Below are 57,671 nucleotides of genomic sequence, written 5' to 3'. Positions count from 1 at the left end.
ACGCTAGTCTACACCTTGCTCAGTTTGATGCCGACGGCTTACCAACGCGATAGTCTGCAAGCGTTATTGGGACTGTTTCTGGAAGCCGAGGGACATCCCTTCCCCGAGTTCAGCTCTCGTTAAATCTGCTAGTGCCTTGAGTCGTTTTCTCAATGACTGCTTCATGCTTTATGGTGGTCACAATTAAAAGCCTTTTGACGTCAGTTCTCGCCTACCACTACCAAGATGGTTGATACACTAATTGCTACTGCACTCGATGAGCGTGAATATTAAGCACTTAAAAAACTGGTTTGCAAGCTGCTGCTACTGTGCTTCATAAACCTGGAATTCACTGTATTTCTTGCCCTTACCTTACCAAAAAATTTGACGCTTTTGGTAATAATCAGCTTGCATTCGGCGCAAATTTTGATAAATCTGTGAGCGCTCGCTCACAGATTTATTATTTGCTGCCAATTCATCTTCTCTGAGCTTCTGTTCATGTCTCTTCTGGTTTTTTAATTGAGCTTCGCGCTGTTTGTAAAAGTAAGTTTGAAGTGACATCAAATACATGACATTGACCGATTCCTTGGGTTGATACTCTTAATTTAAGATTTAACTCAAAGAATCTACATCCTACGGTTAGCTCACCTAGCTGGATGATTTTGTTAGGGATAGAGGATTAACCCTTTCACCCAATCGTACTAATAATACTTAGGCTTAAACTAATCCAGACCGCAATGCGACAACAGCCGCTTGAACTCGGTCATCTACGGCTAGTTTATTCATAATCCCTCGCACATAAGTTTTAATCGTGTTGGGACTCAAATATAATTCTTCAGCAATTTCGTTATTACTCTTTCCCTGAACAATTCGCTTTAAAACATCTATTTCTCGTGTAGAGAGATTACCAATGGCTGTACTCGGTGTAAAAGGTTTTAGATTAGTCAAAACCAGTTGAGCAATTTGGGGATCGAGGTAAGTTGCACCCTCAGAAGCCGCCGTGATCGCTATTAGCAATCTATCAATACTCGCGCCCTTAACACAATAAGCATCTGCACCCGCAGACAAAGAAGCTATGATTTCTGTTTCTAGCGTATGAGACGTTAAAATCACTACCCGTACCTCTGGAAGCGCATCTTTGATCTGTTGCGTGGCTGCAATACCATCTAGGCGAGGTAAACCGATGTCCATGACAACGAGATCGGGTTTCAGGCGTTTAGCCGCTTCTACACCCAAGTAGCCGTCTTCTGCTTGCTCGACTAACTCATACTGAGGATAATTTGCTAAAGCTTGCTCCAAGCCAAGCTGCATAAGAGGATCGTCTTCTACGATAATCATTCGTAGGGTAGAGAGAGGCGAGGCGCTTTCTGAAGCCATTGCAAAGATTTACGATGAGGACAATTTTAGACTACCATCCCAAAGGCAGAGTTGAATTCACCCACTTAGGGGAAGATTCATAGGTTTAATTGCAGCATTGTAAGGGTATAAGAGCATAAGCCATTATAAGCAAGCGGAGGCTATACACTCACCCGGTCTCTTCAGAGACTTTGGCAAACTTTTTTTTGATTAGCTAGATTTTAGCCGCCACGATTCCCCTCGCGGATATGAATATAAACAGCATTTTCTTGATTTCGACAATTCCCGATGTTGGACGTTATCCTTGCTTAGTTCTAGGTGGGTTTTTGTTCGCAGCAATTACTTTTTTAATTTTAGAACGGCGACAGACTGAACGACGAATAAAACAGTTTTGGGAACAAGAAACGAATTCTCAATTAGAAGATAAGATGAGTGAGCCAGGGAAATCATCGAATATTAAACTGGTTTGTTTGCAAGCTGTGACTCACGATCTGCGAACGTCAACGATGGGAATGTTAATGATTTTGAGGACATTACAACAGAGTTCCGGAGAAAAGATATCTCTTTCCAGGACAACACTAGAACGCATGATTGAAAGTAACGATCGCACTTTGACTTTAATTAATTCTGTTTCAGAAAAGTTAGATAGCGAACCTCGGCAAATTCCTCTCCAATGCCAACCTTTACTTTTACAACAAATATTAGAATCAATATTCATTAAGTACCAAGACAAATTGATGAGAAATAAAGTTAACTTAAATAATTTAATTATTAATAGACCTCTAGAAATAAATGCTGACCCGTCCCAAGTACAAAAAGTGGTAGAACAGCTATTATTAAATGCAATTAAACATAATCCTCCTGGAGTCAAAATCGATCTAAATGCCACTGTAGAGCAAGGAATGCTTCGATTTTCTATAACGGATAATGGCATTGGTATGGATCAAAAGCAACTCTTATCCCTATTTCATCTATATGCCCGTAACTTACATAACCCTCACTTAACGGGTATTGGTTTAGGCTCTTACCTCTGTCGTCAAATTATACAAGCACATGGAGGAGAAATTGGTGTAAGTAGTCAACCGAAAGCAGGAACAACAGTTTGGTTTACACTTCCTTTAGCCGCTTCAGATGTTTGTCATAAATAATTTAACATAAATTCAATATTTTCCATATTTTAAAGATTCCCCATTTAGGTGAACGAACTGGAGGAATCCTACCTTACTTAGAAAAGAGTAAGTTTAATTTATCTCCTAAATAAGTAATTTTTATGAATACTCTTCGACATTAGTGCCACGATTATAGGCTAAAAAGGGAAATGTCATTAGGCTTAAAACTGTGAGAAATTTTAAACCAAGTAAGTAGAATACTATTAGATTGGTTGAGTAACCCTTTAGAACCACGTGTCTTGCAAACTCAAGATAGAATTGGCAATATTAGCTGGCATATTTACGATCCTGTCACGGCGAGGTCTCGTCATTTAAATTTTGAGGAAGAAGTGCGGATGTGGCTTGATGAACAATACTATCGTCACTAATTGATAAATTGAGAAGATTAAGTCAAATGAATACTGATTTTGAATATGGAAACGTTAATAATCCATATGAAGTCGAACGTTTAGGATAGCTTCTAGGTCAAGGCTTTTATACAGGTTTATTTACGCCTCAACAACTACAAAATTCTGGTCAACTAGAGGTAACGGAAAAAGCTTTACAACTGGCAACACAATTTTTTTCCTTACCTACTCCAGTTTTATCAGATTTCTTTTAATTAGGTCATGCAACCAACAGTGTAAACCAGAAAGTTGTTCCCTCCCCCGGTAAACTATTGATCCCAATATCGCCCCCATGTGACTTAATAATTTGTCTGCACAAATACAACCCTAACCCTATTCCTGTAGAAGCACGGCTTTGACTTCCCCGATAATAGAGGTCAAACAAATGTTCTTGTTGTTCAAGATTGATACCTATTCCATCATCCGCTACGGTACAGCGAATGCGATTTGCTTCAGAAGTAGCATTCACTGTCACCGTCACCCCGGGTGGATTATACTTAAACGCATTCGTAATCAAATTCTCAAATACTCGTCTTAATTGCACTACATCGGCATTCACCAAGGGGAAGTCAATATTAACTAAATTAATTAATGTTGCTTTATATTTATTGGCTAAAGGCTCTAAATCAGCGATCACCTCTTGGATAAATTCACAAAGCGCTAACGGCTGACAATATAAAACGATTCCCGAAACTTCACTAGAATGAGCTTCTAGGAGGGCATTAATTAAATTGAGTTGTTTTTCACTTCCCTCCTGTAAGCGTTTTAAAATGGAACGAGATACAATCAAAGTTTCACCATCTTGATTTAAAAAGTTATTTAAGACTAAAGATGTTCCCATAATCGGCGTTCGTAAATCATGGGAAAAAGCGTGTAAAAACACATCCTTAATTCGATAAAGTTCTTGCAATTCCTGCACTTTATGATACAATTCTTCCGTGCGCTTTTGAACCAAGCCTTCTAAATCTGTATTCAGGGATTGAACTTGTTGATAAAGCTGTGCCTGTTGAATAGCGATCGCTAGTTGATTTGCAAGTTTCTTAACGAAATCAATTTCATTATCTTCCCAGAGCCGAACGCGATTGCATTGGTTCGCTACTAAATGACCAAAAATTTGTTCTCCCACTACAATCGGAACAGCCAAGAACGAGCGCACTTGATAGTCTAGGAAATCTTGTCTAATCTCCGGGGGGAGTTCTAGCTGAGTGACATCACCAAAAGCATAAGCTCTCTCAATAATAAAATATTCTAAAATTTCCTTAATATGAGCTTCATTGCGAGGTTTCCAAGCTAACAGAGAACTACAATCATCCGTTACAGATTCAGCAACAATTTGTCCTTGGACTTGGCGATCGAACTGCACAATATAGACGCGATTAACTTGTAAAAACTGACGAACTTCTTTAACAGTCGTTTCAAGAATTTCTTGCAAATTCAAAGACTGACGAATTCTTGCCGCCATTTCTCCAAGTAGTTTTTCTCGTTGTGCAGCTCGTAATACCTCTAGTTCAGTACGTTTGCGTTCCGTAATATCAGTCGTGACAGAAAGAACACAAGGCTCACCATTGATGATAACAACTTCTGCCGAAAATAAACCAACAACGATTGTGCCGGATTTATGGCGAAATTGGTACTCATAACCGTTAACTGAACCTTGTCTTTGTAAAATTTGATAAACTTTAGCACGCTCTGCTGGATTCACCCAAGGATTAAACTTAGCTTGTTCAATAACTTCTTCTTGGGTGTAACCTGTAGCATCCAAAAAACTTTTATTAATATCAATAAAACAACCATCCTTGAGCCTAGTAATGGTCATGGCATCGGGACTGCATCGAAACGCTTTAGCAAATTTCTCTTCTGACTCTTTTAGGGCTGACTCTCCCTGTTTGCGTTCCGTAATATCTAGAACATATCCTTCATAATGAGTCACAACTCCTGACGAATTTCGCACCACAACACTATAGTCATGCACCCAGCGAACTTCGCCATTTGCACAAACAATGCGATAGTCCTGTCGATAAGTATTAATTCTTGCTGACTCATAGGCTTCAATCTCAGCTACAATGCTAGCAACGTCATCAGGATGAAGAACCTGGCTATAATTAATCCTGCCACTTAAAAAATCTTCTGCTTCATATCCCCATTGCCTGACATTAGGAGAAACATATTCCACAGACCAAGGTTCTTGTGCAACCCAACGAAAAATGGTGACAGGACCGTTTGTAAATAATCTTTCCTGTAGTTGTGCCAGAATTCGACTTTGGGGGTGATTCGCACCATTGAGTTCAATTTCTAACATAAATTCAAAATCGGTGCTGAAAATGATAATCTTTTCACCCCTTGGGGTGAACGAGGAGGATGAAGCCAGAGACAGTTTTCCAGCTTATTTTGTTTGTATCACCTTTTGAGCTAATTAGTGGTTAGGGGGATTACAAATATGTATCTTTATAATCGTTTTACTCTCCCACGCTTACTGGATAAAACAATGTTTCGTCCAGTTTTGGCAGAACAACGTCATTCTCTCCTTGAGGCGGCGGGGGGTAAAGTGCTTGAAATTGGGTTCGGAACGGGGAAAATCTTCCCCATTATAATCGCGCTCACGTCACCAATTTATCTATTTTCAACAAAAGACCTCATTTATGTACTCATACATGGGGATGAATATTGTCTTAAGCATCTGGTAAAAACCTAGGTGGCAATACCATCTCAACAAGGTAAATTGTGTTTGCGGGGCCGGGTGTCATATTAATCGATCGTCCCATGCGAGCACTCATGTAATCGGCTCAGCTTGGTCAAGGTGCAGTTGAGGGATTTTATCTGGCTCAAATTTCTCGTTTCGGTGGCTATATGACTCGCGCTATCTTAACTTCCCAAAAAACAACCCCCTAATGATTCGTCCTTATCATCAGCAAGATTTAGAAGCAATTTTAGAGATTTGGGAAGAATCTTCTAAAATTGCTCACTCTTTTCTCGATGAAGCCTTCTTCATCCAGGAACGTCAAGCTATTAGAGAGCAATATTTACCGATTGCTCAGACTTTTATTTTTGAGCAAAAAGGCGAAGTTTTGGGCTTTATCAGTTTAATCAATAATCTAATTGGTGGATTTTTTGTCAAGCCTTCAATGCAAGGTCAGGGAATTGGGCAAGCTCTGATGAATTATGCCGTTAAATTGCAGGGCAAGCTTGAAGTTGATGTGTTTGAGCTTAACCAAATTGGACGAAAGTTTTATCAGCAGTATGGTTTTATTCCTGTTGAAGAATCTCTTCATCCAGAATCGGGATTTATCTTAATACGAATGTCCCTCAAGTAAGCTACCGTTTGAGAACGGTAAAATTTTAAAATCATCGAAAGTAACGCTGAAGCCATCTCCTTGAGGTGCAGCACACATCAACCCAACGAAAACGGTTTCAGCGTCGGTGAGATAAGCCAATCGCAACAGGGTATAGGACTCACCATTAAGAGAATACTCCACCTCAACAGTTTCCGCCTGACGTTTTTAGCGTAACCAGACTGAGGTAGGATTATCCTGTAGAGGCACAACTGACCAATCAGAATAATCCCGCGTCACGACAACACTTGCCTGTTGTAAGCCGTTGATAAACTCTATCCTACACTTCAGCCAATTTCTTTCAGCCTCGCGTAGCATTAATCCAGCTTGGTCGTAAAGGGCAGAATACTTTTCGCTAATCTTTACTTGAACCTGACAGTTTCCTGAAATTTATCGGTAATAAAAGTGACCGTTATCACGAATAAACTTGTAGTGAGTTTGACGCCAAAAATCGGTTTTAGCTCCTGTTGTTATTTTGATGAAATTATTATTAGGAGTCCAAGCAGAAGGTTTATTGTACCATTGCATCCCTTCAAGCGATTCCATATTATTAAAATACTCCCCAAATAATGTGCCAAACAACATCCGTCCAAAAATGAAGGCTAACGGCAGCTAAAAAACCAAAGCTTTTGAAATAGTAAGCTGCTAAAAATGAGACAATCCCGTTTAACAATATAATTTCTATCATCAGAGCAATCGGAATTTCATGAATTGCCTGTAAATTAAACATTAGCATAACGGCAGGAAGGTGGGCTAGGGCAAAAGTGACAGCCGAAATAGTGCTGACAAACCAGAAAATGTTAGTTTTTGCTACTCCTTTTAACAAAATTTTGCTAATTAACCATGCTCCAAAGGGAATGAGAAACAGACGAAAAATAATTTCTTCGCCGATAGCAGCATTAATTGATACAACAACTGAGGTAGGGAAAGAAGGATGGCTGAATGCACCTAAATCGTGGAACTGTTGGAACATTAAATCAGCAACAATAAAAAATGCTCCTAGAATAATGCCAGCCAACGCCGGAATAACAAATCGTTGCCGATGAGAAACTCTACTATCCCACAGAGTCGGAATGGCTAACAAAAATGATAGCTTTAAACCAATAAATCCTAAGCCTCCATAAATAATCAGTGTGGCGATACCATTGGCTAATGCAATAACAAGTTTTGGGGGAGTACCTTGTGGCACTGCTGGAAGGAAACTCACTTGAGGAAGGAAAACGTTTACACCCGTTAGGACGGAAAGAAGGACAACTAAAGCCCAATAAATCTGAGTTGAGCGAGAGATTTTTGTAACCATTGCTTTGTTTTAGTTTTTAGAGCTAAAGAAATTATCTTGAAGGCTGACTAAACCATCACTATAAACAACTTGAATTTGATGCTTATTCCCATTATTTCCAGATAGGTCGTAAATCAAGTGCTGTCGTTCTGGGTTAAACCCGGTGAAGTGATAGTTGAGGGTGTCTCAGGAAAACAATTGTTTATACTGTGCTAGAAGTTTTTTGAGTTCTGCATGACTATATAATTTTTTTCAAAACTCAAAAAATGATTGAGTCGTTCAACTTTTGGGCTTTGAAGAACACTTATATATCCTTCGACTAAACGATTGGCATAAAATGAATAAGATAAGAAAGGATCGTTTAAGCGAATGCGGTTCTCTTGATAAACGGCTATGGGTTTGCTAATACCACTATTGTTGTAGATGCGGTAATTAAAGGATCGCACGGGGTAGCATTTCCGATTTTACCCAAATTTTCAATATTCAGACGTTCAAAACGAGTAATCTTTTTTCCTTAAAAGTAAGTTTCATAATGACTGAGAGCGGCTTGCACATTTTCTATGTTTCGATCTCGCTCTAGTAAGTAGGGGATAAAAAAAGTAGCATTTTTCTGCTTAATTGCGTTAATTGTTGAGCTAATTAACGCATCAGCTTCTTTAGGAGTGAGAGGTTCTGTGCTTTGAGCTTCTAGAAGTTTTGCTGCGGTTGGTTGCGGTAAGGTTTCCCTTGGGTTCGTGCATCCTAATAGTAAAACCCTGAAGAGAGTAGTAAAAAAGATTGTAGGTTTATTCATAATCAATTTTTCTAAGTTTTTTTGCTAAGTCACATCAACTTGTGTTACTAATCAATTTGACGCTTGCCAAATCTTGGTTTGAGGAGCAACGGCGACTAATAACTGTCCATCAAGACTAAATTGAACTCCAGGTAAACTAAAAGTTTCAGGAGCTTCAAAAACAATTTTTTGTTGTTGTATATCCCAGAGTTTAATTCCCATGAGGGGGACGGGATTTGAGGTGGGCATTAAGGCTTCTATTGCTAAGGTTTGCCCGTTGGGACTAAAGACAATTCGATTTATTGAAGGTTGGCTAAAATGAGGATTAGTAACGCCAATATTGGTTAAGATGTGTTCGAGTTTATTGGTTGGTAAGTTCCAGAATTTGATCGTGTTATCATTACTACTGCTGACCAGGCTCTTGCCATTGGGACTGAAAGCAAGAGACTGCACTTTATCTGTATGTCCTTTTAGAGTTAAAAACCGGGAGCCGGTGCGAAGATTCCAGAGTTTAATGCTATTATCTTTATCGCTAGTCGCTAAGAGTTGTCCGTTGGGGCTTAAGGCGATAGGGTGATATGACCCAGGAGAGCGATCACTATTAAATAGCGTCTTTTTTAGTTGCCCTGTCTGACTATTCCACAACTGTATTTTATTAGTGGTTGTTGCACTGACAAGGGTTTGTCCATCGGAACTCATGATTAAACGGTCAATAATACCGTTAGAAGGGTTGAGATTGAAAGTATGTAAGGGTTTCCCTGTTTGAAGATCCCACAGCTTAACGGTTTGGTCTGAACTACCGCTAGCAAGGAGTTGTCCATTTGGACTCAGTGCGATCGCATGAACAGCATAACGATGTCCCTGTAATGTCTGCGCGATTTGTCCAGTTTTGACATCCCAAACCTTAACCGTACCATTGGAAAGTCCGGCAATAATCTGGTTGTTATTCGGAGTAAATGCTACAGCATGAGCAATATCTCCAGCAATGTAAGTATTTCCTTCAACAGGTTCTTGTGCAAGATTTCTCTCTAACCAAAAGGCTTCTGTTGCTTTTCCTTGTATTAAAGTTGCAACTTTTTTTCCGGTTGGCAAATCCCACAAGGTGAGGGTACTGGTTCCACTTCCACAGGAACGCTCATAGTCATGGCTACTAATTGCCAAAAAGCGGCTATTGGGGCTAATTGCTTGGCTGACAGGGGAGAGTTTACAATTTCGACTATCAGAGGGATAAAGGCTGTATAAGTCGAGTTGATGTAATAGTTGTGCTTTGTTCCAAGTCTTTTGACGAGTATTTAATTGGCTAGACTGAGCCGAAACAGCTTGGATCAAGGGGATGCTTGCAATCGCTACAGTTATTAGAAGGGAAAAACCCGTCTTGGTGATAAATTTCATTATTTCTACGGGCAATTCGGATGTGGTACAAGCATATCTGCCCTTAAAGTACTCTAACTTCCCCCACCTCGCTCATCCTATTGGGTGAATCAATCTGTTAACTCAATTGGGTGAAGTTAACACAAATATTATTGCCTTACGATGTAGCCAGTTTATATCGCTGAAATATCGATTAACACTCTTAAGGACTATAAACATATTTTTTAAAAAGGAGAAAAACTTTTCATGAACCCTAAATATTTCGTTCTTTGTTTATCTCTGCTCGTTTCCCTACCCATATGGGTACCCTTGAAACTCCCCGCTCAAAAAGTTGCTTCATCTGTAACCGTAAATGGGAAATTTACGCCCTTGTTAAAAACCATCAAAACACAAATGGCAGAACAGTCCGTTCCAGGACTCGCCATTGCTATTGTTCAAAATGGAGAAATAATTTTTCAGGAAGGTTTTGGTTATCGCAATATTGAAAGCAAAGATCCCGTTACTCCGGCAACACTGTTCCGCATTGGTTCAACAACTAAACCCCTAACCGTAATTGGGCTAATGCAGTTAGTAGAAGCGGGCAAACTTAATTTAGACGCTCCTGTAGTCCAATATTTACCAGAGTTTAAAGTCAATCCCAAAATCACTGTTCGGCAAATTATTTCTCATAGTTCTGGGATGGCAGATATGGCGAATCCCTATGGACGAACAGATGCAGCAGCACTCAAAGACTACGTTAGCAGTTTTAGTCCCCAGAGTGCTTTTGCACCTCCTGGAGTTGTCCTTAGTTACTCCAATCCTGCTTTTAACGCAGCTGGATTAGTGATTGAAAAAGTTAGCGGTATGCCTTACACAGATTATATGGACAAGTTTGTATTTCCCGCGCTGAAAATGTTTCATAGTACCATAAATTCAGATATGGCTATGACTTATCCCCTGGCTGTAGGCTACGAAACAAAGCAAACTGGACTAGAAACGGTGCGCCCTAACCCCAATAATGCAGCCGAATATCCGGCAGGGTTTGTTTTTTCAAATGTGCAAGAATTAGCCAATCTCGCTTTGTTTATTCTCCAGGATGGTCAACTTAATGGCAAATCAGTATTAAGTTCCAGTTCTGTCCAATTAATGAAAACTCCTGTTGTTGAGGTCGAACCGATTAAAGTTAGTTACGGTTTGGGTTTGATTATTGCTGAAGAAAGAGGAGCATCGGTAATTGGACACGATGGTGGTATCAATGGATATACTTCCTATTTAAAAACTATTCCATCTGCTAATTTAGGTATAGTAGTGCTGGCAAATCGCTCTGGGTTTAATGCCGAGCCTATTTTTGAATCTATAATAGATTCATTTTCAAAATTACCAAAGCAGCAAACCGAAACGCCTCCTAAATTAGATCCTACTGCCTTAGCTGCTTATGCTGGTGAGTATGAAGTTCGCAGTGCAGATGGCAAAATTAGAGATACATTAGTAGTCAGCGTTAAGCAGGATAAATTGATAGTCAAGGCATTGAGTCAACCCGAAGCAGAATTACGTCCTCTGAGTGCTGATCTATTTAATGTTTTTATTGGCGATCAGCTTGTCAATAATATTTCTTTTCTGCGCGATTCTACGGGTAAAATTACATTCCTAAGTGCCAGCTTGCGTGCCTATTCACGAATTAAATAGTCTAGTCAGACAAGACTTAAGGTAAATTGCTATTGAGTGATGCGCTCGATAATGGCTCAGACAGCACTTGTAGCAAAGCGAGCAACTATACTAGATCAATTTAAACCTTCGGTTAAGTGACGCTTTCGTTTAAAAAAGAAAGCAACTGTTATCTAGATTTAGGTTTCATATCTGGCGTGATTTGAATTGAGCGAGTATAAACTGTACCCGCCTCTGAATACCGAAAGTCAATCACTAAGTCGTGAATAGATTTACCAGTAGGTAAAGTAGCTATATCACCAGAAGTCGAGCGACAGTTCCTTTGCTCAAAATCATCAGCTAGGCAGATCCGAATAGCACTCGCTGGGTGATCGAACCATCTGTTAACTGGAAAAGCTTTATTCTGAATGTGCGTGGTGTGGCGAATTTTTATTTTTTTACCATCAATGATGTTGACAACTGCCCACTCTTTTTTATATTCATCAATTTCGGAGGGGTTTTTATATTCGGTGACGGTATCCCGTAAGCGCATCTTATAAACCAGTTCTCCAGCCCAAACCTTAGAGATTCCGCCTTGAGAAATGCCTACAGCAGTGAGAGTGACAATCGAGAGTAGGGTTTTTTTCATATTGCCTTATGGGTTGACTTCACTACAAATCAAACCTACTATTTACCTGGAAGCTGACGCTTCATCCAATTGACTCACCTCACTGGGTGATTTAGTCTGGTTATTCTAACGATAAACTTAGCAGGACTTAGACATTTTCTAGTCTCTTTAGGGGCTAAAAACCTTTCTGAGCAAGGAAAAGAGGTCAACGCAAAAAAAATGCTTGAAACCTTTGTGAATACTGGATTTAGGTTCATTCGAGCTAAAGCTCTTTCTCTATCTAGGTTTCAAGCCACTTTTTTATCAGTTTTTGTCTAAATCCCAATATCTAAGGACAAGCTATTAACACAATCATGGTGTTAATAGTTGGTTCATCACTTGCGTCGGCTCTAGGAAATCTGTTTCTACATCGTCATAGGTACATTTCCCGACTAGTGATCGCATTCAGGGCAGGGATTCAGGAATCCTGTTCAATAAAACCAGAACCCTCTATTGGCGTTGAGAGAGGATTTTCCTTCAAGTTGGAATACGTACATTTCTCAACCGGCGATCGCTGTGGTGTCCGATCAGGACCTACATCGTCATACACACATTTCTCGACCGGCGATCGCACTGATGTCCGATCAGGTTCTACATCGTCATAGAAGACTTTCCCGATTGGCGATCGCATATTTAGCAGCGGTTCAAGAATTCTTATCGATCGAGCCAGAATCCTCGATTAGAGTTGAGACAGGATTTTCCTTATGGTCGGGAAAGTCCCATTTCCCGCAGTGCGATCGCGCTGATGTCCGATCCGGTTCTACATCGTCATAAACTCTTTTCCCGACTCTAACCATCCCACCTGCGACTTTTCCATGAGGTCTATTGCTTCAAAGGCATAAGTCATCGCGCAGATCTCATCTTGTAAGCTTGGCTTCTACCTTGCAGCGCTGCTCTTGAAAGGAGCGCGATCGCACCCTTCGAGAGCAGTCGGATCAGTCTTGAAAAGATAAACCGCGATCGTGCTCCTGCTCAATTTTCGCAATCCTTTGACAGTGTGTGCCATGCATCCCACCGAACCAGATAGCGATCGCTGTCTCAACTTCCGACCCTCCTGGCTAGTGAAGCTAGAATTTGGAGCGCCGAATTCTAAAGGGCGATCGCACTCAAGATGTCCAACTCCTTGCTGAATCGGAACAACTGTGGACACCAGAGGGAACAAACTATTAGCTACAAATTCAAGGAACGGATTTTACTTGATGACGGTGATAACCGCGCAGGCATAAGCAAAAATCATCGATTGCGCCCGAAAACCTGATTTTCTCGTGAGGCGGATGGAGTGGGATTGATAAGCTCGGTTGAATCCGGCAATCCGAAATCTTTTAACCAACGCTAGCACTATACTTTTGGGCATCTATTCCACGAAACTCAGGTTTCGTGTAGTCTAGGTGGATTCACAAAGCGAAGCCATGAAAGTTAGCGGCAACGGGCAAGGAAAAATTCTCACAGGGGATGAATTGAGGCGTTTGTTCACTGATGGGTTTAAGTCGCCACGCGATCGCGCTTTGTTTGCCATCTGTTTGTTTACCGGGTGTCGGGTGTCGGAAGCGCTGGCGCTCCAGACCACGGACATTAAAAGTGGAACGTTGACTTTCAGGAAGTCTACCACGAAGGGAAAACTGAAAACCCGCGTCGTGGACATTCAACCTGCACTCGCGGCAATACTGGCAGAGTACCCGCTCGCTCAACCAGGGGCGCTGTTCCCGTCTGGAATCAGGGGGAAGGAACACCTGAGTCGGTTTATGGCTGATAAGATTCTGAAAGATGCCTGCAAGCGCATAGGAGTCGAGGGGGTGAGTACCCACAGCTTCCGGCGAACTGCTCTCACCCAGATGCACAATGCCGGGATACCGCTCAGGCACATTCAAGAGATATCAGGCCACAACGACCTGGGTACTTTGCAACGCTACTTGGAAGTGTCGCCAGAGCAGAAGCGTAAGGCAGTATCGATGATTGGTTGGTGAAGGTAAGAGCCATCTGCGAGCGCCTGATTATTTTTGAAAAGCCTGTTTTTCACAAGCGATCGCGACCTTTATACGTTGAGCGATCGCTGGATGTTTGATGAGGGGATTCTGAAGGCTTCTGGCGTTCAGACGCAAACCGCAGAGATCGCTCTTATAGTAAGTACCAAAGGTAAAGGCGAGGCAGGAGAGGATAGCTTGGCATTCGTGTTTTGTCGGATCGCGGCCCACAACTCCTGCCGGATAAAGTGGCGGGTTCAAGGTCAACCGATATGCAGTCTGAGGGCGATCATGGCCCCTAACACCACCAATCCGAGCGCTCGACGGAAGTAGTTGACCCCATCAAAAAACTCCTGCCATGCCCAGGTGAACAAAGCACCAGATCCCACTTGCATCAAATCCAGTCTGGAGATTGCCGATGGTTGCTGGGATTGTTCCAAACTAAGCTGTATGTCTTTTTCCCTAGCCTGGTGTTGGATTAAGTAGATAGCCTCAGGTTCGGGCAAAGCTGCCAGCCGAATAGTGCTGGTAAAAGGAGTGGGTTCTCGACTGGTGATAACCACTTTCACCGTAGCAGGCAGGTCGTATAAAAAGCCGAGCAAATCCTCCTGTTGTTGGTGAGTTTCCAGGTGTTTGCCTGTGGCATTGAAAACGGCAGCGTCTACCAATCCTAGCAGCTGTTTGAATGGAATATCCTCATTATCTGTTTGACTCATGCGGTATGTCTTACCTTTTCCCTACCTTTTTGGAATACACCCAATCCAACTTTACAATCATCTGACTTTCTCCCTAACTTTTCCTTGCTTACCAAGAGTGCTTCAAGCTATTAAAGAAGAGTTTAGGTTTAACCAAATCTAATTTTTAGGGAACGATGATAGCGCTTTTAATCTGACAACAATCCTTTTTTTGCAAACCGCTGAGGGCAAAGAAGACCCAAAGGGAGAAAAAGCGATCGCTTAACTTACCATCTTGATTCCTGGTGATTGCACTAGAGACTAGTCTTCCTCAACTCTCCATCAATTTGGCTTGCGATCACTTTTTCTCAATAACAGACTTTACTATTACGAAAATACGAATTTAACTGTATTGACTTTTAAAATGTTTTGTGGATCGTTACGATTTTATATACGAAGTTATATATATTGACCTATCGAATATTTTGTAATATTTAGTTTAGATACATAAAAAGGAGTATTTATCAATCTATCTAGTTAAAGATTGGGTAAAGTCATTGCTTATTCTTTTAAAGATTAATTTTTGAATATATTCACAAATATACGAACTTTTATATATCGACACTATTGAGCCAATTAAGCATACTGAATAGCGAGTGATAAATTGAATCTTAAATAATTAATCATTTGACAATACTTACTATTTAAATCATTTTCATTCACAAACTTAGTCTCACTTCTTGAAGGATTATATTTTATGGATTCCCAAAGCTTTTTGTTTGAATCAAAAAAGCTTTGGGAAGAGGTGTTTTTACTGTTTTTTAATATCCCTCAAAATCAGACTCTCTTGTAGATTCTATTGAAAAAACAAGAGTCAATCAAAAGCTAGAAGTCAGAAGGACAGTGTTAAAAGTGAATCGCCATGAGACTCACTTTTCAGAAAACACTCGAGCAATTATTTCGATATGTACTCTTTTAATGTAATTGAAACCGATAACTTTGTAAAAATGGCAAGAAACATAGGCATGACACTCAGCAGAGAAATTAACTATCATCAAAACTTTCATGAAGTTGGGCAAGTCCTGGATGGAATTGCCTTTATTGATTCCGGGCTAGAAGATTACCAAAGTTTAGTTGCTGGAGTTGCGCCAGGAATTGAGGTGGTTGTCCTCGACTCTAGACAGGATGGTGTGGAGCAGATTAGTCGGGCACTGGCGGAACGGCAGAGAGTTAGCAGCGTCCACATTGTCTCTCATGGTGCTTCTGGTGCAATTTATATTGGCGATCGCGAACTCAGTCTAGAAACCCTAAATCACTATGGAAACGAACTTTTAAGCTGGGCAGATTGGCTAGCTCCCAATGCTGAACTGTTAATTTACGGTTGTGAAGTTGCAAAAGGCGATCGCGGACAAGCCTTCATCCACTGCTTGAGTGAGTTAACCGGAGCCTCTGTCCACGCTTCAACGATTAGGGTTGGTAACGGAGATTTAGAAACGAATTGGAGACTGGATACAACGATACCTGTTGCTAATGGGCAGAGTCCATCACAGGTAGAACCACGGCTTGCTTTTTGTAAAGAAGTTACTGAAACATATTCCGGAATTTTTATGGCAACTTTTAAATGGAGTGGTGGCGGTACAACCAATAACTGGACTGAGGCAGCGAATTGGCTCCTCGTTAGTGGCACAGGATCAGATGCAGACGGTATTCCTGATGCAGATGATGTGGCATCTTTTGATGGAACATCGACCAAAAATGCCACTATTAATGGCAATGTCAGTATTCAAAACCTTCAGGTGGCTGCTGCTTATACAGGAAGCCTTAGCCTGGGGTCAAATACACTGGCGGTTTCAGGGGGATTGGCGATCGCTAATGCCAGCAGTTTTGACTCAGGGACAGGAACAGTACGCTTCACTGGAAATCAGACTGTAGATAGTACAGCAGCGCTGTACAACCTGGAAGTTGCGACGCCTACTGGGAGTCTAACTCTAGTGAAAGATTTGGTGGTCAACAATGACCTCACCATCACCGATGTCAATCAAATTGTCGGCAGTGGTGGCACATTCAACATCAAGGTAACTGGAGATGTCATCACCAACGATGCCAACTTTAGCAACACCAACTCGGCTATTCAACTGGTAGGCAGCACCGACCAAAGTATCAGTGGGACTGGAGTGCTGGTGAATCTCGATGTTGCCAAAACGGGGGGCAATGTTTTGCTCACCGATGACCTGCGGTTACGCGGTGGCACTCTCTCCGGTTCAGGTCTGCTCAAAAATGCTGGCGGTAAGGTGATCTTTGGAGAGCCGAATAACTTTCTTAACGACAGTTATACCAGTAATTTCACTGGGTCTATTGATGATGTTGAGTTGAAGTTTCACTCAGGTTCTAACTTCATCCTGAGCAAGGACTTGGTGGTTAACAATGACCTGACCATCACCGAGATTGGTGCAATCACAGGCAGTGGCTTCAGTATTAAAGTTGCTGGAGATGTGATTTCTAGTGATGCCAATGGGTTCGGTGGAACGGGTGCCATTACTTTAGTCGGCAGTGCGACAAACACCTTTACAGGATTGGGGAGCGGGACCCAAGGTAATCTTGCGATCGATAAGGCTACCTCAACAGACAAAGCATTGCTAGGTTCCAATGAAACTTTTTCATCAGTTGTTGTTAATGAAGGCATTTTTGATGTCAATGGTAAAACTGCTACCGCTGGCACTACCATCAATAGCGGTGGAACCCTCGGCGGATCGGGCACAGTAATTGGCAATGTCACGGTTAACAGTGGCGGTGTACTAGCTCCTGGTAGTGGCATTGGTATTCTCAACACACGCTCTGTTAACTTTACCAACGGCTCACTGTTCAACGTAGAGTTGGGCGGTACATCGGCAGGCAATGGAGCTGGATTCTACGATCAGCTAAATGTAACGGGTACAGTGACGATTGGCACGAGTGCTGTGCTGAATACATCACTGTTTGGCGGATTTACGCCAGGTGGTGGCAACACATTTATCATTGTCAACAATGATGGTGTTGATGCTATCAATGGAAAATTTAATGGCTTAGCTCAAGGAGCTACAGTCAATCTGGGTTCTGGAATAAATGCCACCATCTCTTATGCGGCAGGGGATGGTAATGATATTGGACTATCGCTCCTCAACCAGGCACCTAATCTTACAGGCAATGGAACATTAGCTGCTGTTGCGGAAGATACCACCAACCCTAACGGTCAAACGATTTCCACCCTCTTCAATGGGCTGTTTAGCGACCCGGATGCAGGCGCAAGCCTTGGCGGTGTTGCAGTAGTTGGGAATACCGCAAATACAACTACACAAGGGACGTGGCAATACTCTACAGATGGTACGAACTGGTTTGCTGTGGGCACGGTTGCGGATGGTGCAACGGCTCTGGCACTCTCTGCCAGCACAGTAGTCCGGTTTGTTCCCGTTGCCAATTACAACGGTGATCCCCCTGCTTTAACTGTTCGGGCATTGGATAACACTTATAGCAGTGGGTTTACCAGTGGAGGTACTCGCATCAATCTGAACACTGGTACGAATGGGGGAACTACGGCGATTTCTGGTAGCACCAACATCATCAACACAAGTATTACAGCAGTCAACGATGCACCAACAGGCTCACCGACCACAACTCTAGCAACTGGAACCGAAGACACTCCTTACACTATCAGCAAAGCCGACTTGCTAGCAGGCTTTAGTGATGTTGATGGCGATTCCTTGTTACTGAGCAATGTTACAGCCAATGGCACGGTTCTGACGGCAGATAGCAGTGGGAACTACACCTTTACGCCTGCTGCTAACTTTAATGGCACTGTCAACCTTTCGTACAACGTGGTGGATGGTAAGGGTGGCTCTGTGGCAGCAACTCAGTCCTTTGCGATCACTCCTGTTAACGATGCACCGACAGGCAGCGTCACCATCTCCGGCAACCCCACCCAGGGCGCAATCCTGACTGCCAATAACACCCTGTCTGATGTTGATGGTTTGGGCACAATCAGCTATCAGTGGCAGGCTGGCGGAACTAACATCGCCGGTGCCACCAGCAGCACCTTCACTCTCGGACAAAACCAGGTTGGTAAGGTCATCACTGTCACCGCCGCCTACACTGACGGACAGGGCACTGCTGAATCGGTCACTAGTGCCGCAACCAGTGCCGTTGCTAGTGCATTGGAATTGGCTACTACACCTGGCTCCGGGAACTATGTAGAAAACAATTCAGGTGTCGTCATCGATCCAACGCTGTTCCTCAATGGAACCAATACGCTCACTGGTGCGACGGTCAGCATCGGCACAAATTTCAACACCAGCCAAGATCGCCTGCTCTTCAATAACCAGCTCGGAATCAGCGGTAGCTACAACACCACCACTGGCATCTTGTCGTTGTCAGGTACAGCCTCAATCGCGGACTACCAGACAGCGCTTCGTTCGGTGCGGTACTTCAATACCAGCGATGCACCGACAACCAGCGATCGCTCCATTACTTTCTCCATTGCTCCTGCTTCATTTAATGCGGCTAATGGGCATTTCTATGAGTTTGTTTCTGCGCCAGGCATTTCATGGACAAATGCCAGAACTGCTGCCGCAGGACGAACCATTCTAGGGATACAGGGATATTTGGCGACAGTTACCTCCGTTCAAGAGAACTCTTTCATCGCAGGCAAATTACAAGGTCAGCGGGCTTGGATAGGTGCCAGCGATGCAGCGACAGAGTCCGTGTGGCGGTGGGTTACTGGTCCAGAGGGGTTAGAAAACAATGGACAAGGACGCATCTTTAGCAACGGTAGCACTCCAGCCAACGGTCAGTATTTTAACTGGGTGGCCGGTCAGCCAGATAATTTTGGGGGCACCGAGCATTACGCTCACTTCTGGATCAATAATGCCTGGAATGACATCTTTAACACTAATACTGATCAGGCAGGTTACGTTGTAGAGTACGGTGGGCTAGCTGGTGATCCAGTCTTACAACCTACGGGCAACCGGACTTTGACCGTAACTGCTGTCAATGATGCTCCTGTTCTGTCCACCAATACCCTCAGCATCACCGAAGGTGGCACAGTTACCCTGTCTGTTGCCAATCTCAGCACCACTGACCCTGACACAACTGGAGCTGGACTAACTTACACCGTCAGCAATGTCACAGGTGGTCGGTTTGAGTTGATTGCCAATCAAGATGTAGCGATTACAAGCTTTACCCACGAAGACATCAACACTGGCAAAGTACGATTTGTCCATGATGGTGGTGAAGCAGCACCTAGCTACAACGTCAATGTTAGCGATGGCATTGCTCCAGCAACCACTCCAGCAGTTGTCAGCATTGGTAGCTTTACCAAGGTGAATGATGCGCCCACGGGTACACCGACCGCAACGTTAGCGGCAGGTACCGAAGATACCCCTTACACCATTACCCAGACGGCTCTGCTACAAGGTTTCACAGATCCTGATAGTGACTCTCTCTCTGTTGCTAACCTGACTGCTACAAAAGGCACCTTAGTCAACAACAATAACGGCACCTACACCTTCACACCGAATGCCAACTTCGACGGCACGGTCAACCTTTCGTACAACGTAGTGGATGGTAAGGGTGGTTCAGTGGCAGCAACTCAATCCTTTGCGATCACTCCCGTCAACGATGCCCCTGTACTAGCAACCAACACCCTCAGCATCACTGAAGGTGGCACGGTTACCTTCAGCAGCAGCAACCTCAACAGCAGTGACTTGGATAATACTCCAGCGCAGCTAATCTACACGATTAGCAACATCAGTGGTGGCAGCTTCAGCGGTACAGGCGTCACCACTAACGGCAACGGCACTGTCAGCTTTACCCAAGCGGCGATTAATAACGGACTGGTGCAGTTCACCCATGATGGAGGTGAAAACCCACCCAGCTATGCCGTCAGTGTCAGCGATGGTGCGTTGAACACCACCCCAGCAACGGTGACCATTCCAGAGGGTAGCTTCACTCCCATCAACGATGCACCTACGGGTACACCGACAGCAACATTAGCTGCTGGAACTGAAGACACGGTTTACACAATCAGCCAAAGTGCTTTGTTACAAGGTTTCACCGATGTAGAGGGCAATACTCTCTCTGTTGCTGATCTAACTGCCAGCAACGGCACCTTGGTCAACAACAATAACGGCACCTACACCTTCACACCTGCTGCCAACTTCAATGGCACCATCAACCTTTCCTACAACGTAGTAGATGGCAATGGCGGCTCAGTGACAGCAACTCAGTCTTTTGCGATCGCTGTTGTTAACGATGCACCCGTCCTAGCAACTAATGTTCTAAGCATCACTGAAGGCGCTACAGTCATCCTGTCTTCTACTAACCTCAACACGACTGACTCTGATACTCCTGCAACTGAACTGACTTACATAGCTAGTAACGTCACAGGTGGCCAGTTCGAGTCGGTAGGCACTCCGGGAACGGCAATTACCAGCTTCACCCAGGACGACATCAACAACGGACTGGTGCAGTTCGTCCACAACGGTGGTGAAGCAGCTCCTTCCTACTCAGTTAGCATCAACGATGGTAAGTTAAGCACCCCTGCAACTCCAGTTAGCCTTGGTAGCTTTACCTCCGTTAATGACGCTCCCACTCTAGCAACTAATACTCTGAGCATCACTGAAGGCGCTACAGTCATCTTCTCTTCTGCCAACTTAAATGTAACTGACTCTGATACTCCTGCAACTGAACTGACTTACATAGCTAGTAACGTCACAGGTGGTCAGTTCGAGTCGGTTGGAATTCCAGGAACGGCAATTACCAGCTTCACCCAGGACGACATCAACAACGGACTTGTGCAGTTCGTCCACAACGGTGGTGAAAATCCACCCAGCTATGCCGTCAGCGTCAGTGATGGTGAGTTGAGCACTACCCCGGCAACTGTGACTATCCCCGCAGGCAGCTTCACTCCTGTCAATGATGCTCCTACTGTGGCCGAGCAAGGAATTGAGGATCAAATCACCTCGGTTAATCAAGCCTTCTCCTTAAATGTCAGCAACAAGTTTACCGACGTTGACCAAGGGGAGATTCTTACTTATAGTGCTACAGGATTGCCCACCGGGTTCAGCATCAATGCCAACACGGGTATATTATCAGGCACTATTTCCAGTCCTGGCATTTTTAATGTGAATGTCACAGCCGATGATGGAGATGGTGGCACAGTTAGTGATGCCTTTGAACTGATTGTTGCTAATAATAATGCCACTCCTTTTAATGACATCATCTACATGAGCCAACTCTCTGGCATCCACAAAGATAAAGTAAATGCCAAAGAAGGGCGCGATCGCGTTATTGGGACCAGTGCTAATGAGTTTCTTGGTGGTGCAGAAGACGATGATTACCTTGATGGTCAGGGTGGTAACGACAAACTTCTGGGTGGTGATGGCAACGACACGCTCATTGGCCGACTTGGCAGCGATGACCTCCAAGGCGGCGACGGTAACGACATCCTCACTGGTTGGGGAAGTGGTACAGGGAGTGCAAATCAAATGGACGAACTCAAGGGTGGCAACGGAGCCGACACCTATATTCTAGGAGAAAGTACCTCAGTCTTTTACAACCTTGGTGGCTACAATGACTACGCCAAGATTGTTGGCTTTGAAGCTGAAGATCGCATTCAGCTTAAGGGAACAGCTAGCAACTACTCTTTGGGGTCAGTTCCATCATCTGTGTCTACAGATAAGGCATCTATCGGCATTTTTACTAATTCAGGAACAGAATTGATTGCCGTCCTCAAAAACGAAGATTTAAACTCAACAAGCCTGACAACAGATGCTCGCTTTATTTTCGTTTAATCGCGTCTTGTCAGGCTAACTTCATCACTGTTTAATCTTGCTCGCCCAACGAATTAGTACTCCATAACACCAATCTTTTCGGGTGCGCTCGCTATCCCGTTCCAGCCTATAACCCAGCATGAGCTTTTCTGCTCATGCTGGGTTATATTTTTTTCCTTACTTCTTCCTTACTTTTTCTATGTTTACTATTAAAAACAGTGATTGTTAAATATAGATTAAGGAATTAAAAATTTTAGTTTTATTTACCTTATACTCCGTATGAAAATAAAAAAACTAGTTTTAATTAAGTTCTAGTTTACTCTTTAGCGCTATAAAATTAGGTCGTTATAGCTAACAACTTTGCAATGTATATTTTTAGTTTACTAGCTATGGAAGAAAGCCGTGACGGCTTAGAATTTGTTGAAAAATTGCTCTTTGCAAAAACCGGAAAATCTCTCAATAATATTCAAAAAGCTGTGTTGCATCAGTTTTGGCAATATCCTAGAAAAACTTATGAGCAATTTGCCAAAGAATTAGAATATTCCCCAAGTTATATTCAACAAACAGTTGCTCCTCAGCTATGGCGGCTTTTGTCTGGCATATTGGGAGTAAAAGTTAGTAAAAATAATTTTCGTTCTATCGTGGAAAGGCAATGGTTGAACCAAGTTTTGAGGAAAACTGGCAACCTAATTGAGACACTAAATTCAGAATTGATGGATTTGGAATTTCCAGAGGGACGAGTTTCTATACATTCTTCCTTTTATATCGAGCGAGTCCCTCATGAAACAAGATGTTACACAGAAATTATGAAGCCAGGAGCCTTTATCCATATCCAAGCACCCAGACAGATGGGCAAAACCTCTTTGATGGGAAGGATTCTCGCTCATACTACAAGGTTAGGCTATCAAACAGTCAGCTTGAACTTGCAGAGAGTAGATCAGTTGATTCTCGCAAACCTAAATAGGTTATTGCGATGGTTTGCCTACGAAGTGAGTCAAAGACTGAAACTAAAACCGAGATTGGATGACTATTGGTCTGAGGATTTAGGTAGTAAGGCTAGCTGTACAAACTACTTTCAAGATTATCTACTAACACAAATTGATAAACCACTTTTTTTAGCAGTGGATGAAGTAAATGAAATTTTTCAATATCCCCAAGTTACCCAAGATTTTTTATCCCTTTTGCGTTCTTGGCATGAGGAAGCGAAAGATAACGATATTTGGAAAAAACTCCGCTTAGTAGTGATAAATTCTACGGAAGCTTATACCTCTTTAAATATGAATAAGTCTCCCTTTAAGGTAGGGATACAGATTCAGTTAGACTCATTTACTTGGGAACAAGTACAGGATTTAGCTGACCGCCATCGACTCAATCTATCAATCCACGAGCTATCTCAGTTGATGTGGCTAGTGGCTGGTCATCCCTATCTATTACGTGTTGCTTTATATCATCTGGCTCAAGGGAGTTTAACGTTAGAGGAACTGCTACAAACGGCTGCTTCAGATACCGGAGTTTATAGTGAATACCTGCATCAAAAATCGTGGTACCTACAGCAGCATCCTGAACTAGCAGCAGCATTTGAGAAGATGTTAAGAGCAAAAGCCCCCGTTGAGTTGGAGCAGTTACAGGCGTTTAAGTTACAGAGTATTGGGCTGGTGACGATGCAAGACAAGCTAGCAATGGTTAGCTGCGATCTGTATCAGCAGTATTTTGGCGAACGCTCTTAAAGCTAATGATAATAATCTTAATTAAGGCTTTAAAACTATTTAATAAAGATGATTTATTTGAATGTTAATAATTTTTACGAAAATAGCAAAATTAACTGCGAATTTAATCGTATTTTTGCTACATTTATTAGTATAAATTTTATCTTGATAAGAGCTATTAATTTACGAGATTACTGGATAAACCTCATAAATCAAGTTGATTGTATAACTGAAGTTTTTCTCTGGGACTGGCATATAGATGATTACTACAATCGCGATTCTAAAGCGCTGGATAAGATGTGTTGCAAGCGAGGCGGCTTTATTTCTTATGTTAGTTTTAATCCGATGGAGTTCAGGATGCTTCCTAATATTTTAAAAATAACAGATGTTTCTCAACTGCTGTCGCTAGTGGTTGCTAAATGGGCAATTGAAGATGCTGTACATAATAAATCTGAAAACTTCAATGGGTTTACGTCAGCCATTATTTTAGGTGTTTGAGGGCATAAGAATTGATTACATTCCTGACTAATTGTTTGCGGTTTTCAGTTTTAGAAGAGGTGTTGAAAAGCAGTAGCTTGCTTGATGAAGATACCCAACAAATTCTTAAAAAGAATAAACTGATTTACATTGGATGGAAAGAAAATTATTTTCCCGGTACGTTAGGCAACATCATGGCTCAATGGATTGCTAAACGCTTAAATTTGAGCCAGATTAACTGTATTGTAAATGCTGCCTCGGCGAGTTCATTAACTGGCGTACAAATGGCTATTAGCAAGTTGGCTGCATACCGTAGCTTCATGATCCTGGTTTGGGGTGTAGATACTGATAACTCAATTTTTATGCATATGTGTTTTAGTAAAATTCACACTTTTTCTAAACAGCAAAAAATCAAACTATTTAATGCTGATTTTGATGGAATGCTTTTCAGTGAAGCAATCGGGATGATGGTACTGAAGCGCCTTAAGGATGCTCAGAACGCCCCGCTATCATTACAGCAGTCAGATAAGCTGGTGCGAAAAATCCAACGGCTCCAATTTATGAAGCCTTTAATAGCAATGAAGATAAGGCATTGGCGAGTCTCTCTACCTACTAAAATGGGACGTTGTTTCATGGCGCTAGCTTTCAATAAGTTCAAAAAATTTTAAACCTCAATGCAGAAAAGCTAACTATGAAATGTGTCTTACCCAAAGTAGAGGAAAGACAGTTTGGACAGATTCCACCACAGGCATTTAATCCCATCGCCGCAGATATGGCATTTCAATGCCTGTTGATTTGGGTGCGGCATTTTAACCAAGCTGGAAGTTTACCTTTGCGATGTCAAAAAGGAGAGCATTTTCGAGAGATTCCCGTGGAAAAACCTTTCTATGTTTCGATGGACGTGCAGTTGAGCAATGAAACAAAAGTAGTCGCGAACATTACCTCGCATGACCAGGAAGGGAAGGTTTATTCGCGAGTGTTTGGCGCAGAAGTAACGATTAGTCGGCAACTGAAATGGTGAAATTTATGACAATGAAAGAAACGGTTCTCGATAGATTCCGTCAACAATTAACAGAAGAACCCGATCGCATTCTCTATACGTTTGTCAATGCAGATGGGCAAGACCAAGAATCTCTAACGTACCAAGAACTCGATCGCACGACAAAGCAAATCGCAGCATTCCTCATCCGGGACTGCAACCTGAAAATTAGCGATCGCGTTTTACTCGTTTACCCTCAATCGCTGGATTTCGTCAAAGCCTTGATTGGCTGTTTGTTGGCGGGTGTGATTCCCGTTCCCGTTGCGCCTCCCAATCCGTTCAAGTTGCAACATGACCTATCCGCATTTGAAGCGATCGCGCAAAATAGTGGCAGTTCAGCTATTCTCACGAATGGAGAGTACCTGGCGGTGAAGCGCCAGACTGAGGCGAGTTTGTTTCTCGATCAAAAAGGGTTTTGGTCAGAGTTACCCTGCTATCGAACAGACGACCTGCAAAATGATCCTGAATCGTTGCCCCAACGTCACGCGCCGACGTTAGAGGATGTCGCTTACTTGCAATACACCTCTGGCTCAACTTCCGCACCAAAAGGTGTGATGATTAGCCACGGTAACATCATGCATCAGTTGAGCGTAACCGGCGAGGAGTTAGGATTCAATGCCGACTCGCGACTAGTGGCGTGGGTGCCTCATTTCCATGACTTTTGTTTGGTCAGTGGGATTTTGAGTTCACTGTATGGCAACGGTCATCTTTATCTCATGTCTCCCCTGGCATTCGTCCAACGTCCTGCGGTTTGGTTTGAGGTACTCTCCCGCGTCCAGGCAACCCATACAGCCGCGCCAGACTTTGCCTATCTGCAATCCGTCCGCAAGACGACACCAGAACAGCGACAGCAGTGGGATTTAAGTTCGCTACAAGTGGTGATGAGTGCCGCCGAACCCATTCGACCTACTACTGTTGATCTGTTTCTCGATGCCTTCGCTGTCTGCAATCTCAATCCTCAAGTTTTTTGTCCCGCCTATGGACTGGCAGAACATACCGTCGGTATTTCGGGCTTGGGGCGTCGCCGCGTTACGGTGGAACGAGACTCGCTGGAGTGGGAACGGGTTGTTAAGGTAGCAGAGATTCCCGAAGATGGTCGTACCCTAACCTTGGTGGGATGTGGCAAGCCACTTGCCGGAGTCGATGTGCGGATTGTCGATCCCGAAACTTATCAGCAACGCCAAGCGGGAGAGGTAGGCGAAATCTGGGTCGATTCTCCCAGTAAGGCGCTGGGATATTGGGGATTGCCGGAACTTTCTAGGGAACTTTTCGAGGCTGGCATTCATGAGAGTGCAGGACGCTATCTTCGCACAGGCGATTTAGGCTTTTTGTTGGATGGCGAACTCTATATTGCAGGACGCTTAAAGGACGCGATTATTGTCCGGGGACGAAATCTGTACCCGCAAGATTTAGAAGAAACAGTCTGCCGTTGCCATCCGTTAATTTTACCGGGAGGAGCGGTGGCGTTTTCCGTATCCGATCCCGTCGTCAGAGGCGAAGAGCAAATTGCGGTCATTGCAGAGATTCGTGCCAATAAACCCTCCTCCGAACAACTCCACGAAATCGTGCGCCTGATTCGTTCCCACTTATTGCGAGAACATCAGGTCTCGTGTCGCACGGTTGCGATCGCATCTCCCGGTACAATCTTGAAAACCACCAGTGGTAAACTCCGCCGCCAAGCCTGCAAGCAAGCGTACCTCAAGGGAACCTTGCAAGAACAAGCCTTCCAAATCGATACCATCGCCTATCAAGAAACCACGAGTTCGGATCAACAAGAAGACCCTCGATTGCGAGGGATGACACCCGAATTTCACAAACTAATCAGTAACTTAGCGTTGCTCACCGGACAGCGGGGTAAAGATTTAAAACGTCGTTCGACCCATACTGTCGGGGTTACAGGCTTCGGGCAAGTTGAATTTCTGCCTCAGCCGAATATACCGGCCCATCCATTTTTCGTACCCGGTCAAAAGTTTCCCGTCATCGTGCGTCATGCAGCAGGGAAAGGCTTTGAAGACGATGCCATTATGGATGTTCGTTCTGCCACCTTCCGGATTGTCGATGGTTCTGCCGATGCCAAATGGGAAGACCTGGATCTGAATAAAACCCTCTTGGACGTGATTATGAACACGGGGCATAACTTTCCCTGGCCCCATGCTCAGTGCTTCTTCCGCTGGTTTAACAGCAGTATGCCAGAGCGGTTGAAAATGACGGAGGAGTATCCCTCGATCATTCCCAATTTCCAATACATCGCCCGCAACGCCGAATCCTGTACCAAACTGCATTATTTCAACAAAATGACGGTGTGGTTTATCGGTAACGATGGCAAACGCCGCTTCATGCGCTACCGCCTGCGGAATGCCGATATGTCTCCCGACTCCGGCTTTATTAATCCAGCCGATATGCCAGCCCCAATGGATCACGTTCCTCGCAAAGAAAACGATACCCGTCCCAGAACGTATTTGCGGGATGATTTTCAGCAGCGAGTCGAAAACGGAGGGGTTGACTACCTACTACAAATCCAGTTGCGAGAGGTGGAAGAGTCGGAGGAGTTAAACGAAGCTGCTAGGGAAACGACCATCGGCTGGGACGAAGAACTCTATCCTTACCATACGATCGCTCGCTTCTCGTTGCGACAAATCATTCCCAACGAGGTCATCGAACCCTTAGAATTTAACGTCTGGAATGCGCCGGAAAGTCTGGGAATTATTTGGGCAAAATCTCCCTACGAGGGGGCATCCGTCAATCACGCTCGCACTTTGGTTTATGAAATTGTCCAAAGTATGAGAAAAACCGGGCAGCCCACAGCCGCACTCATGGCGTTGGAGAGTATCCCGACCATTGAAGACGTTTCCCTCAAAGAAGCCTTAGAAAAGGCAGCTCAAACCATTCACGACTTTGCCAAACGCCGCAATTTTTTGGATGCACAAGAAACACTGGCGTTGCACGTCACGGAAACCGTTTTATCTAAATATCCAGCCGCCCTGCGCCACGTCTTAAAACAGTTTTTCGCTTGGGGAGAGGTGTTGGATCAAGTCATCGCACAGCAACCCACTCCCACTCAGGAACTCCAAGCGAGTATTGCTCAATACGCCCAGTTCGCTTCTGTCACCAATCGGGATGAAATCGAGGCGTTAACTCAGTTGCACCGTCGAGTGTGCCTGCGGGCGGAGGATCGACAGGGAAATATTAAGGCACTGATTTTTACCAACCGCAAGCAACTGCAACGCTACTGGCTGGGCGGTGCTTATTTAAGCAGTGCAGCGAACTATTGCTCTAGTCCAACAAAAATTCTGGCAGTGGATGACAATCGAGCTGTAGCCATCCATCGTTCCGTCGATATTCGACTAGAAGACGGCATGGTTATCCTGAGAGAATTTACTGGTTGTTGGGTCAAACACAGCGAGCAACCACAATGGACGTTAATCAGTGCCATTGGTACCGCCTATCAGCAAGTTCCTGTCGAGAATTTAGAACAAGCACAAGCGACCGTCAACACCTTCTTTGAGCAGGAAATCTCGCCCCACGAGTTGCGGTTTAAAGCTGAAGTCGCCCTCCTCGGCGCAGTGCTAGTTGATGCGTTTGAGCAATTCGTACCCGTCCAGGGAACCGGGTCAAATTCGCCAGACGAACCAGTCCGCCTCGAATCACCCCGTCATGTTTGCGTTATCGGTGCGGGGGTTTCTGGGTTAACTACTGCTTATGAACTGGAACGACTGGGACATAAGGTAACGGTTTTGGAGCGTCAGTTGCAGATTGCTGGCAAATGTGCATCGATAGAAATTGATGGGTACTGGTACGACTGGGGCGGTCATGTTTACACCGAAGAGTATCACGCCACCAAGCAACTGTTGGATGAGTTAGGAGTCGAACGCGAACGAACAACCCCCTATTTCACTTACGATTTTCAGCAGCAAACCGTTGTACCAGATGATGCTTCCCTGTATGAGAAGCAGAACTTTCTCAAATACCACGTTATGAAGTGGTCGGAGTTTCCAGGCATTGCCCGCCCCGGACTGGTGCATGTTGGCGATGCGCTGAGTGAATCGGTTTCTGAGTGGTTGAGCAAAAATCAGCTTCCAGAGATGGAGAAATCCTTGGGCATCGGTCATACGGCCGCTGGTTACGGCTACCTCGCTGATGACTCCATCCCCGTGATGAATTTCATCAAATACTCTGATGCCGCCGGGTTCATGTCCCTCAACCCGAATGTGAAAAATCGCCAGCAGATGACGGTTAAGGGGGGTTGGCTGAATGTCTGGAACAAGCTAGCCGCACAATTGCAGGATGTTCGCTGCAACGTCCACGTTACCAAGGTCGAGCGCATAGAGAAAGGGGTTCGCATCATCACGGAAAACGAGGAATTTGACTTTGATGAGATTGTTCTAGCACTTCCCTTTGACCACTCTCTAGAATTTCTCGATGCTTCGCCCCAAGAACGAGAACTCTTTGGCAAAATTCGCTACCTCGACTATTACACAACCGTTTGCACCATTGAGGGCATCCCACGCAATGCCTTCTATTTCTTGAAAGAAAACAATCTCGACCTGTCTACAATCGGGCATATTGTTTCGTTCCATCACCGCTACGACGAAACTGATGTTTATGCGGTCTATTCCTATGGCAATGCCTCGATAACGGGTGATGACATCATTGGCTATATCAAAGCAGATGTGGAGCGTATGGGCGGTAAGCTCGTTCAGGTACACGCGCAACGCGCCTGGAAATATATGCCCCACGTTAGCCGCCTAGAGTTGAAAGACGGCTATTACCAACAGTTTGAGGCGATGCAGGGGAAACACCATACTTACTACGTGGGTAGCCTGCTCAACTTTGAATTAATTGAAGCGAACGTTGCCTATGCCAGAGAATTAGTGCGTCGCTTCTTCCTACCAGCGCGTGAAGGCGTGCGCGTGCGCGAACCCTATGCCGCCGCAACGGCAGTAGTTGGCGTCTCCCAAGAACAATATGCCGGAGAACTGACGTTGGAAAAAGTTAAAGATTGGATCGTGAACCATATGGCAGCCGACTTAGACGTGCCAGTAACGGAAATCGATCCGCAAGCTCCCTTAGAAAGCTATCCTCTAGATTCACTGCTGACAGTGGGTTTAATTGGAGAACTTACCAGTTGGCTGGGTTGGCGGATTGAACCGTCTGTGTGGTTGGAGTTGCCCACGATTGAAGCGGTGGCAAACTATATTGTAGAGCAAGATGCTAAACAGTCTTATGCAACGGTTTCTCAGCTTGACCCCTTGCTAGTGGAATTTCGCAAAGGCGATTCCAACCAGAATGCAACTCGCCACAATCCTTTATTTTGCGTACATCCCATTGGCGGTACCACCTCAAAGTACGCCGGACTGTTCCGTCACCTGGGTAAAGACTATCCGCTCTATGGCATTCAAGCACAAGGGGTAGAAACCGGAAAAGCGATCGCAAACATTAGCGATATGGCGGCGCGGTACATTCAAGCCCTCAAAAAACGCCAGCCCGAAGGTCCCTATTCCCTCAGCGGTTGGTCATTTGGAGGATTAGTTGCATTTGAAATGGCTCTCCAACTTCTGGAAAATCGCGAACAAGTAGACTTCGTCGCCTTATTCGATTCGCCTGCTCCTTTGAGCGAAACAGCTCAATATTCTAATAGCGATCAAGAAGATTTAGAAACCTTCCTTTCTGACTGGTTCAACAAAGACGTACTCGCCAGCAATTTAGACTTGCAATCCGAGCGAACCGAACGATTGTTTGAGGTCTTTAAATTCAATTGGCAAGCAATGAGAGCATACACCCCGACGCGGAAATGTACCTGTCCCGTATTTCTATTAAAAGCCGAAAAACAAGCAGCCATTCAGGGATATCCAGAAGGGGTTGAAGCGAGTTTTGATTGGCAACCTTACGTCCAAAATTCTGTTCGTACAGAAATCATTTCGGGTGTCGATCACTACTCAATTATTGACAGCCAAAAGTTAGTTGCTAAATTACGTCAGCTCATTCAGAAAGAGCATTGTGTATTAGCGAAGCCCTAATTGATTTGTGAAGTCGAAATCCCCGACTTCTTTAAGAAGCCGGGGAGCTAAGAGGATATTTGGAAATACGGAGGAAGTCAGAGAAACATCAGGCAAGTCTGCGTAGCATCAGTCGAATCATCGCAATGTAGATAAATGCCTCTGAGGAAGCAGGTAATCGCTCGAAATCTACATTCAGACGACACCAAGATAACCAATCGCAAGTAGAGAGCGATTTTTTTGGGGGGGGAGATAGAGCAGGCGACGCGGTAAGATGGCTCAATGTCGGATTCATCCGAACCTGCCATCTACCAGCTCAAACTGGTGCTGCGCTTGTAACTTGCTAAAGTTGTGGAGTGACCTGTGGTTTTCCGGGTTGCATCTGCTTGCTATAAAGCACTATTTGCTATGTGAAGGTGAAAATTTTCCAATTGAACCTCATATCAGTACACCTAAAACAAACAATTTCCAATTGCGTACTTAATTCTTTACTGAGCAACGATTGCATCTGGATTTTGTGTGAGAAATTGTGTATAAATTCTTAAAAGTCCTGAATTCAAGAGGTTAGTTAATGAAAATATTAGGTCAAATATTCTGTGCTATCTTAATTGGACTTTTACTAATACTAGGAAGTGCTTTTTCATTCACTGAATTGGCATTTGCAGATGAAATTGTCGATTTTGCCATTTCCTACCCTAACCGATATTCGACCCCCTCTGACCTACGGGGTTCAACCCATGAAATGGCATTTCATGGCGATACCCTCTGGATCACGGGGCAAAACTACGATCAGCTTATCGCCATCAAACCAGATGGCACAATGACCTTCTACCGCATGCCTCAAAACAGTGGCCCCCACGGGATTGCCTTCGATCAAGCGGGTCAGCTTTGGGTCACCCTTGAATTTGCCGGAGAAATTATCCGCCTCGATCCGACGCATCCCAACTACGATTCAGCCACTAAATACGATGTTCAGTTAGACTGCACCACCTGTACCGAGGAAATTAACACCCATCCGCATGGCTTAGCAATTGGCAGCGATGGTAAAACCGTTTGGTACACTGGCAAAGCCACTGGTACCATCGGTCGCATTACACCAGATGGCACCATTGACACTTTCCCCATCTCAACGGTAAACAATCCAAGAGCAACTGTAGGCAGTGTACCGATCTATATCCATGCAGATGCCGAAGGCAATATGTGGTTTACCGAGCTAGTAGGCAATGCCATTGGACGCATTACATCCAATGGAACCGTTGAAGAGTTCAAGATTCCCACTCTCAACAGTCGTCCGATCGCGATTGTGCCTGGACCGGATGGTAATATGTGGTTTACCGAAGAGGCTGGCAACAACGTTGGACGCATTAAACAGAACTGCAAAACTAATTGCATTACTGAATTTCCAGTACCCAAGCTGCAAAATAATGTTCTTCTAGCAGCACTGGCATTTGACACCGACCATAACCTCTGGGTTCAGCAATATGTGGATGCGAATCACCCGTCACCACCTGGCAGCGATCACCTGATTAAAATTGACAAGCAGATTCTAACCACCAATTCTTCTGATATCAGCAATATTCCAATTGATTTCTATGAGGTTCCGACTCCCGGAACAGTGATGCATCGCATCATACGAGGAGCTGATGGAAATCTCTGGTTTACCGAATTAAAGACTGACAAAGTTGGCAAAGTAAACCTCTCTTTCCTAAGAGATTCTTGAGTTAGAGGTTGCGACAATGCTGTCAAGGTACGCCTTTGTATAGCAATACAGTACCGAAGGCGAAGGCGATCGCTGGATCGACTTTCGACCCACTGCTGAACCGGAAGTTAAGCCTCACCATTAGCTAAACTTGACATCAATTGATAGTTAACTTTGTATCAACAGGGTCAATCGCTACGAATTCCCTACTCTTCGTAGTGGTTTGCTTGGACTTTGGGATCGGCTCATTGGACCGGGTGCTACTCCCGCCGAAAATATCTTGATTCTTACCAGTGCCTTTGTAGGTGCAGCTTTGGCAGCATTTCGGCTTTGGTTGCTTGGGTTTGGCTTCTTACCAATTGCTGTTGGAGCAATCATCGGCTTCGATATTATTGGCGGTGCTGTTTGTAATGCAACCGATACGACAAAGCGTTGGTACCACCGACCCGAAGTGAATTCAGTTGAGCACATTACATTTATACTGCCGCACCTGCTCCACATTGCACTCGCGGCATGGTTTTTTCGCGTGGGTGTAGGATTTGACTGGAACTACTTCACGTCAGTGAGTGCTTGTCTACTCTTGGCGACGGCAGTTGTGTTAGCTGTACCCGTTTACCTCAAGCGACCCTTAGCTGTGGGGTTGTATCTGATTGCTGTTGCAATAGGACTTTACAAAGTTGGTTTTACACCTGGGTTAGAGTGGTTCATCCCAGCATTATTCTTGAAGTTATTGATTGGTCATCTTGTACCTGAGAGGCGCAAATATAGCGAAGGTGACACCAGTCGCAAAGTAGCGATTGAAATGCTTATCAGATAGAGGTTTCAGGCTTTTTTTACTCCTCCGACTGGTTCTCTGAACGCAACCAGCAATTTGCCAGCTATGGCAGAGTATCGTTACCACTGTCTGTTCTAGTTAGTCCCAATGCAATGAAGCTACAAACCGGGTCGATTTAGTACATAGTTACTAATTGATGCAACATTAACTCAAATGCCTACTTTAGGGCGAAAGTAGGGAAAACAGCCCTAAAGTTGATTGATTTTTCAGGGGGTCTAAGTATGGCTCCTTCTTCTACTCAACAATCAAAAGTTGGTAAATTTCTTAATCCATTTCGCTGTTCTCCAAACTCCCATAAGTATGCTGAAGTGAGAGTGCGGGAATACCTGGTGCCAAGAGAAGTTGAGTCCGTGCGAGACGGCGAAAATAGAAGGTTCGTGCAACCAGGGGCAATGCTCGTGTGTTGTCACAAAAGTCAACCCTTTTTGGGGCGGAATTGATAAGTAATACAAATCATAACTTTGCCTAATTTGTCTCCTTCTAGGCAAAGTATGCTGAAAATATTTACCCCAGCATGAGGGATTGACCCATGCTATTTCTCACCAACCAACTTCCATTTTTGGCAAAGATATTTTCTCGCCATCTGCTACCATCGAAAAAATTATCAGTCAAAGCCATAATGAGCGCGACCAAAAAAGTAGGTAATTCTTGGGGAAGAAGTGTCCATTTTCGACGAGTTCTTCTGTATCCCAATGGGGTTTAGCCATTCATTCTCAACTCTTATCAGGCAATCTCAGATTTGAGTTGAGCATAAATGAATAGATAGTCGCATTTTCAGAAATTTATCAAAAATCCAAATTTAAGAGAGTTTGTCAAATCCAGTCAAATTAGTATATTTAGAAAACTTATTAATAAGCCGTGAAAACGGGTATCATTCATCGTTAAAAGACAAAGGCTGAAATCTATACATATCAATAGTTTCAAGTCAGGGGTACCCCTGGTTGCACCAACCATCTATTTTCGCCGAGTAGCAGACATCCAGCTAACCCAAGCAAGACCGATGTGATCGCTCCCCATCGATTAGTTCCCAAGCGAACTAACTCCATGATTAAATAGCTTTCTAGAACGACACTTCTGATAAGTAAATGAGTCGCCTAGCCGCGAAAACTTTGGTGCTGACAACACCGCTGCCACTGACTCAGCATCCGGCTGCGGTGTATTTGGATGGGCTGGCGGATGGTTCCAGACCGACAATGAGACAGGCATTGGATGCGATCGCTCGGCTTCTCACGAACAATCAGTGCGATGCAATAACACTGAATTGGGCAGCCCTCCGTTATCAAAACACTGCGGCTATCCGCACGGCACTGATGAAACGATACGCCCCGGCGACGGCGAATAAGATGCTGTGTGCGTTGAGAAGAGTGCTGAAAGAGGCGCTGAGATTAGATTTGATGGATGCGACCGATTATGCTCATGCTGTGGATTTTCCGAGCGTAGCAGTCAAAAAAGGACTCAGAGGACGGGCACTGAGTCAGGATGAAATTGCCGCGCTCTTTCAGGTGTGCGTTGATGACGCAACACCCACGGGTGCTAGAGATGCGGCGCTCATCGCTATTTTGAGGGGCGCTGGATTGCGTCGGGCTGAAGCGGTAAATCTGGACTTGAAAGACTTTAACGCCAGCCGCGGTCAGCTGGAAGTGCGCGATGGGAAGGGGGGGAAAGATAGAACTGTGTATCTGTCGAGTGTAGCGAGCGCTCTCGTGGAAGATTGGCTTGTTGTCAGAGGCTTGTCACCGGGTCCGCTATTATGTCCCATCAGGAAAGGCGGACGGGTGGAACGGCGACGGATGACTCCCCAAGCGGTGTTATTGATTGTGCAAAAACGCGCGAATGAAGCTCTTGTAGCAGCATTTTCTCCCCACGATTTTAGAAGGACGTTCTGCTCAGACCTCCTTGATGCTGGTACTGATATTGTCACGGTGCAGAAACTCGCAGGACACGCTTCACCCGTGACCACTGCCAAGTATGACCGACGCGGGGAAGAAACGAAGCGTAAAGCTGTGGAGCGGTTGGAGATTCCTTACACTCGGCGAGGGTGAAGGTGCGATCGCTTCATCCTTTAGTTATGTCGTTTGAAGGGGTAATGACCCAAAAGTCAGGACGAAGCTACAGTAACCGGACGCTAAAAATTCTTTGGGGGCGTGCTGCGGGGCGTTATGCAGTTCCATCCTATCGAATTGAACTGTATGCAGATGCTACCGACTACGACACTATCGTCATCATTGGTGAAATAGCGCATATAGAAGCCTCAAGTGATTCAGGTCCACGTGCAAACAAAACCCTGGCTAAAAAGAGCGGGATGAATACGACAATCTCATTTTGCTTTGTCAAAACTGTCATACCCGTCTTGATGGGCAAAAAAATACAAACTCAGTTAAGTATATAAAGCAACTTCGTAGCGACCAAGCCTGGGTACGAAACAGCTTACCTGAGCGCGGCAGAATCACTACAGGATGGGCAACGATACTTCTACAAGGTTCACACCCATTTGGCTTAGAACCTGCAATAGCCTAATAGCCGCCCTCATTCCAGATTTTCCTTCAGGCGATCCCCTCGTTGTTAGAGTAGAACCTGATAAGAGTCATGGCAAAGTATACAGACGCGACTAGCAGAACACGTTAATACATTGCTTAACACTAGCGGGCCTTTTGATTTTAGGCTTGCTATTTTTCCTTTAGCTCCTGTTTCTGCTTGTCTTGCACTTGGCTATTACCTTACTAATTGTCCACGTGTACGCTGATTTCAGTATCATCGCGATGGCTACTCATGGTCATGGTCTAATAAAGCCTCATTTGCTAACGACATAAAAGTTACTGAGCTGACGGACATTAAGATAGCTTCTACCGACGAAATAGCAAATTGCTTTCACCTAAGACGCGACTAAGAGGTTTGAGAGATGGGACAAAAGACTAAAGCGTAATTCCCCAGAACCAGACTAAAAATGAAAGCCCCGATTAAGGAGCTTTTTAAATGCCTATTCAACAACCTTGGAAACGCGCCAAGCAGTGTGACTGCCAATCTTTTTAAATCTAGGCTTGCCCCCCTCATCATTGAGGGGAATTTTAGAAAAGGCAAAGGAGCCACGAATAAAAGTGTGTTTACCATATTTAGTAATTGGCTTAACCCCTACGAGTTTCGTCACTTGGTCAGTAGAGAGAAGCCAGCCAGCAGCCGCAGCCCTTTCCAATTCTTTGAGATATAGCAGCGGCTCCATTGGTGGTGCCACTGGCTTCAGTGCTGCGGCAATCTCTCGCACCAGTTCAATAAAATTGTCTGACGACTTGTCCAGTTGTCCACTGGACAATGCAGGCTTGTCCAGTTGCCCGGTGGACAATTCCCGCTCATCGGCTGAAATCCTTTGGAGTTGCTGGATTTCAGCCTCTACTGGCTGGGCAAAATTCTCAATCTTGCCCCCAGTTTTTAAATACTTGTCCAGTTTGTCCAGTTTGTCCAGTTGCTCTTGAGAAATCTTCCCTCGTGCTGGCTTCTGGATGTTTAAGCCCTTAATCCTATCGTCTACAGCCTGCCTGCTGCTTAGGTTGTAGCGTTCTTGTAAGCTGCTAACACTAATCAAATTTTCCATTATTATCTCAACTTGTCCAGTTGTCCACTGGACATATTTTATTTTGTCCAGTGGACAACTGGACAAAATAGCCACTCTAAAATGCCCTCAAACTGATGGAAACAGTAGTGTCCATACAAAACCCTTTGCAATTGGTTACAGGGTATCTTCGTGGGAGTGACTTACAAACCTTGCTACATCATGCTTCCAACTCAATAAACCTTTAATACAGAGGCGATTCATTGAATGAAAGGAGACTTCCTTCAGCAGGAATCGTCTTTTCATCTGCTTTACAGCCAGAAATTGTGAGTTATTACAAGGAATTGCCCTGCCAGCTCTGGAGCAATTATTGATATTGATGCTGAGCTTGTAGCCCATTATTTACCCCAAAACCAACTAACAATTATCGCGGCGGGATGACCCGCTGCGATCGCTTCCCGAACTTCTTCAAGTTTCCCAATCGGGATGACCTTAGAGTAAACCTTTCCTCTGCCTCCCAGTTGATAACGGTAGAGGTTGTATTCATAAGTTTTTAATTCCCCAGAACTGAGTTTTTTATGCTTAGTTTGAAGCTCGATTCTGCCTGATGGATTAGCTTGCCCTTTGTCACATCGCCCTGGCTGACGAGTTCCTTTAGGCGATCGCTTTCTAGTCGGTTCTGGGGAATTAGTTTTAGGTTGCGCTCGGTCCGTATTCCAAACCCGCCAAAGTTGCTCTGCTGGAATGAGGACATCGCTATCAAAACCATCCCAGCGAACAACTATCAGGGGTAACTTACCTCCTAGTAGCTCCTGCTGCTGCAATCCCTGAACTGTGCCAAATTGCTGTAAGCCCTTCCGCCAACGGACACGATCGCCTATTCTCCAGACATCATCGGGATCTAGCGGTTCATCGCCCCAGCCGTCCCTTTCGTTCCACCGCACGGTGGTAAACCAGCCGCAAGCCTCACAACCATCAACAGAGTGATGACAAGTACAAGACTCGACGGAGGGCGACGGCGGCGACTCTAGGATCGAGAAGATTTCCAGCTGCTGCTCTCTGGCTTCTAATAGTTCCGCTGCCGCTCGGAACTCCAAGGGGTCTAGCCAATTCTTCGGGATGTTGTACCAATCGCTTAGGGTAGCCGGGTCTAATACCTCGCCCTTGTTGAGAAGCCCGTTCTCTCTCAAAAAACTCTCTAACCTGGTCTGTCCAGGTGGTCGCCCTTCCCCAGTCGAACTTAAGCCCCCTGGAGATTCCAACCAAAAGTACCCGCTCTCTAAGGAAGGGCGATCCAAAGTGTCCGCTGCTGATAAGAAGTTTTTCCCACCTGTAGCCGATTTGTTCAATAGCTCCAGCGAGGATTTCAAAGTATGAGCCACTTGCCCATCCGGGTTTAAAAGGGCAGCTAAGTAATCCGGGCACGTTCTCAATGCAGAAAAATCTGGGCTGCACTGCTGCGATCGCTCTGATGACGGCGGGGAAACAATCTCGCTCGTCATCGGCTCCTTTACGCTTTCCCTGGACTGAGAAAGGCTGGCATGGTGGCGAGGCTGTGATGATGTCAGCATCAGTGATGCAGCTGTATTTGATATTTGTCCAGTCCAGATGCTTGATATCTCCAAGGATTGTGCGTCTAGGGTATCGCTTGCTGAGGATGTCGCGGCAGTAGAGATTGTTCTCGCAGAGTCCAACGAGGTCGAAACCGAGTTGCAATCCGGCGAGAGCGAAGCCTGCCCCGACGCCGGAACAGAAGTCAAGTTGGGTGAATTGCTGGGTTCTCTCCACTGTGTTAGCCCTGTCCATTTTTCGAGATGTTTATCAGTGCCCTGAAATGATTTTGCAGATACGCGATCCACCGAAACCTTTACCCAACAACGGGACTTCGGACACCAGCCCTCAACGCGATCGCCTACCTTAAGCCCCGCTATGTGGTTAGTCATAGAACCTCTCAGAGGGCAATTCCTCATTAAATGAATCGCAGGACTTACAAGAATTGCTCTGGCTTTCATCACCATCGGGGAGTTTGATAAACTTCGCTTCGCGCCCACAGTATGAGCAAGTACCATCGGCTAAAATCTCGTAACGGATAGCCTCCGAGCGATCGTCAAAAAAGCGAATATTAGTGCAATTAAAATCCGGTGTTTCGTGTGTCATTCTGCGTTTCTCCCTGCAAGCCATTGACGTTCATCATCGTTTTGTACTTCACTGCCCCAGCCGTCTCTAGCTGCGGAGTGGCGCTGGCGAGCTTCCATCTCTTCCGTTGAAGTGCGATCACTCTTTCTCAAACTCATCTTTTGAGCCACGGCTTGAACATTCAGCCGTCGCTGATTTACATCTCGCAGCGTCTCGCGCCAGCCATCGCGGTCGATTAAGTCAAGTTGCTGGCATATTGCAGCGTCTAGCCGATAATCCAGATAAGGCTCAAGTCCCTGGCTAATGTTTGAAGCAGCAACGCAGCTGGGATTCTGGCAAACCGGAATTCGGTCAGTGTCCCAGCGGTAATCTTCAATCACCATTTGCACCAGGTAGGTTTGAATTGTGCCCGTGTCATGGCAACAGAAACAACGCCAGTTTGGTTGCCACAGTTCTTTATCCCGCCCCGGCTCATCTTCCGGGCGAATAATGTCACGAGGAAGTTTTGGGAGATTCATGACTCAGCCCCCCAAATTAATCCGCTAGCATCAGCCCACTCTGCAAAAGCTTTCCGCTCATCTCTGGTAAGTGCTGGCTCACCTTGAGCAATCCAGCGCGGTTTACCTTGGCGAATTTGGGCGATCCATTCGTCGCGGCGAGGGTCACTTGCCCACTTTTGTTTGTTCACCGCTGGCATCTGCGACGGTGACAGCTGCTTAAGCCATAGCTGATTTAATTCTTCCCAATTGGCAGCGATCCATCTGTCGGGCAATTCCGGAGGTTTCGGCAACTGACCTGCCCTCTTTCTTCCAAACTCTAAAAAACTTTCTCTCTCTACCTCTGAGAGAGAGTTAATAAAAAGTTGATAAGAATTTGGAGGATCGCCAAATGCCTCACCAGAAGGACTTTTCGAGAAATTCTTTTCCGCAATCGTGGACTCAGTTTCCGCAATCGTGGACTCAGTTTCCGCAATCGTGGACTCAGTTTCCGCAATCGTGGACTCAGTTTCCGCAATCGTGGACTCTTTTCCGCATTCGCGGAAAACTGCGCTTGTTGACAATGAAACAACGATCCCTTTAGGTGCTTCCCAATCAATAGAACCCTCTTCTCTGAGACGGCTTATCGCCCCGTAGAAAGCTGATTTTTGAATGCCTAATTCGCTGCAAACTCTGCTCTGCTCAAGCCTGAGCTTCCAGCCAGGTTTGCACTTGATGAGAATATAAAAGTGAAGCAATCCCTTAGCGGTAATGTCGCCGCTGCTGTATTTAGCGATCGCATCCTCCAGGGTCAGACGATAGTATTGTTCACTCATCCTTGCCCCCCTGAATTGGATTTTCGTGGCATAATTGTGGTTAACAAAAGAAGTAAAAAAATTAAGTAGCTCCTGAATTATCATATAGGGTAATGCAGTAATTACTGAATTACTATGATGAATTTTTCTAATGCTCTCGACAAAACTCTTGATCGATATGGCATCAGCGCTAAGTGGTTGTCTGAGCAATCTGGCGTAAGTCAGCAAATGATTAGCGGCTTTAGAAACGGGAAACAGCGGATTTATAGTGATAGCTTAGAAAAGCTCCTTGCTGCTCTCCCTAACGAAGTCAAAGATTACTTTTTTGGATTAATGGGTAGCGCAAATTTAGAGGCTGCAATCGCATCAATGGACGATGCAGAAGTTTCAGATTTGTTAATACTCGTAGCAAAGCGATTCAATAAACCCCCCAACCAAACTAGAGACACTAATCTGGTAAATGCATGAATAGCAATGATGGGCGACTCCGGGATCGCAGTGGAGAAGTTAGTGATTCGAGTAAAGGCCGTATTCATTAGGATCAAGACCAAACTCTTCGAGGAACTCATTAATAATCATTTCCGACGCCAACTTTGTTTTGTCCAAAGCTTTTGTCTTGTTGTATGCAGGACTATCCTGCATTTGAGGGCTGTGGCTTTTGATAGTTGCTAAAAACTTAGTCTGAGCATCAGTCATCTCTTTCTTCTCGTAGTGAGTTGTTGCAGCACTTTTAACACTATGAGGATGAGACCTTATACCGAGATGTTTCCAGACAATGCATTCGTAGAGGCTTCCTAAACTGCTTGAGTGAGGCGCAACTGGATGGCTCCAAACCTCTAACAAATCGTGATTGTTTCAGCTACCCAGCCCACCTGCTTGAAATAATTTACTAGGAGTCCTCCTAGTAAATTATTTTCTGCCTGCCTTCACTGGAGGTGTAGCAAGCATTGAGCAAAATAGTATCAGGTCAATTATGAACCCTCTGCGTCTGAAAGATTTTTGACAGATAGAGGTGGCGGTGGAGGCAAAGAACCTGTAGGTAAAGATTGCAACGCCATTAGTGCAGGAGCCACCTTTTGTTGGGGAGTACGACGATCGTAAACCTTGCGTTGCATCTCTGGCGAGTGAGCCATCAAATCAGCTAAAGCCGTCAGCACCTGATCTGACGTACCAGAGAGTTTCAAATGAGTGACAATTGCATCCCTGACCATATGGGGTGTAAAAGCCTGACCCGTCAACCGATAAACTCGTTTCCGCACATAGCTGTACAGGGAAGTCTCAGACATCGGTTTCCCATTGGGTTGGGTGAAAACATAGGGATGAGTTGGTTTGAAAACCTGCCGCCATTGAGACAACCACTCCTCAAGCAACGGATAAACATTTGCTGGAAGCTCAACAATTCGTTTCTGACCATTCTTGCAGTAGCTGTTTCCAGTTTTAAAGTCAGCAGCATTGTGTTCAATGAACCACTTACCATCCCGATTAATTAAAGTTCGTCCTAACTCTAATTCCCGAATCGTGCGCCCTCGATCAGGGAAAAAACTTAGTAACAAAAAAATTAGAGCGATTTGATGACTTTGAGCCACAGTCCGCTCCGAACGTTTTTTGCCAGAGTTATTTCGGGGTGCACATTCTTCTAGTAAACGCTCCACACAAGCTCGGAAAGTACCCCAATCAATCCATTTTTTTGATTCATCTGATTTGCGAGGCGTGTTGTTAACCCGCACCATAATGTCGGATTGTAATCGCCGCAATTCCTCAATAATCGGAATATCTCTGTATCCAACCCGTTTGTTTGAAACCGTCTCGCGAGATTGATATTTAGATTCCTTGTGATAGAGAAACTTAGCAATTGCTATAGCAGCTTCCACAACTTTCACCTCAGTGCTTGGTGCTGCCTCACGGATCTCGCGTAACCATTGCAGGTGTTGGTAAATTAATTCCATCGTTTTATCGATAGCCTTTTCATTTCGCTTACCGTTAGGCGTTAAGCCACTAGCACAAACGAGCTGTCTAAGATTTAACTCTTCCAGGGGTATGCCTTTGTAATAATGAAGCCAACCTAACAGCCTTTTCGCTCTATTAACATGACTTTGAGCACTAGGCAAACGCAAAGGTCCATTTTGGCGTTTGCGGCTACCCATCAAGTCAGTCTCAAACTTCAAAAAATCATCAAGAGAGGCTTGTAATTTCGAGGAAATTTCCGATGGCTTTAACCCATAAAAAAAATGTGGGGAATTTATTGTTAGCTTTTTATCAGTGACCCGAACATTATCGTTGACTCGGCCTCTTTTGTTCCGAATTGGGGGACAATATTTGCTAGCATTCGTTCGGGTAGAGCCTTTCCACCAAGACTGCTGACGACACCAAGTTAGCAGTCTTTTAAGATGCAAGCGATAAGTGCGAGAGCTAGCAGGATTCCCCAAACTGGCAAAAACTTCTTGTTGATATTCAAGAGCGTGTTCCAATTCATGAATGGGAATCTTTTTCAGAAATTCCAAGCCTGCGTTAACATCCTCTTGAGTGAGCTTTTTTCGCTCTGGTAAAGGGAACCCCCATTTGGGTAAAGTAAAGCGAATTAAAGAAGTACGAATCAGCGCTGTCACATCAGTTTTTGCATCTGGATGTGATGATTTGAGATGACCGCAATAAAGTTGATAAACATCTGCGGCAGTTTTCGGATTGTTAACGGGCAAGGTCATTTTATCTTCCTAAATGCAAGTATTTATCACATTTTACATTAAACGCCAACAGGTCCCTTTCACCACAAGCGAAGCTAATTTTTTAGGAATAAAAAACCTCGAAACGCTTTAAGTAAGCAAGTTTTGAGCTTTTGAGCAGATACCCAATGTGATAAATATTTTCATGAATATTTATCACAGCTATTTTGGCTAAAATACTAACGATTTCAAAGAAACTCGTTGAGCTTAAAAAGCAAAAAGGGCGGCTTAATGCAGAGTCGCCCTTTTTGGGATTGGATATTTAATTGGTGCTGTTGTAGAGTTTAACCTTTAGCTAATTTAAGTGGCAAGGACTTGGTTTACTAGATGTTTTATCTATTATTAGGATAGAAGGCCTTAATCACTCTTTTGCCTGTTTTTAACTCCATATTTACTGCTACCCACTTAACTTAATTTTTAGAGAGTAGTTATACAGCTCATGAATATGTAGTGACTTGCAACTTTCCTCTCGCAGTTTTTGGATTTCACCCGAAACTTTCATCAAGCCGGAGCGGTTAAAAGTGGCTGGCTTTAACAGATGCGCGAGCGATTTTTTTAAAATTGAATTCAAAACTTTAAGATACTGCCACTTGTCCTAAGTAACTTTGATGGAAAAGACAATGACGACTTTTGGTATGAGCGCTAAACACTTTTAACCTTAGTAGATAACCCCGTTAAGCCACCCGCTGGAGTTTGCCCATGATAATTTACATCAGCGCAATCGCTCACAGAGTATTATCTACCCAACCACAGTGGGCGCAGTCCCAATGCGCTGAGGGTGGGTTCTTCATATCAAAGGGCATTTCGTACTGAGGACACCTGCCAGTAAACAGCGGGTGATAATCCAGCAGCTATAGCTTTTCTTCTGGTGTGAATCGTTGCTCCAGCATGGGCACTGGTCTGCCGCCATAAGTTGGTTGCTCCAGTACCAGATCCTCATCAACAAACCTCATTCTCTTTTGTACCGACATTTCAGGAGGTTCAACAGAGGGTTTATTGTCCAGATAACGAGTGAAGCTAGAATTCGGCGCTCCGAATTCTAGCTTCACTAGCCAGGAGGGTCAGAAGTTGAGACAGCAATCATTATCTGGTTCCTTGGGATGTATGGCACCGAATTTACCCCAAATACTTCTATCTTTTGCTAATATAAAAAACCTACTACTCTGGCAGTACTTGGATTTTTACCAACATTTTTATCAATTCTGAGTGGTTAAAATTAGCTGGCTCTAGCATCTGTATGAATGATTCTTCCACCATTGAATTCAAAAAGTTTTAGATACTGCCACCGGCTCCTTGATGGAAGCAACAATGACAGCTTTTGGCGTGAGTGCTAAATATTTTTAAGTGTCTATTGCTTTAGCAAACAATTAGGCTAATTCACTCGCTGGAGTTCGATTCACGATCTAAACGTCACCGTTACTCGCGATCACACACTTACCGATCCACCCACACATAGAGCAATTCCCATGTGTTGGAGGCGGGATGACTTTAACAAGGGATTTGTGCAACCAACTCCAAACCATGAAGCTACAAGTACTGCCCTAACCATTGCGAGGGCAGGCTAACAGCAAGGTTCACCGACACCGCGCAGCGGAATTGAGGAACACCGAAGAGCATAGCTGTGCGGCATCCGGTACAGCTGTTAGTTAGCCCGCGTCGTGGAGAGCGGCAGACAATAAACTTAATCGGAAATAAGAGGTTGTAGAGAAAAGTGGGATGTTTCTATTCCTTTCACCCTAAGTGTCACCAGCTAGCGATAGCTGAGACGGAAGTTGTGCAATCCACAAGCCGTTTCCATCACATCATCAACATAATGAGCAACCCGATTCCTAAACTTGTCCACCACAATCTTGCATCGCTTGATGCCCCCAAGCTGATGCTCGATTTCTACTCGTTGGCTTGAAATTTCTCGATTCCTTTGTTTCTGTGCCTCGGTTAGTTCCTGCTTTGGTGGTTTCTTCTTCGGCTGAATGGTCGTCACGCCTTTTGGCTGAAACCCCTGAAACCCCGTATCCTGCCACAGCTTACTGCCAGGTGGAAACTCATAGTCCTCTTCATCACCGATGGCTTTGTCATGCTTCTTGCCCTCATAGGTGTCGCTCAAAAACACAACCTTGCCCCGACGAACACTAATCACGTTGTTCTTGACCGTATGCGCCTTCTTTTTGCCACTGTAGTATTGCTTCTGGTCATCCTTGTCCTTGGGACGATTGATGCGGCGTTCTGTGCCATCAATGATGAACTCCAGACTCGGATACTGCTGCAATACGGCTTCCAAACGGTGCGGTTCTCGTTCAGGGAGTTGGTTCTCATAGCCCAAGGCAACATTGAGTACGCCGCTCAATTTGTGCACCCACTCATGCGCTTGAGGTTGCCCAATGCCAAAGAGAAATCCCTGGACTGCTTGGGTCGGATAAAGGCGGAAGTACACCAAGATAAACAGCAGTTTGTCTTCAATCGCGTTGAGCTGGCTCTTGCGTCCTGCTCCATATTGACGTTGCCGGGTTCTGTTTTGAATGTGATGTTCCTCAACATAGGCAATCCAAGCTTGCTCGAATGGCGGCAACAATTGCTCAAATTCTTCTACTTTGAGTCCAGTCAAGCTTTGAAACACATGAGGTTTATTGTGGATAGCGCCGTAGCTCAACATCGTAAACACCTCGGTCTTCGAGCAACAACCCTTCACTTCTAAACTACTCTATTTCCGATTAAGTCTAATTTCAGCGGTTGTTTGAGGGGAATACACGCATGACGGCTGCGTTTAAGGTATCCTCGATCGACGTACACGGTGCTTCACCCGTGAGTTTCTGATAGAGCCAATCGAGATACCGATTCTTGGGAGCTTCGTCAGGTCTGCCGTAGACGCATCTACCAGAGCCGATGTAGCGACCGAACTCGACGTTAGTGGTGAAGCCCGGTAACGAGACCAAATCGCGGGGTATCCAGAACACGATAACCGTCGCCGCTTCCAAGCAGGCGAACTCCCAATCGACCTGGTCAATGTAGTCGAATGAACTAGCCCAGTCGTGACGCTCTGGGATCAGAACCGTGCCGGGAAAGCCGACTTCCTGCAAGATATGAAGCGCCTGTATTCGCCAAGATGCGACCTGAGCCGTTCGTGGAGTGGGTCCAGCAAGGAAGATGCTTGGCGGCTCGAAAATCGGCTTTTGGTCAGAATACACAGCTTTCATTGCTCATCTCACAAGCTGAGGTCTTGGGCGTAACGGGCTAAGGACGAAGTTCGCGGACCCAGCGCGTCGGCATCGCACGAAGCCCAGCATATATGTGCGTCGGCTCCAGTGCAACCGCTAGTTAGGTTGCCGTGGCTACAACATGGAGAGCGATTTTTTCGGGGGAGATAGAGCAGGCGACGCGGTAAGATAGCGAAGATGTCTGATTCACCCGAACCTGTCATCTACCAGCTCAAAGTAGCCACTGCCAAAGCTAGAGGTCGCAATAGAAGAAGAGGTAAGACGCGATCACATTCGCCAAGTGGTTCGACAACTCTGCAATTTTCCAGGGAACTAACCCACCTTAGGGAACCTCAATCTGGTGCGCCAGATTGAGAAAGTATTGGGAACTTAGAGGTTCGACAACTCCGGAATTCTTCAAGTGTCAGATAACAAATTATTTGGGAAGAACCTAAATAAAAGTCACCGTATAGCAGGGTTCAAAATAAAGGTAAAACGCCTGTTTAATTTGCCCAATATTGGGTAACCAAATGCTTTTAGTTAAGGTGAAGGATGCGATCACCTTCTCTGAGTTGCTGACAGACAATTGCTGAACTCCAGCAATCGAGTTTCGAGCATAACCTCTACATTGCTCAGAGATATATGCTGAGTAGGCAAGCCATCCTTCATCTTGCCCTTCGAGGAGTTTACCCATGCAACCCGGAAGAATCGGCATCACGGCTCTCATCGCTCTACTCGCTGCTACCACTACCGCATTCGTTCCTAATTTTCCCCTATCCTTCGCGGCACAACCAGCACTGGCACAAACCTCAGCAAATCGGAAAGCAGAAGCAGACCGATTGCGAGAAGAAGGGAATCAGCAGCTTGATACCAGTCAATTTCAAGCAGCATTACAGTCTTACCAACAGGCATTGGCTATCTATAAAGAGATAGGAGACAAGGAAGGGGAAGCTGATTGTCTGAATAATCTGGGTCGTGCTTACAATAACTTAGGGCAATACCAGAAAGCGATTGAGTTCTCTCAACAGTCTTTGGTAATGGCACGAGAGATTGGTTCTCGTCAGGTGGAAGCTAAATCTCTGAGGAATCTGGGTGTTGCTTACGGTTCTGTAGGGCAATACCAGAAAGCGATAGAGTTCTATCAACAGTCCTTGGCAATTGCACGGGAGATAGGCGATAGCCAGCAGGAGGCTCGTTCTCTAGGGAATCTGGGTGCTGCTTACAATTCTCTAGGGCAATACCAGAAAGCGATAGAGTTCTATCAACAGTCCTTGGCAATTGCACGGGAAATTGACGATGGCCAGCAGGAGGCTCGTTCTCTGGGGAATCTGGGTGCTGCTTACAATTCTCTAGGGCAATACCAGAAAGCGATAGAGTTCCATCAACAGTCTTTGGCAATTAAACGAGAGATAGGCGATCGCTCTGGGGAAGCAGATTCTCTGGGGGGTCTGGGTAGTGCTTACCATAACTTGGGACAATACCAGAAGGCGATTGAGTTCCATCAACAGTCTTTGGCAATTGCACGGGAGATAGGCGATCGCTCTGGGGAAGCTGGTTCTCTGGGGGGTCTGGGTAGTGCTTACAATTTTCAAGGACAATACCAGAAGGCGATTGAGTTCCATCAACAGTCCTTGGCGATGGCACGGGAAATTGGCGATCGCTCTGGGGAAGGCGCTTCTCTAGGGAATCTGGGTAGTGCTTACTTTTTTCTAGGGCAATACCAGAAGGTGATTGAGTTCTATCAACAGTGGTTGGCTATTGCACGGGAAATTGGCGATCGCTCTGGGGAAGCCGCTTCTCTAGGGAATCTGGGTATGGCTTACCGTAACTTAGGGCAATACAGACAAGCGATTGAGTTCTATCAACAGTCCTTGGCTATTGCACAGGAAATTGGCGATCGCTTAGGGGAATCTCGTTCTCTGGGGAGTCTAGGTAATGCTTACTATTCTCTAGGGCAATACAGACAAGCGATTGAGTTCCATCAACAGTCCTTGGCTATGGCTCGAGAAATTGGTGATCGCTTAGGGGAATCTCGTTCTCTGGGGAGTCTGGGAGCAGCTTACGATTCTCTAGGGCAATACCAGAAGGCGATTGAGTTCCATCAACAGTCCTTGGCAATTAAACGAGAGATAGGCGATCACGAAGGCGAAGGAATAGCTCTCAACAACATCGGTCTTCTACTCGCCAAACAAAACCAACCCGAACTAGCGATTATCTTCTACAAACAATCTGTCAATGTCAGAGAAGCAATTCGCCAAGATATCCGAGGACTCTCAAAAGAACAACAACAATCGTATACAGAAAGCATTGCCTACACCTATCGCAATCTTGCTGACTTACTCCTCAAACAAGATAGAATTCTCGAAGCTCAACGAGTCCTCGATTTACTCAAAGTCCAGGAACTCGAAGACTATTTAAACAACGTCCGAGGCAGTGACAACTCCGCTCAAGGCATTGCCAGTCGCGCCCCCGAACAGCAACTTAAACAAGGCTACGACGCCATTCTTAATCAAGCCATTGAGCAAGGAAAAGAACTCGCCCAACTGGAAACCATTCCCATATCAAATCGCACTGAATCCCAGAAACAGCGTGTGATTGAACTGAGGAAAAATCAGCAGCAACTTGTCCAACAATTCCAAATATTCCTCAAAAGTCCTGAAGTCGCACAACTCGTAGCCCAGTTGAAGCAAACCACGGGTGGTGAAGGCTTAGACTTAGATAAATACGCCAACAACTTACAAGACAACCTCAAGCGACTCCAACAAGATGCCGTAATTCTCTATCCCTTCGTTCTGGATGACCGACTGGAATTAATATTAATTACGCCTTACAGTTCTCCCATTCGCCGCACCGTTGCTGTTAGAAAAGAGGAACTAAATCAAACTATTGTAGACTTCCGTACCAGCTTAAATAACGCTACCACCGACGCAAAAACCCCAGCCCAAAAACTCTACAACTGGCTGATTAAACCCCTCGAAAATGACCTCACTCAAGCCAAAGCCAAAACCATTATCTACGCTCCAGACGGACAACTGCGTTATATTCCCCTCGCTGCTCTCTATGACGGTAATCAATGGTTAGTGCAACGCTTTGGCATTAACAACATCACTGCCCTCAGCCTCACCGAATTCAACACAAAACCTCAAGCTAAATTACAAATCTTAGCTGGTGCCTTCACAACGGGTAGTTATAACTTCCAAATCGGGAATGAAAGCTTCAATTTCTCCGGATTAAAGTACGCCGGAGTTGAGGTAGAAAATCTTGGAAAAACCGTCACTAGCACAACACAAGTCGTGGATAAGCAATTCAACCAAGGTACAATTCTTCAGATGAATGATTACTCGGTTGTGCATCTAGCGACTCATGCGGCATTCGTTACAGGAAAGCCAGAGGAATCTTTTATTCTATTTGGTGATGGCAGTCGTGCCACGCTTCGAGATGTAGGAAGTTGGCGTTTACCGAATGTAGATTTGATTGTACTTTCCGCTTGTGAAACGGGTTTAGGCGATAAGTTGGGAGATGGGAAAGAAGTCCTTGGCTTTGGTTATCAGATGCAACAAACTGGAGCAAGAGCCGCAATTGCATCTTTGTGGCAAGTGAATGATGGTGGCACCCAATCGTTGATGAATGCCTTCTATGCCGCGCTGGAAAAGGGAAATATCACGAAGGCTGAAGCCTTGCGGCAAGCTCAAATTGCCTTGATTACTGGCGATTACAAAGCTTTGGGCGAACAGCGAGGGCTGGGCGTGCAGGAAGTCATTAACAGCAGTTTACCAGCAGACGTGAGCAGTCGCCTGGGCCATCCGTTTTACTGGGCACCGTTTATTCTGATTGGGAATGGGTTGTAAGCGATTTCTAAATAAAAACGTTTTTGAATATACAAAGGGCGGGTTTAGAGACAAGGCTTGCCCACAAAACCGATAACACCCACAGAACTTACGCAAATCCACCTTTGAATCACCATCGGTAGGGCGCAAGACCTTGCGCTAATACCATATTTCTCGTCCGTGCGTAAGTCCTAGAGTTTTGAGAAATTATTTTAGCGCTTGCATTTTAGCTATTTAACTAAGCGAACTTTCAAAGTAGCACAAATGACCGTTTATAAGACAGATTTCTAGAGTTGGCACAACGCGCCTAAAACCCAAACAAACCGTATCTCATAACCCGTCTTTTAATATATGTGTTATGAAGCAATTAATAAATGTGACGTAATTACGAACTCAAGTTAGTCGCATCATCTTAATTCTGCAAGAGGTCTAATGAACTGATTATGTCTCTCCAGCGTCGCTTTTGTCCCTACTGCGAACAATCTCATAACAAAGGTGAAAAAAAGCATTAACTGAGCGCTTTGTCCTATGGGTGTAGGTAGTGTTAATTAGTTGGAGAGAAACGTGCCACAAGGCATATTGAGTCGAAATTTAGGCCCTACTTTGGCTCTGGTGACAGCTTCGCTATATTTTCCTCATTAACAAACCTCATTTCCTCTGGTGTCCACAGTTCCTCTGATTAGCAAGGAGTTGGAGATCAAGACAGCGATCACTCTCTAGAATTCGGCGCTCCGAATTCTAGCTTCACCCCTCAGGAGGGCCGGAAGTCGAGAGGGTGATCGCGCTCTAGCGAATCCTTAAAAATTGGGCAGATTACTGCTTCTCAGATCCTTGGGGTACCAAACTGCTTAATCAAACTTGTAATGATACGCAGGTGATGAGTCCTTAAGCCCGCCTCTAGCTCTGTGCTTTGGGTATCTGTGGCAGTGCAAACATCCTGCTCGCAAACGAGACACGCTTGCACTTCGGTAGACGAACTTATACGTGAGGTATTAGTGGGAACAGCCAGATACAGATATTAATTGACCAATTATGCTAGTCGAGGAAGCCAGTTTCTGAAAGACTTGTATAAAAAACGGTGTCCTTCTGAATTAAGACTTTAAGCTGGGAGGAACACATTAAACAAGGCTTTGGGGAATTGGACAACTGGTATGGAACCTCAGGGTGTTAATTGGGAGAGCATTGTAGGAGATCAGGATTGGGATACTTACTGTCGGTTCAGTTCCCAGGAACGGCACGCCAAGATTGTTCAGTTACAGCAAATCCTAGAAAACGTATCGCCCAATACCCAACAAGCAGAGATTTGGCGACAGATCGGTAGACTCTGGAGCGCCGAGGGTCGTTGTGTGGATGCAACAGAGGCTCATGAGAATGCCTTAGCAAGCTTTGAACGGGCGATCGCTCTTCAGCCTGATTTCCATGAAGCTTGGAATAACAGAGGGAATTCGCTGGTTGACTTAGGCAAATGCGAGGAAGCGATCGCTGCTTTTGATACAGCCCTCCAACTGAAACCGGACTACTATCAAGCCTGGACAAACCGGGGCAATGCGTTTTACTACTTCAACCGTTACGAAGAGGCGATCGCCAGCTACGATCAGGCACTTACCCTCAAACCGGATGCCCACGAAACTTGGAGTAATCGAGGAGGGGCGTTGATCAACTTGGGTCGCTATGAGGAGGCGATCGCCAGCTACGATCAGGCGTTGCAATATAAATCAAATGATTCTCAAGCCTGGTACTATCGCGGTTTTGCACTGAATAGTTTGCAGCGTTCTGAGGAGGCGATCGCCAGTTTTGACAAGGCTTTGCAGTATCAACCCAATGATTTCCAAGCTTGGAACAATCGTGGCTTTGCACTGAGGAGTTTGGGACGCTATGAGGAGGCGATCGCCAGCCACGATCGGGCACTACAACACAAGCCGGATGATTCTTATGCTTGGCACGACCGAGGTGTAGCACTTGCCATATTAGGTCGATATGAAGAGGCGATCGCCAGCTATAACAATGCGCTGTGCCATAACCCGGATGATCCTCAAATTTGGAGTAATCGAGGAGCAGCACTAATTAATTTACGCCGTTATGAGGATGCGATCGCTAGTTATGACCAGGTGTTGCAACTTAAACCAGATGATTCCCAGGCTTGGTATTATCGTGGCTCTGCACTGAACAGCTTGGGACGTTTTGAAGAAGCAATTGCCAGCTATGACCAGGCATTACAGCATAACCCTGATGATGCTCAAACCTGGAGCTATCGCGGTGTTGTGCTAGCTAACTTGGGACGCCATGACGACACGATCGCTAGTTACGATCGGGCGTTGCATCTCAACCCCAATTTATCTTGGGTGTGGAGTGGTCGGGGAGCAGCACTCAACAATACTGGACTATATCAAGAGGCGCTTGAATCTGCGGAAAGGTGCATTTCCCTTGAACCTGAAGCGGCTAACGGATGGTACGTCAAAGGCTGTGCATTAAACAAGCTGGGTCATTACCAAGATGCTGTTACCAGTTATGAACAGGCGTTGCAAAGGAATCCTAATCACCCTATAGCTTGGCAAGATCATGGTACTGCACTGTTCATACTGCAACGCTATGAAGAGTCAGTCATTAGTTTTGATGAGGTCTTGCAGTATCAACCAGACAACCTAATCGCTTGGTATGGTCGCGGTAGTTCGTTGTATGTTCTGAAACGCTACGAAGAGGCGATCGCCAGTTTTGATCAAGTTTTACGCCTCAACTCCAATTTTCCTACGGCTTGGAGTAGTCGAGGAGCCGCTCTAAACGATTGTGGACGATATCAAGAGGCGCTTGAATCTGCTGAAAGAGAAATTGCTCTCCAACCTGACGAATCTCAGGGATGGTATATCAAAGGCTATGCGCTGAGGAAATTGAGGCGTTATGAAGACGCGATCGCCAGCCATGACAGAGCGTTAGAGTTGAACCTAAATAATTTCAGTGCTTGGCGCGATCGTGGTTATGCGCTGATGGCATTGGAATGCTATGAAGAGGTGGTCACTAGCTTTGAGCAAGTATTACACCATAAACCAGAAGATGCTGAAGCTTGGAGCTATCGCGGTGTTGCACTCGCTAACTTGGAACGCTATGAAGATGCGCTCACTAGCTATGATCAGGTACTAAACTACAAACCTAACGATCCTCAAACTTTGGAGAATCGAGGAATTTCTCTGATTCACTTAGAACGCTATGAAGAGGCGATCGCCAACCTTGAACGAGCTTTGGGCTGCAAACCAGAGGATTCTGAAATCTGGAATAACCACGGTGCGGCACTTTCTAAGTTGGGACGCAACGAAGAAGCCATTGTTAGCTTTGATCAAGCACTACACTATCAACCTAACTCTGCCCTAGCCTGGAATAATAAGGGTTTTGCCCTAGCTGAGTTGGGGCAATATGATGAGGCACTTACCAACTATGATCAAGCCTTGCAATATCAACCAGACTACGACCAAGCCTTGATCAATCGTAGTTTTGCACTTAATCACTTAGGTCGCTACGAAGAGGCAGTCGCCAATTTTGATCAGATATTACAGTACAAACCAAACGATCCTGGAGTCTGGCAGGGGCGTGGTGCTGCACTCGCTCAGTGGGGACGTTATGAAGAGGCTTTAGTAAGCCTGGATCAGGCACTGCACTATAAGTCTGACTTTGCTTTAGCTTGGATGAATCGGGGATTTGCTCTAGCTAGTTTAGAACGCTACGAAGAGGCATTAGTAGATTGCGATCGAGCATTACAATATCAATCTGATCTTGTTCTTGCCTGGACAAATCGGGGTGCTGCGCTAGCTGGATTGGGACGTTATGAGGAGGCGATCGCTAGCTGCGATCGGGCATTGCAGTACAAGCCTGATGATGCGATGGCCTGGAATAATCGGGGATTTGCCTTGATTAGATTAGAACGGTATGAAGAGGGTCTAGCAGATTGTGAACGATCGTTACAATATAAACCTGATAATGTACTTGCATGGAGAAATTGTGGACTCGCACTACTTGAATTAAAGCGCTACGAAGAAGCACTTGCCAAGTATGACCAGGCATTGCAATATCAGCCAGACTTCCTTGCAGCCTGGAACAACCGGGCGACTGTGCTGATTAACTTGGAACGTTATGAAGAGGCGATTACGAATTTTGATCAGATACTGACTGACCAACCAGATGATGCCCAAGCGTGGAAAAATCGTGGTGTTGCTTTAAGTGAGTTAGGGCGCTATGAAGAAGCACTCGCCAGTTTTGATCAATCGTTGCACTACAACCCAGACAATTCCCAAGCGTTGAGTAATCGCGGTGCAGCCTTAGTTGGATTAAAACGCTATGAAGAGGCTGTTCATAGTTATCAGCAAGCAATTGAGATTGAGCCAAACTACCATCCTGCATATAGCGGACTCGGATACGCTTTACAGGGAATTAAGCAATGTTATGAAGCTCTAGCAAGTTATGAAAAAGCAATTGAAATTCAACCAATCTACTGTAACGCCTATACTGGTTTGGGAAATGTGTTACAGCAGTTAAAAAATTATGAAAAAGCAATAGCTAATTATGAAGAAGCAATTAAGATTCATCCAGAATGTCATGTTCCTTGGCGAGGAAAAGGGCAGGTAATCTGGCAATCTCAAGGAATAGAGCCAGCTATTAACTTTTGTGAGAAATCAATCCTTGAACTACAGAAAAATGAATTAGAATTCAAACGAGTGCTTGGAGAATTGTATGTCTTCAAAGCAGATGCTTACTATCAACAAGGAAAGTTTCAGTACCAGAAATTTAGTTATTTCCTGAATAAATCAGTCAATTCATATCTAGCAAGCATTAAAATCTTTGAGGAAATTTCTGCTAAAGCTCCTTATTTGGAAGCATTACAGAATATTATCAAAGTCCTTCTAAGTTTGAACAGCGTTGAAGAGGCAGATGAACAGCTACGGAAAGGAACTGAGTATCTTGATCGCTGGTTAAACGAAACCTCTAGCCCTGCTCAACGCAAAGCCTTGGCATTAAAATTTGCAGGGTTCGATCAGTTGACGGTCGATCGCCACATCCAATCAGCCAGCCAACTGACGGATAACGAAGAAATCAAAGCCAAATTCAAAGAAGCATTGGAAACAGCTGAAAAAGGGAAAAATGCCTGTCTTTCCTGGTTGCTCTATGCTTTGAATGATGAATTAGCTAGTTTGGATTATGAAGCAATGCAGCAGCTTCTAACGCCTGGAGTGGCGATCGCCTATTGGCATCTCAGCCCTGCCTCCCTGACAACCTTTGTGTTGAAACCCGGTGAATCGGCTCCGATCCTAATTACTCAACCTTCTACAGGCGATCTTCCTGCTTCCCTACGACAATTGCTCAGGTTAGAAGCTTGGATGGAAGAGTGGGACGACCAGTATCGGGACTACCGAAATAAAGGCAAAGAACAGCGAAATGCAGAGCATTCCTGGCGTAAAGACATGGCACAACGATTGTTTGAGCGACAGGAAGAACCAGGAAACCTCAAGGAAATTTTGAATATTGAGGCAATCGAACAGCACCTCGACGGCATCAACCATCTGATTTTGATCCCGCATCGAGATTTACATCGCTTTCCGCTTCATGCGCTGTTTAACGAGCACTTTACCGTCTCCTACCTCCCTAGCCTCCAAATTGGACTGAATTTGAAAGGGCGGCGACCAAACAATATCAGTCATTTGCTCAGTATCGAGAATCCGACTAGCGATCGCAGCACTGACTTAGGATTTGCGCGAGTAGAATCTCAAATCATCAGCCAGACCTTTCAGGATGTGAAACCCATTCGAGAGGCTGAAGCAACTCAAGAAACTGTTATGAATGCGCTTACTAAAAGTTCCAATATCTTGCACTTTTCCGGGCACGGTAGCCATTACCCCAAAAATCCTCAAAAGTCTGAGTTGTTGCTGGCTGGAAATGACGGACTAAGTCTACAAGAAATCTGCCAATCTGATTTGACTGGATACGACCTCGTTAGTCTTTCTGCTTGTGAAACAGGATTAACCACTCATCAATCAATCACCACTGAGTATGTAGGCTTAGTGAGTGGATTTCTTTACTCTGGTGTAGCGCAGGTTGTTAGTACATTGTGGGTTGTGGAATCTGCGGCGAGCGCGTTAGTCATGATTGAGTTCTACCGTCGTCGTTCTGGTAAGCCGGATGCAGTAGCACTCGCAGAGGCGATCCAATGGTTGAGAGGCTTGACTCACGATAAATATGAGACATGGTACAAAGAAAGACTGGCAGAACTGCCTCCAGGTTTACCGCCTAAGCGACGCTCGTTGATTAAGCGGACCCTGGATCAAGCTCTGGCGCGATGGGATAACATGGAGCAAGATATTCAAAATCCTTATTCTTGGGCTTCTTTTACTCTTTCAGGTGGGTTCTTCTGATGAATCACGAAGACACAATCACGCTTAGTGCCTTTCTGACGGCAGCGACCCGCCTGGAAACTCCTCTGACCCACAATCTACAGTATCAGCTAAACGTCATTGCTGAACAATTTCCAGCTTCAATCTACGAACTGCATGACTTTGTTGAACAATACAACCCGCTGAAGCAGCAGTACATCACAGCTCTCCAAACCCTACCCAGCGAAGGGGAACGCCTCAAATTGGCTGATTCTTATGCCCCAGAAGTACTGCCCACAGAGTTAACGGTTAGCTGGGAAGAAGTTAAGCATCAGTTAGGAACTTACTTTAAGGATATGGTGCTAGATCTAATTGAGCGATCGCACCCAGAGTACGAGCGTAAAATGGCTGAAGCTCTAACCTTCGCCTTGGCTGATATGGAGCAATCTCCTGGAATGGCTTCTGAAGAGTTTAATGACTGGCTCACAAAAG

The 57,671-nt window shown here is 44.9% G+C and carries 41 protein-coding genes and 3 pseudogenes (1 of these 44 only partly in view); 22 read left to right on the top strand and 22 right to left on the bottom strand.

Features of this window, described 5'->3' with window-relative positions; genetic code table 11:
- Positions 1-27 precede the first annotated feature (27 nt).
- A pseudogene (locus tag NDI34_RS06110) lies at positions 28-154 on the top strand (IS701 family transposase); the annotation flags it as partial.
- A gap of 542 nt (positions 155-696) precedes the next feature.
- On the opposite strand, the gene NDI34_RS06105 reads toward NDI34_RS06110, so the two are convergent.
- A complete protein-coding gene (locus NDI34_RS06105; protein WP_190430851.1) occupies positions 697-1,356 on the bottom strand; it encodes a response regulator transcription factor in 660 nt (219 codons plus the stop codon).
- Between the two features lie 227 nt (positions 1,357-1,583).
- Between NDI34_RS06105 and NDI34_RS06100 the strand changes: the two genes are divergently transcribed.
- Together NDI34_RS06100 and NDI34_RS06095 are read left to right on the top strand one after the other, a co-directional pair.
- Positions 1,584-2,483, top strand: coding sequence for a HAMP domain-containing sensor histidine kinase (locus tag NDI34_RS06100; RefSeq protein WP_190430852.1), 900 nt, complete (start codon positions 1,584-1,586; stop codon positions 2,481-2,483).
- A 260-nt stretch (positions 2,484-2,743) separates the two neighbouring features.
- The gene (locus NDI34_RS06095; RefSeq protein ID WP_277879383.1) at positions 2,744-2,872 is read left to right on the top strand and encodes a hypothetical protein; all 129 of its coding nucleotides are present in this window, start codon (positions 2,744-2,746) and stop codon (positions 2,870-2,872) included.
- 238 nt (positions 2,873-3,110) lie between these two features.
- On the opposite strand, the gene NDI34_RS06090 is transcribed toward NDI34_RS06095, so the two are convergent.
- The gene (locus NDI34_RS06090; protein WP_348232156.1) at positions 3,111-5,189 is read right to left on the bottom strand and encodes a PAS domain S-box protein; all 2,079 of its coding nucleotides are present in this window, start codon (positions 5,187-5,189) and stop codon (positions 3,111-3,113) included.
- A gap of 589 nt (positions 5,190-5,778) precedes the next feature.
- Here NDI34_RS06090 and NDI34_RS06085 point away from each other — a divergent pair.
- Positions 5,779-6,201: a GNAT family N-acetyltransferase gene (locus NDI34_RS06085; RefSeq protein WP_190430855.1), complete on the top strand. Its 423-nt coding sequence runs from the start codon at positions 5,779-5,781 to the stop codon at positions 6,199-6,201.
- On the opposite strand, the pseudogene NDI34_RS06080 reads toward NDI34_RS06085, so the two are convergent.
- The 4 genes and pseudogenes from NDI34_RS06080 to NDI34_RS06065 all read right to left on the bottom strand — a co-directional run bounded on the left by NDI34_RS06080 (position 6,178) and on the right by NDI34_RS06065 (position 9,662).
- A pseudogene (locus NDI34_RS06080) lies at positions 6,178-6,747 on the bottom strand (DUF1349 domain-containing protein). The gene NDI34_RS06085 and the pseudogene NDI34_RS06080 sit on opposite strands and share 24 nt — an antisense overlap.
- Positions 6,748-6,769: 22 nt before the next feature.
- Entirely contained in the window at positions 6,770-7,519 is a 750-nt protein-coding gene (locus tag NDI34_RS06075) for a CPBP family glutamic-type intramembrane protease (protein WP_190430856.1), read from the bottom strand.
- Between the two features lie 493 nt (positions 7,520-8,012).
- Entirely contained in the window at positions 8,013-8,291 is a 279-nt protein-coding gene (locus NDI34_RS06070; protein WP_190430857.1) for a hypothetical protein, read from the bottom strand.
- 51 nt (positions 8,292-8,342) lie between these two features.
- On the bottom strand, positions 8,343-9,662 hold the full coding sequence (locus tag NDI34_RS06065; protein ID WP_348232155.1) for a WD40 repeat domain-containing protein: 1,320 nt from the start codon (positions 9,660-9,662) through the stop codon (positions 8,343-8,345).
- Between the two features lie 348 nt (positions 9,663-10,010).
- On the opposite strand from NDI34_RS06065, the gene NDI34_RS06060 reads away from it, so the two are divergent.
- On the top strand, positions 10,011-11,306 hold the full coding sequence (locus NDI34_RS06060; RefSeq protein ID WP_190430859.1) for a serine hydrolase domain-containing protein: 1,296 nt from the start codon (positions 10,011-10,013) through the stop codon (positions 11,304-11,306).
- A gap of 148 nt (positions 11,307-11,454) precedes the next feature.
- Here NDI34_RS06060 and NDI34_RS06055 read toward each other — a convergent pair whose 3' ends face one another.
- Entirely contained in the window at positions 11,455-11,913 is a 459-nt protein-coding gene (locus tag NDI34_RS06055; RefSeq protein ID WP_190430860.1) for a hypothetical protein, read from the bottom strand.
- A 537-nt stretch (positions 11,914-12,450) separates the two neighbouring features.
- Between NDI34_RS06055 and NDI34_RS06050 the strand changes: the two genes are divergently transcribed.
- Positions 12,451-12,705, top strand: a complete 255-nt coding sequence (locus NDI34_RS06050; RefSeq protein ID WP_348232154.1) for a hypothetical protein — start codon at positions 12,451-12,453, stop codon at positions 12,703-12,705.
- A 418-nt stretch (positions 12,706-13,123) separates the two neighbouring features.
- Here NDI34_RS06050 and NDI34_RS06045 read toward each other — a convergent pair whose 3' ends face one another.
- Positions 13,124-13,285, bottom strand: coding sequence for a hypothetical protein (locus NDI34_RS06045; RefSeq protein ID WP_190430864.1), 162 nt, complete (start codon positions 13,283-13,285; stop codon positions 13,124-13,126).
- Between the two features lie 55 nt (positions 13,286-13,340).
- On the opposite strand from NDI34_RS06045, the gene NDI34_RS06040 reads away from it, so the two are divergent.
- Positions 13,341-13,895, top strand: a complete 555-nt coding sequence (locus NDI34_RS06040; protein WP_190428490.1) for a site-specific integrase — start codon at positions 13,341-13,343, stop codon at positions 13,893-13,895.
- A gap of 27 nt (positions 13,896-13,922) precedes the next feature.
- Here NDI34_RS06040 and NDI34_RS06035 read toward each other — a convergent pair whose 3' ends face one another.
- Positions 13,923-14,159: a hypothetical protein gene (locus tag NDI34_RS06035; protein WP_348232153.1), complete on the bottom strand. Its 237-nt coding sequence runs from the start codon at positions 14,157-14,159 to the stop codon at positions 13,923-13,925.
- Positions 14,156-14,608, bottom strand: coding sequence for a hypothetical protein (locus tag NDI34_RS06030; protein ID WP_190428491.1), 453 nt, complete (start codon positions 14,606-14,608; stop codon positions 14,156-14,158). Before NDI34_RS06030 ends, NDI34_RS06035 begins: the two co-directional genes overlap by 4 nt.
- 983 nt (positions 14,609-15,591) lie before the next feature.
- On the opposite strand from NDI34_RS06030, the gene NDI34_RS06025 reads away from it, so the two are divergent.
- From NDI34_RS06025 to NDI34_RS06000, 6 genes are all read left to right on the top strand, one after another.
- Entirely contained in the window at positions 15,592-22,389 is a 6,798-nt protein-coding gene (locus NDI34_RS06025; RefSeq protein WP_348232152.1) for a cadherin-like domain-containing protein, read from the top strand.
- Positions 22,390-22,757: 368 nt separating this feature from the next.
- On the top strand, positions 22,758-24,095 hold the full coding sequence (locus NDI34_RS06020) for an AAA-like domain-containing protein (protein ID WP_348232151.1): 1,338 nt from the start codon (positions 22,758-22,760) through the stop codon (positions 24,093-24,095).
- A 57-nt stretch (positions 24,096-24,152) separates the two neighbouring features.
- Positions 24,153-24,572, top strand: coding sequence for a beta-ketoacyl synthase N-terminal-like domain-containing protein (locus NDI34_RS06015; protein ID WP_348232150.1), 420 nt, complete (start codon positions 24,153-24,155; stop codon positions 24,570-24,572).
- An 11-nt stretch (positions 24,573-24,583) separates the two neighbouring features.
- On the top strand, positions 24,584-25,219 hold the full coding sequence (locus tag NDI34_RS06010; RefSeq protein WP_348232149.1) for a beta-ketoacyl synthase N-terminal-like domain-containing protein: 636 nt from the start codon (positions 24,584-24,586) through the stop codon (positions 25,217-25,219).
- Positions 25,220-25,242: 23 nt separating this feature from the next.
- Positions 25,243-25,572 (top strand): polyketide synthase dehydratase domain-containing protein, encoded by a 330-nt coding sequence (locus NDI34_RS06005; protein WP_190428477.1) that lies wholly within the window; start codon positions 25,243-25,245, stop codon positions 25,570-25,572.
- 5 nt (positions 25,573-25,577) lie between these two features.
- Complete coding sequence (locus NDI34_RS06000; protein ID WP_190428476.1) at positions 25,578-31,607, top strand: FAD-dependent oxidoreductase; 6,030 nt, start codon at positions 25,578-25,580, stop codon at positions 31,605-31,607.
- A gap of 88 nt (positions 31,608-31,695) precedes the next feature.
- On the opposite strand, the pseudogene NDI34_RS05995 reads toward NDI34_RS06000, so the two are convergent.
- Positions 31,696-31,803, bottom strand: a pseudogene (locus NDI34_RS05995) (IS5/IS1182 family transposase); the annotation flags it as partial.
- Positions 31,804-32,157: 354 nt separating this feature from the next.
- On the opposite strand from NDI34_RS05995, the gene NDI34_RS05990 reads away from it, so the two are divergent.
- The 5 genes from NDI34_RS05990 to NDI34_RS05970 all read left to right on the top strand — a co-directional run bounded on the left by NDI34_RS05990 (position 32,158) and on the right by NDI34_RS05970 (position 36,509).
- Positions 32,158-33,306 carry a hypothetical protein gene (locus tag NDI34_RS05990; protein WP_190428475.1) on the top strand — a complete coding sequence of 383 codons (1,149 nt, stop codon included), beginning with the start codon at positions 32,158-32,160 and terminating at the stop codon, positions 33,304-33,306.
- Between the two features lie 202 nt (positions 33,307-33,508).
- On the top strand, positions 33,509-34,102 hold the full coding sequence (locus tag NDI34_RS05985; protein WP_190428474.1) for a hypothetical protein: 594 nt from the start codon (positions 33,509-33,511) through the stop codon (positions 34,100-34,102).
- Between the two features lie 239 nt (positions 34,103-34,341).
- On the top strand, positions 34,342-34,560 hold the full coding sequence (locus tag NDI34_RS05980) for a hypothetical protein (protein WP_190428473.1): 219 nt from the start codon (positions 34,342-34,344) through the stop codon (positions 34,558-34,560).
- Positions 34,561-35,205: 645 nt separating this feature from the next.
- Positions 35,206-36,162, top strand: a complete 957-nt coding sequence (locus NDI34_RS05975; protein ID WP_348232148.1) for a tyrosine-type recombinase/integrase — start codon at positions 35,206-35,208, stop codon at positions 36,160-36,162.
- Positions 36,163-36,206: 44 nt separating this feature from the next.
- Positions 36,207-36,509, top strand: coding sequence for a hypothetical protein (locus tag NDI34_RS05970; RefSeq protein WP_348225618.1), 303 nt, complete (start codon positions 36,207-36,209; stop codon positions 36,507-36,509).
- A 588-nt stretch (positions 36,510-37,097) separates the two neighbouring features.
- On the opposite strand, the gene NDI34_RS05965 is transcribed toward NDI34_RS05970, so the two are convergent.
- The 6 genes from NDI34_RS05965 to NDI34_RS05940 form a co-directional block, all read right to left on the bottom strand.
- Positions 37,098-37,706, bottom strand: a complete 609-nt coding sequence (locus NDI34_RS05965) for a hypothetical protein (RefSeq protein WP_190416014.1) — start codon at positions 37,704-37,706, stop codon at positions 37,098-37,100.
- A gap of 356 nt (positions 37,707-38,062) precedes the next feature.
- Positions 38,063-38,608: a hypothetical protein gene (locus NDI34_RS05960; RefSeq protein WP_190416015.1), complete on the bottom strand. Its 546-nt coding sequence runs from the start codon at positions 38,606-38,608 to the stop codon at positions 38,063-38,065.
- Between the two features lie 31 nt (positions 38,609-38,639).
- Positions 38,640-39,470, bottom strand: a complete 831-nt coding sequence (locus NDI34_RS05955; protein ID WP_190416016.1) for a DNA cytosine methyltransferase — start codon at positions 39,468-39,470, stop codon at positions 38,640-38,642.
- 129 nt (positions 39,471-39,599) lie between these two features.
- Positions 39,600-39,821, bottom strand: coding sequence for a hypothetical protein (locus tag NDI34_RS05950; protein ID WP_190416017.1), 222 nt, complete (start codon positions 39,819-39,821; stop codon positions 39,600-39,602).
- Entirely contained in the window at positions 39,818-40,318 is a 501-nt protein-coding gene (locus NDI34_RS05945; protein WP_190416018.1) for a hypothetical protein, read from the bottom strand. The genes NDI34_RS05950 and NDI34_RS05945 overlap by 4 nt, the downstream gene beginning before the upstream one ends.
- Complete coding sequence (locus NDI34_RS05940; protein ID WP_190416019.1) at positions 40,315-41,112, bottom strand: hypothetical protein; 798 nt, start codon at positions 41,110-41,112, stop codon at positions 40,315-40,317. The genes NDI34_RS05945 and NDI34_RS05940 overlap by 4 nt, the downstream gene beginning before the upstream one ends.
- A 114-nt stretch (positions 41,113-41,226) precedes the next feature.
- Between NDI34_RS05940 and NDI34_RS05935 the strand changes: the two genes are divergently transcribed.
- On the top strand, positions 41,227-41,559 hold the full coding sequence (locus NDI34_RS05935; RefSeq protein WP_190416020.1) for a helix-turn-helix transcriptional regulator: 333 nt from the start codon (positions 41,227-41,229) through the stop codon (positions 41,557-41,559).
- A gap of 39 nt (positions 41,560-41,598) precedes the next feature.
- Here NDI34_RS05935 and NDI34_RS05930 read toward each other — a convergent pair whose 3' ends face one another.
- From NDI34_RS05930 to NDI34_RS05910, 5 genes are all read right to left on the bottom strand, one after another.
- Positions 41,599-41,787 (bottom strand): hypothetical protein, encoded by a 189-nt coding sequence (locus NDI34_RS05930; protein WP_190416021.1) that lies wholly within the window; start codon positions 41,785-41,787, stop codon positions 41,599-41,601.
- Between the two features lie 275 nt (positions 41,788-42,062).
- The gene (locus NDI34_RS05925; RefSeq protein WP_190416022.1) at positions 42,063-43,793 is read right to left on the bottom strand and encodes a site-specific integrase; all 1,731 of its coding nucleotides are present in this window, start codon (positions 43,791-43,793) and stop codon (positions 42,063-42,065) included.
- 1,768 nt (positions 43,794-45,561) lie between these two features.
- On the bottom strand, positions 45,562-46,461 hold the full coding sequence (locus NDI34_RS05920; RefSeq protein ID WP_348232147.1) for a transposase family protein: 900 nt from the start codon (positions 46,459-46,461) through the stop codon (positions 45,562-45,564).
- 70 nt (positions 46,462-46,531) lie between these two features.
- A complete protein-coding gene (locus tag NDI34_RS05915) occupies positions 46,532-47,002 on the bottom strand; it encodes a nucleoside 2-deoxyribosyltransferase domain-containing protein (RefSeq protein ID WP_348232146.1) in 471 nt (156 codons plus the stop codon).
- A 451-nt stretch (positions 47,003-47,453) separates the two neighbouring features.
- A complete protein-coding gene (locus tag NDI34_RS05910; protein WP_348232145.1) occupies positions 47,454-47,717 on the bottom strand; it encodes a hypothetical protein in 264 nt (87 codons plus the stop codon).
- On the opposite strand from NDI34_RS05910, the gene NDI34_RS05905 reads away from it, so the two are divergent.
- The 3 genes from NDI34_RS05905 to NDI34_RS05895 all read left to right on the top strand — a co-directional run.
- On the top strand, positions 47,695-50,850 hold the full coding sequence (locus tag NDI34_RS05905; protein WP_348232144.1) for a tetratricopeptide repeat protein: 3,156 nt from the start codon (positions 47,695-47,697) through the stop codon (positions 50,848-50,850). The genes NDI34_RS05910 and NDI34_RS05905 overlap by 23 nt on opposite strands.
- Before the next feature lie 1,130 nt (positions 50,851-51,980).
- Positions 51,981-57,221 (top strand): tetratricopeptide repeat protein, encoded by a 5,241-nt coding sequence (locus NDI34_RS05900; protein WP_348232143.1) that lies wholly within the window; start codon positions 51,981-51,983, stop codon positions 57,219-57,221.
- Positions 57,221-57,671: the 5' portion of a hypothetical protein gene (locus NDI34_RS05895; RefSeq protein ID WP_348232142.1), read on the top strand. 29 nt of this gene lie beyond the right edge of the window; only the first 451 of its 480 coding nucleotides appear in the window; it begins with the start codon at positions 57,221-57,223; its stop codon lies beyond the right edge, outside the window. The genes NDI34_RS05900 and NDI34_RS05895 overlap by 1 nt, the downstream gene beginning before the upstream one ends.

This window comes from Trichocoleus sp. DQ-U1 (assembly GCF_039961925.1).
Classification (GTDB): domain Bacteria; phylum Cyanobacteriota; class Cyanobacteriia; order Cyanobacteriales; family FACHB-T130; genus FACHB-T130.
This window is presented reverse-complemented; position numbering and strand designations above follow the sequence as displayed.

Excerpts from the sequence above, each read along its gene's own strand:
- NDI34_RS06105 (WP_190430851.1), bottom strand. The coding sequence starts at position 1,356 with ATGGCTTCAGAAAGCGCCTCGCCTCTCTCTACCCTACGAATGATTATC.
- NDI34_RS06100 (WP_190430852.1), top strand. The coding sequence starts at position 1,584 with ATGAATATAAACAGCATTTTCTTGATTTCGACAATTCCCGATGTTGGA.
- NDI34_RS06090 (WP_348232156.1), bottom strand. The coding sequence starts at position 5,189 with ATGTTAGAAATTGAACTCAATGGTGCGAATCACCCCCAAAGTCGAATT.
- NDI34_RS06085 (WP_190430855.1), top strand. The coding sequence starts at position 5,779 with ATGATTCGTCCTTATCATCAGCAAGATTTAGAAGCAATTTTAGAGATT.
- NDI34_RS06075 (WP_190430856.1), bottom strand. The coding sequence starts at position 7,519 with ATGGTTACAAAAATCTCTCGCTCAACTCAGATTTATTGGGCTTTAGTT.
- NDI34_RS06070 (WP_190430857.1), bottom strand. The coding sequence starts at position 8,291 with ATGAATAAACCTACAATCTTTTTTACTACTCTCTTCAGGGTTTTACTA.
- NDI34_RS06065 (WP_348232155.1), bottom strand. The coding sequence starts at position 9,662 with ATGAAATTTATCACCAAGACGGGTTTTTCCCTTCTAATAACTGTAGCG.
- NDI34_RS06055 (WP_190430860.1), bottom strand. The coding sequence starts at position 11,913 with ATGAAAAAAACCCTACTCTCGATTGTCACTCTCACTGCTGTAGGCATT.
- NDI34_RS06045 (WP_190430864.1), bottom strand. The coding sequence starts at position 13,285 with ATGCCCAAAAGTATAGTGCTAGCGTTGGTTAAAAGATTTCGGATTGCC.
- NDI34_RS06040 (WP_190428490.1), top strand. The coding sequence starts at position 13,341 with ATGAAAGTTAGCGGCAACGGGCAAGGAAAAATTCTCACAGGGGATGAA.
- NDI34_RS06030 (WP_190428491.1), bottom strand. The coding sequence starts at position 14,608 with ATGAGTCAAACAGATAATGAGGATATTCCATTCAAACAGCTGCTAGGA.
- NDI34_RS06025 (WP_348232152.1), top strand. The coding sequence starts at position 15,592 with ATGACACTCAGCAGAGAAATTAACTATCATCAAAACTTTCATGAAGTT.
- NDI34_RS06020 (WP_348232151.1), top strand. The coding sequence starts at position 22,758 with ATGGAAGAAAGCCGTGACGGCTTAGAATTTGTTGAAAAATTGCTCTTT.
- NDI34_RS06005 (WP_190428477.1), top strand. The coding sequence starts at position 25,243 with ATGAAATGTGTCTTACCCAAAGTAGAGGAAAGACAGTTTGGACAGATT.
- NDI34_RS06000 (WP_190428476.1), top strand. The coding sequence starts at position 25,578 with ATGACAATGAAAGAAACGGTTCTCGATAGATTCCGTCAACAATTAACA.
- NDI34_RS05990 (WP_190428475.1), top strand. The coding sequence starts at position 32,158 with ATGAAAATATTAGGTCAAATATTCTGTGCTATCTTAATTGGACTTTTA.
- NDI34_RS05980 (WP_190428473.1), top strand. The coding sequence starts at position 34,342 with ATGGCTCCTTCTTCTACTCAACAATCAAAAGTTGGTAAATTTCTTAAT.
- NDI34_RS05975 (WP_348232148.1), top strand. The coding sequence starts at position 35,206 with ATGAGTCGCCTAGCCGCGAAAACTTTGGTGCTGACAACACCGCTGCCA.
- NDI34_RS05970 (WP_348225618.1), top strand. The coding sequence starts at position 36,207 with ATGACCCAAAAGTCAGGACGAAGCTACAGTAACCGGACGCTAAAAATT.
- NDI34_RS05965 (WP_190416014.1), bottom strand. The coding sequence starts at position 37,706 with ATGGAAAATTTGATTAGTGTTAGCAGCTTACAAGAACGCTACAACCTA.
- NDI34_RS05955 (WP_190416016.1), bottom strand. The coding sequence starts at position 39,470 with ATGGACAGGGCTAACACAGTGGAGAGAACCCAGCAATTCACCCAACTT.
- NDI34_RS05950 (WP_190416017.1), bottom strand. The coding sequence starts at position 39,821 with ATGACACACGAAACACCGGATTTTAATTGCACTAATATTCGCTTTTTT.
- NDI34_RS05945 (WP_190416018.1), bottom strand. The coding sequence starts at position 40,318 with ATGAATCTCCCAAAACTTCCTCGTGACATTATTCGCCCGGAAGATGAG.
- NDI34_RS05940 (WP_190416019.1), bottom strand. The coding sequence starts at position 41,112 with ATGAGTGAACAATACTATCGTCTGACCCTGGAGGATGCGATCGCTAAA.
- NDI34_RS05935 (WP_190416020.1), top strand. The coding sequence starts at position 41,227 with ATGATGAATTTTTCTAATGCTCTCGACAAAACTCTTGATCGATATGGC.
- NDI34_RS05930 (WP_190416021.1), bottom strand. The coding sequence starts at position 41,787 with ATGACTGATGCTCAGACTAAGTTTTTAGCAACTATCAAAAGCCACAGC.
- NDI34_RS05925 (WP_190416022.1), bottom strand. The coding sequence starts at position 43,793 with ATGACCTTGCCCGTTAACAATCCGAAAACTGCCGCAGATGTTTATCAA.
- NDI34_RS05920 (WP_348232147.1), bottom strand. The coding sequence starts at position 46,461 with ATGTTGAGCTACGGCGCTATCCACAATAAACCTCATGTGTTTCAAAGC.
- NDI34_RS05915 (WP_348232146.1), bottom strand. The coding sequence starts at position 47,002 with ATGAAAGCTGTGTATTCTGACCAAAAGCCGATTTTCGAGCCGCCAAGC.
- NDI34_RS05905 (WP_348232144.1), top strand. The coding sequence starts at position 47,695 with ATGCAACCCGGAAGAATCGGCATCACGGCTCTCATCGCTCTACTCGCT.
- NDI34_RS05910 (WP_348232145.1), bottom strand. The coding sequence starts at position 47,717 with ATGCCGATTCTTCCGGGTTGCATGGGTAAACTCCTCGAAGGGCAAGAT.
- NDI34_RS05900 (WP_348232143.1), top strand. The coding sequence starts at position 51,981 with ATGGAACCTCAGGGTGTTAATTGGGAGAGCATTGTAGGAGATCAGGAT.